This is a genomic window from Thalassotalea fusca, assembly GCF_053485835.1.
Map to the genome: position 1 here is coordinate 403698 of NZ_JBQRUN010000001.1, position 57671 is coordinate 461368.

Here is a 57671-nt window from a genome sequence, read left to right on the forward strand (position 1 = left end):
AATGTACAACTATAACCAAACCGCATTAGAGAAACGAAGAACCATATTAAATATGGCACTGTCTTTGTTTCCTAATGATCAATGGGCACATGCGTTATTGATTTTCGATGAAACACACCTTGGCAACTATGAAAGTGCAGAAAAACATGCTGTGCTTGCCAAAAAATATGAGAAAGTTAAAAACGTTTGGACAATTACCAACTGGGCTAGGTTGTATGAAGTGCAAGGTAGATTTGACGAAGCAAGAGCTAAATATCAAGAGTTAATCGGTCAACATGACTTAAATGATTCTAACAAAATCGCGCATAAGCGAGGTTTAATTTATTATGCTAACTTTTTGGAAAGGGAAGGCGGAAAAGGCTTATCAGCTGTTTATCGGGAACTCATCGCTGCTTACCCAACGGAAGAAAAGTGTACTAATGTGAAACTTGCTCGAAGTATCCTGATTAACGAGAAAGATTATTCTGAAGTACAATCACTCCTTGGCAATCCATCTCTATTCGATTGCGAAAATGCAGAATCTGCAATTGCCTTGTTGGAATTGCGAGATTGGCACAAATCCGGCGGGCAAACCTCTATCCAGCCTATAATCATTAAACATGGTAATTTAACCGCACTTATTTATGAAGTTGCTTCAATGGAAGAAGGCAGTCAGATCTTGCCGATGTTGCAACAACAAAACATAAACACCGCAATTAGTGATCAGAATGGACTAAATGCCCTTCATATGTCAGTAGCTTCTAAAAATGAACTGGCCATTGATAACATGTTATCAACTAATATTGACGTAAATGCGGCATTACCAAATGGCTGGACTGCATTGATGATTGCCAGCTATTTGAACGCACCGAATTTAGTCGAAGTATTGCTGAAAAACGGTGCTGACAAATCATTGCAATCGTTTGATGGTTATTCCGCGATGAGCATAGCGCAACAAGCTAATTTCCCTGAAGTCATTGAATTATTAAAAGGCGCTAATTTGTAACGGTGATTCGTTATGACTGTTATTTTATGGCGACCCCAGCAGGAGTCGAACCTGCGACCTGCCCCTTAGGAGGGGGCTGCTCTATCCAGCTGAGCTATGGGGCCATTGTTTGAATATGAGCAGTACTGCGACATATGAATGGCAAAAAGCCAAATGAGTATAAAACTAAGCCGTTGTTATCACAACGGCTTTAGTGGCATATTTTGTTGGAAGTTAATATCTTACTGCTAAATCATTCAACTGAATATTGTCGAGTAGATCTTGCTCAGTTGTTTGTGCACGCGCACTTTCTTTCGTGACTTGTGTGACTTTTACTTTGTATTCACTCACATTAAAGCCAGCGTATACCTTACCTTTTTCTGTAATGAAATTTTTAGTATGCAGTAGCGAAAATTCATCACCTACTTTTACACCATGACGGCTTCCAAGGTTGATTAGAATTTCACTGCCACTTACATTAATAATTCGTCCTCTGGTTGGCTGACACATCATATTGTCGTCAATATCAGCAATCAGTTGCTCAAGCGTTTGGTTGATACCTATACCATAGGCGCTCTGCCAGAATGCTTTACCAGTTACATCAACTTTTTTCCGTTTAGTGTAAGTCCACGGTGCTGAATTATGATATTGCTTTTCGAACATGAGTTCGCCATTGTTGCCGTTATAGATGTACACGCTAAAAGCAAATTGCCGGTCAAACTCGTCCTCTTGCCAAAACTGCCAGTTATTATTGGCTTCATCACCAAATGACACGTCGGTGATTTCTGAAAATAGTACATATTGCGTATCAGTTAGGCTCGACAACGTCATCGCTAAATGTTTTACCGACGGCATGTCTAAGCTTTGGTTATAGCGTGAGAATGCAGACATATTTTTAAGTGACAATTTAGTGTCTAAGTACATGCCTTCTTCATTGAGCTTGTAGGCTAACTTCTTAATCACTTGTTTATCTATGCCATAGATTTGGCCAATGTTAGCTTGTTCACGATTGAGTAAATAACTTTGCGTGAGCAGTAGTGACTTCTTGTAGTCGGCGGAGAAACATTGCCTACCTTGCGGAAAAATGTCGGCACGAATGGTCACGGTAACCAAATCATCGGAATAAATTTCATCGACAATTTCAAAGGAATTAACACTGCCAGTTGCGCGAATGCTAATTTCATCTTGCGTCAACAGACCGTTCACCGTTTGTTGAACACTGGATACCGAGGCGCCAGCAACAAGAAGTGCTCTTTTTAGTGCATTTTCAATGGCAGTTTTTCTGGCGGCTTTTGTTTCGCTGCCACTAATATAAGCATGTCCTTGCGCTTCATACCATTGCGCGTGACTACTAAAGTTCGCAATTATTAAGCCGATAAATAATAAAGCAAAGCGCATAAGTGTATCCGAGTGTTTTACTGTACCTAATATATTATGCCTGTAGGGTGTCAACACATTGGCTAAACTAACCGTAGGGCGATGTATTGTTGATATAAGCATTATTTGTGCCTAATCGTATCTACAAAGGTAAATGTACTCGTAAATTGAATAGATTCTTATCGCTAAAGTTGGCGTGAAATATGCTTTGAATTTCACAGATGTGAGTAAACAAAATGATTTGAGCGAAACTATAGTGCGCTTAAATCGTGAGAGATGTTGAGGGGAGCTCAATGAAAAAATGGCTTATATGTATACTTGTACCAGCTTTGGTGTCATGTAGTAGTGTGACGGGCTTTAAGAGTTCAAAATCAGGCGGTGACGATTTTTATCGTATTGCTCATCAAGACAAAGGTGAAATTGACAGCTTTAATTTACCTCGACATGCAATAAATGATGTAGTTAAAGGGCTTGCATATCAGATGCTTGAAAGCAGTTCTTTTGTTACACCTAAAACCCCTGTGGCGGTTGCTTCGTTCGTTGATTTGAAAGATTTAGAATCTACCAACTGGTTGGGCAATCAACTCTCTGAGAACTTTGTTCATGAACTCCAACGTCATGGTTTGATTGTTGTCGATTTTAAAACAACGGGCCACATCCGTGTGACTAAAGAAGGCGACTATGTATTTAGCCGCGATTGGAAAGAGCTACCTGAGCGCCAGATTATTGACTATGTAGTTACTGGTACCATGATGGAACAAGAAGGTGGCATTATGGTTAACGCCCGCATGATTGGCATGCAATCACGCGTTGTTGTTGCTACGGCACAATCGTTTATTCCACACTGGGTAATTGGTGAACAAGTCGACAAAGATGAAAACGTTCATATGAAAGATGGCATGATCATTCGTGATAGCGAAATGTTAGTGAATGAATTGCGTGCTGTAGAGATCCAACAGTAGGTGTCACTATGAATAAATCTATCAAGCCGTTGGTGGTTTCAGCGATGTTTACAGCAGTCGTTGGATTAACGGGCTGCAGCACAATGTATGATAAACACGTGCAATGGCAAACGGTAAAACCCGAAACGTTTCCAATTTTAAAAGCCATTGGCCAAGCGCCGATTAGCTTACAAAAATCAGAAAACGAAACTCAGCGCATGCTAATGGCTATCAGTGCATCAAAAATTGCTGCCTACGCTGAATTAGCTGAACAGGTATATGGTCAGCAAATAAATGGCTCAACCTCAATGTCAAATCTCGTGGTTAATAACGCTACTCTGCGTACCTCAATTCAAGGGGTTATTCGTGGCGCTAAAGTAGTTAAAAGTTACCCGGTAGGTGATACGTATACCACTGAATTACATCTGGACTTTAAAGATGTTTACGATATTTATATCGCATCAACAAGAGACAGAGAAATCAAACGCGTAGAGTATTACTAAATGTTTAAGCGACTCAGTTATTGGCTGAGTCGCACAAATTATCCTTTCAAATACTTTATCGTTGGCAAATCTTCGTAGCTATTTTCTCTATCGAAATAAACGGTTTAGTTCATCAATATAAATATTAATAATAAAGTCCAACTTAACGTTAACCCCGCTGAAATCCAGTTGGCGTACGTGATATCTTGATTTCTCTTAGCTCTCTTGGCGATGTTGAATACACTTATTAAGCCGATAACGGGAAAGCCAATGGTTGTGAGAAAAACTCTTGGTAATGAATCTGAAAAATATAATCGCCAGAATAGGGTGCTGTTTGTCGAGTTTTCGTTAGTGTATATGATATAGGCTGGCAATGAAGCTAACAGCAATATGAGTAAGGAAACTAAAACAAGGTAATTCATGATTCTACTCCCTGAAAAAATATGGACACGACTCCGATGAACTGGCTCATCAGTTCATAACTTTATTTGGCGCCAATATTGTTGAATTCAAGGAGGCCGTTAAAATATCTGTCCGTACGCCCGAATAGAAAGCACGAACAAAGTTATCAAAACGTTCGCCCTGAGTAGGAGGAACGACGTATCGAAGGGTAATCTTTATCTCGTAATATGCTGTGCCTGCCGAAGGGCGACTGCTGCGCGCTCAGCAAAAATTACACTTTTGAAAATAAGAATAGAAAAATGTTGGTTTGCTACGCTTTTATACCAACACTTGATTGTCCACCGCTGGCCTTGCCTTTAGCATCGTAGGTTACGCTAGATTTATTGTGGCTTTGTAATAACGACGATTTCATACGCTCAACGGCTAGTTGAGAATGCTCAATAATTTGCCCATTCACTTGGTTGATATCTTTACATTTTAAAAGTAAATCTTCAGTTTTCTGTAGTATTTCGTCGTGTAGTCCCTGCGATTTTTCTTCTTTAAATTGCAGGCTTTGGCCTAACTCAGTATCTATGGTTTGAATAGCGACAAGTAACGAATTTTTTTCTTCAGCAACACTGATGAGTTTATCAGGATCTCGCGATTCCAAAATGGCTCTTTCGGTATTCAATAAACTTTCTAGTTGCTCCAATTGCTTACACTGTTGCTGGAGTTTGTCGTGTGGATTGAAACCGTCTGCCATGATCTGACCTTAATCTAAGCTAAACTCAAAATTAGCGATACTTGCTGCCAATTTCTCGGGGTTAATTTTATATTCACCAGATGCAATCGCCTTTTTAAGTTGTTCAACTTTTTTCTGATTGGTTTCCGGTGCGTTTGCTGCTTTTTTTTGCAACTCGCTCAACTGTTGAGCTTGCGGCGTTAAAGATACAGAATCTCGACTAGCCGTTTTAGCTTGAGTCGCGCTAGCTTGAGATTGTGCCGCTTGCTGTTTTACCTGATTTTGCTGTTCAACCTTTTGCTTAATCGGGTTGTTGTTTTGCAAGTTGTTGATATTTATAGACATAAAAAAACCTTTGCGTAGCGATATTACATTTCTATCTATTTATCGGCATTTTTGCTGATATCATTAACTAAATTATAAATTAATTATCACTTTATTTATAGCTGCAACTTGACCAACTACTTTGCGGCCGGAACGTTCATTCTCTATCGTGATTTGATCACCAATGCTACCATCTCGCAATGCAACTCCTGTTGTCTTAATCGCAAAGGTTTCACCTTTTGCCACTATAGTCACTTTATCCCCTCGGCATACCATGCATATACTCTTCATTGAAATTGGTGTGCCCTTAGACAGGCTTCTTTTAGCGCGTGCGCCAATGACTAGTTCTGCGTCATCTATACTGCTTCGACGAAGCTTATAAATGTCTTTCTGAATTACTTCTACATTTGAGTGATCAAGCGTCGTGCCTTTGCTAATCGGTCTAGCTGCAACCAAAACGGGCACGGTATGAGTGACTTTTACCGGAATAAACATATGCCATGGCGTTGAATCAAAACAAGAAATTTTCACATTTACGTTTCTACCGCCAGAATTTTCAGGTATATTTGCGACTAATGCTTGCTGGCAAGGCCTAATAATAATTCTTGGATCTATTTCGTTTGCCGTAACGGTTAATTGCTCGTCTGGTTTATCACTGTATTGCTGCTTTACAACATCAGCTGCCAATTGCTCAATATAGTCTTTATCAAACGATTGGGCCGCAGCAATTTGTAATGCCGAAACCAGAACAAGATAGTTTGTGATTAAAACCTTTAATTTACTCATAAATTTTGTAATCTATTACTAGGGAAATCGAAATAGTCGACTATGCTTACTATAAGCTCGTGTATTTATACTTAAGTGTCAAAAATAGGGCACTTAAATATACATATATGTGTACAATCAAGAATTGTGCCTTTAATTGCATTTAGCCGTTATTGGACGATTTTCAAGAGGTTTGTATGGCCGGAATACTAGATTCAGTCAACCAGCGTACTCAGCTGGTTGGTCAAAATAGACTTGAATTACTACTGTTTAAGCTTGTTGGACGCCAACGTTTTGGCATTAACGTATTTAAAGTAAGAGAAGTCTTACAATGCCCACCTTTAACGTCGTTTCCCCACCAAGATCCTTATATCAAAGGGGTCGCGCATATTCGTGGCCAAACAATTTCTGTTATCGACTTAAGCAAAGCGACGGGCGGGCCAGAAATTCAAAATACAGATAGCTCATTCATTATCATTGCCGAATATAACCGCAGTGTGCAGGGCTTTCTTGTTGCAGGTGTGGAACGTATTACTACGTTAAGCTGGCAAGATATTATGCCACCACCCGAAGGTGCGGGTAAATCAAGTTATTTAACGGCAGTGACTGAAATAGACAACGAAATGGTCTCTATTTTAGATGTTGAAAAAATCTTGAACGAAATATCCCCAGTTTCTACTGAGCTTAGTGAAGACATCGCAGATGTAACTGTGGGCGAGAGTCTTGGTGATCGTGTCATCATGATCGCTGATGATTCTACTGTTGCGCGTAATCAGGTAAAACGTGCTTTGGAACCGCTAGGCTTAAATATGTTGTTAGCAAAAAATGGTCAAGATGCGCTAGATCAATTACGTGCTATTTCTGAAGAATGCCCCAATCGATTAGATGAAAAAGTGGCATTGCTTATTTCTGATATTGAAATGCCAGAAATGGACGGTTATACATTAACTGCTGAGATTAAAGCAGACGAGCGCATGCGTTCAATGCCAGTAATTTTGCATACATCACTTAGCGGAGTATTTAACAATGCTATGGTTGAGAAGGTGGGTGCAGAGGACTTTATTCCTAAATTTCATCCTGATGAGCTAGCCACTGCTGTGAAAAAATGGCTCAAAAATGATGAAGTAAATGAATAGCGTTTATAAGAATTAGATATTTAAGGCAGGAATTGTATAGTGTCAGCCAGACAACTCGATGATAAGTGTTATCATCAGTTTCGTGAATTTTTAGAACAGCAATGCGGCATTGTGCTAGGTGAAAATAAACAATACTTAGTCAAAAGCCGTCTTGCGCCGTTGATGTCTAAATTTGACGTTGGGTCATTAGGAGAATTAGTTGCACGAACATTGAGCCCTGTAGAGCGGCAATTACGTGCCGCAGTGATTGATGCTATGACAACTAACGAAACATTGTGGTTTCGTGATGAGTATCCCTACGACTTACTCAAAAGTAGATTGCTACCCGATTTTAAAGGGCAACGTACGCCACTTAAAATTTGGTCAGCTGCCAGTTCGTCAGGCCAAGAACCTTACTCTATTGCTATGACCATTAGCGAATATTTGCAACGGACGCCGGGAGCGTTTCCAGGTGGTGCGCAAATCATCGGTACCGATATTTCAGATACAATGTTAGAACATTGCAAATACGCACACTATGATAGCCTTGCTTTATCTCGCGGGTTGTCTGCGGAGCGTAAACGTGCTTTTTTCGAACCTGGTGATAACGGCATGTATAAGGTGAAAGAACCGATTAAAAAAATGGTCAGTTTTCGCCACTTAAACTTGCTGAACAGTTATTCGCTAATGGGACGATTTGATATCGTTTTTTGTCGTAATGTGCTTATTTATTTCTCACCTGAAATCAAAGCCAAAATATTGTCACAAATTCATGGCGTATTAAATAATGGTGGATATTTGTTCCTTGGCGCATCGGAATCACTGTCAGGACTCAACCAAAGTTTTGATATGATTCGTTGTAATCCAGGCATTGTATATCAAAAAAAATAACGTCAATATTATAACGAGCAACAGTTACTAATTTGTTGCTCGTCACCTCTCTAAAAACAACAGCATATAAGCGCTTAGCAGACTAGTTAACATTACTAAACTAGTACATAAAATGTGTTTCAGGCGCCAATAACGGTGCTACTAACATTTGTTAGGCGAGTGCAATCCTTTCTTCCAAATAACCACTCAACCTTCATAATGGCATAAAAATTGTATCTCAAAAGCATTAGTTAGGAGGTACGGTTTATGGCCATTAGTTTTGATAAGGCGTTTGGTATTCATCCCGCCAGTTTAAAAGTGAGAGCTGAAAATGCTGAAGTTATTGCGAGTAACATCGCAAATGCCGACACGCCGGGTTATAAGGCAAAAGGCATGGATTTTCAAAAAGCACTTGAACAGGCTGCTAGCAAGCAGCAAACAGGTATGAGAAAAACCCATGAAAAACACTTTGACGTACGTACCGAATTTACAAGTAGCGTACAATTTCGTGTGCCAGATCAACCTGATACAGGTGATGGCAATACCGTAGATGCACAAATGGAACGAAACTTGTATCTAGAAAACTCAATGTATTATCAAGCAAGTCTTCAATTTATGAACGGTAAAATCAAAGGCTTGAAAAAAGCGATATCTGGAGGTCAAGGGTAATGAGCTTATTTAACGTATTTGACATATCTGGCACGGGAATGAGCGCACAATCTGTCCGCTTGAACACCACCGCAAGTAACATCGCAAACGCAGATAGTGTCAGCAGCAGTATTGACCAAACTTACCGAGCGCGTCATCCAGTGTTTGCCGCTGAGATGCAAAAAGCTGCCGCGGGTCAAGAAGGCGCTGTAGGTGTTGAAGTACTGGGCATTGTTGAAAGCGACAAACCACTCAACGTGGAATATTCGCCAGGACATCCTATGGCAGACAAAGACGGCTATATCTATAAGCCCAATGTTAACGTAGTAGAAGAAATGACTAACATGATCTCGGCCTCACGCTCATATCAAACTAACGTGCAACTGGCAGAGTCAGCGAAAAATATGCTGAATAAAACACTTATGTTGGGTCAACGATAACATTTAACCGGGAGCAACTATGACTTCTTCAGTTTCAGGCGGTAGTCCACTCGAATCGTTGCGTTGGCAACAAGAAGAATACAAAACCGCACAAAAAGATGATGGCATGTTAACGCAAGAAGATTTCTTTGCCTTGTTAACAAAAGAGTTGTCGTATCAAGATCCAACTAAACCGGTTGAGAATAACGAGATGATTTCGCAAATGACTGCATTTTCTACCACTGATGGTGTATCTCAGTTAAATGATTCTTTTACTGAGTTTGCTGCGTCTATGTCATCAAGCCAAGCGTTACAAGCATCCTCGTTGGTAGGGCGTAGCGTTTTGGTAGACGATAACGTGTTTGGCCGTGACGAAAGCGAATCAGTGAAAGGTAAGCTGGTCAGTGATAAACCAGCAAGCAACGTTAATATTTATGTAGAAAACGCTGCTGGCGAGATTATTCAAACGGTACCGGTTGGTGACGTAGCATCGGGTGAGTCTATATTTACCTGGAACGGTGAAATGACTAACGGTGATATGGCTCCAGCTGGTGCATACCGATTCCGAATTGCTGGTCTTGTCGACGGTCAGGCATCAGAATTGCAAGCGATGACTTATCGCAAAGTAGACAGTGTAACGCTAGCAGGAGCAGGCGGTAGTATTTTATTGAACTTAAACGGCGGTAGTACGATGAAATTAACAGACGTAGTTGAAGTGTCTGAAGGTTAACGTCGTTTTCGTTGTAAACAAAATTGAGAAAGAGGTGATTTATGGCTTTTAATATCGCACTGAGCGGATTAACCGCAGCCCAAAAAGATTTGGACGTTACGTCAAACAACATTGCTAACGTAAATACCACGGGTTTTAAAGAGTCGCGTGCTGAATTTGTCGATGTTTACGCATCTTCATTATTAGCATCAGGTAAGACTAAAGTGGGTGATGGTGTACTCACTTCAGATGTAGCACAACAGTTTTCACAAGGTAGTATTCAATTTACCAACAACGCACTTGATTTAGCGATTACGGGTAATGGTTTTTTTGCAACGGTACCTGAATTAGATAGTTTAGAAACCTCATATACTCGAGCTGGTCAGTTTAAACTAAACGCTGATAACTTCGTGGTGAACTCTCAAGGCGGCCATTTGCTTGGCTTCCCGGTAAACCCAGATGGTTCTTCTGCTTCGGTAAGTTTAAGTACGGCGAGTCCAATTCAGATACCTACGTCTTCTGGCGCGCCGCAAAAGTCAGCTGAAGTTGATATACGCATGAACTTACCGGCGGGTGATTCGTATATTACTGGTGCACCTGTAGGTTTTGATCCAACAGATCCCTTGACTTTTAACCACTCAACCTCAGTGACTATCTATGATTCATTGGGGGACAGTCATATTATGACCTACTACTTTATTAAGGAAGACCCTACAACGGATCCAAATTCATGGATGATGTATACGGCCGTGGATGGTGTAATGTTGGATGTCCCAGGTGGCACAGGTAGTATCGCTAACCCAACTCACGACGCTACTGTAGCAGGGAGTCAGGCTAACATTTTGGGAGCTCAACTTGTCTTTACAAGTGGTGGTGATTTTAATGCGCAAACACCCGCATCAATAACAACCCAGAATTTTATGACTAATATTTTGACCAATGGTGCCGATCTGACTCAAAACATAACCGTAGATTTCAATCTGGATACTGGTGGGCCAAATCCAAATGAACCGACGCAATTTGCCTCAAACTTTGAGGTAACGTCTCTGGAGCAAGATGGCTTGGCGGTAGGTCGATTAACGGGGATAGATATTGGTACTGACGGCTTGATTCGTGCCACTTACAGTAACGGTACTTCTTCACCACTATCGCGAGTCGCATTGGTTAACTTTGCTAATGAGCAAGGCTTAACGCAAGTGGGCAACTCCAGTTGGAAAGAAAGCCTGTTGTCGGGTGAAGGTTTGGCAGGTGAAGCGGGTTCAGGTACGTTTGGTACCATTAACTCTTCAGCACTTGAGCAGTCAAATGTTAACTTAACGACTGAGTTAATTGATTTGATTTCTGCACAGCGTAACTTCCAAGCGAACTCTCGTTCACTAGAAGTAGATAATCAGCTAAACCAAACGATTCTACAGATTCGATAATTAAATCGTAATTTCAGTTAGCTAAAACGCATTAGGTTCAAGTAACTTAATGCGTTTTTTTGTTTTCAGTTCCTTCCTTCAATCACTCTCTCACCTCGTATACCCACCATTGGCATTCATCTTGCAGTTATCTAAGCATTAGTTGTAACAGTCATTAGCAGGAGTTCATTATGGATAAGATGCTATACATCGCCATGAGCGGTGCGAAACAAAACATGCATGCTTTATCAGTGAATGCCAATAACCTGGCAAACGCCAAAACTACAGGCTTTAAAGCCGATTTGGCGCAAGCAAGGGCAATGCAGGCGTTTGGTGAAGGCATGCCAAGTCGCGTATTTGCCATGACAGAACGCGCTAGCCAAAACTTTGACAGTGGTACGATTCAAACCACTGGTCGTGATCTTGATGTTGCTATTAATGGCGATGGATGGTTGGCTGTGCAAACGCCCGATGGCACAGAAGCATTTACCCGAGATGGTCATCTAACACTGACTGAAAATGGCAATTTAAAAACACCCGATGGCAATTTGGTCATGGGAGACACCGGCCCGGTAATTTTGCCATTACCTGTAAACAACATTCAAATTAGCCATGATGGCATTGTCATGGTGCAACCTGAAGGCGCGCCAGCCACCATTCAAGAAGAAGTTGCCAGACTAAAGTTGGTTAACCCAGATACTCGAATGATTGAAAAGAGCGCTGATGGGCTATATCGCCGTAAAGACGGTAATCCTGAAGACGCTGATGTAGCGGTTCGCCTACAAAGTGGCGCGCTTGAATCAAGCAATGTCAATCCTATCGGGGAAATGACAGACATGATTGCATTACAACGCCAATTTGAAATGCAAATGAAATTAATGAAAACCGCTGAAGAAATTGACGCAAGTAGTGCGTCATTGTTGCGTGCTTTCTAGTTGAATAATTGATAGAGGTGATTTATGAACCCAGCATTGTGGATCAGTAAAACTGGCTTAGACGCACAAACCAAAGACATCGCGGTAATTTCGAATAACCTAGCGAATGCCAGTACCGTAGGGTTTAAAAAGAGCCGCGCGGTTTTTGAAGATTTGTTGTACCAAACGATTAACCAGCCAGGCGGACGTTCTGCGCAAGATACTGAAATGCCTTCTGGTTTAATGCTTGGTGCAGGTACTAAAGTAGTTGCGACTCAAAAAATTCATACACAAGGCGATATGCTAACCACTGACAATTCATTAGACATGATGATTCAAGGTGAAGGCTTTTTTCAAATTCAGTTACCTGATGGCTCGCTAGCTTATTCACGTAACGGTCAATTTACCCTTGACGACGAAGGTAACATGGTAACTCCGGGCGCAGGCTATTTACTGCAACCACAAATTACCATTCCGCAAGACGCACAATCAGTGATTATTTCTCAAGACGGTGAAGTATCGGTGCGCTTACAAGGACAGGCTGATAATGCTGTTGTTGGTCAGTTAAATACCGTAAATTTCGTTAACCCAACGGGATTAGAGCCAGTGGGTCAAAACCTATATGTTGAAACTGCGGTAAGTGGTGCGCCACAAGAAGGTGTTCCTGGATTAGAAGGCTTTGGCATGATTGTCCAAGGAGCGCTAGAAACATCAAACGTAAATACGACCGAAGAACTGGTGAACTTAATTGAAAGCCAGCGTGTTTACGAAATGAATTCAAAAGTCATTTCATCAGTAGATCAAATGCTTAGTTACATTAACCAACAATTATAATGGTTAAGGAGCGCATTATGAAAAATTCATCAATTGCCTTAGTGTTTGCGCTGGTTATGTCAGGTTGTGCCAGCGTAGAACAGGCGAAAGTACTACCTGATGACCCAGATTTTGCGCCTATTTTGCCGGAAGCAAAAGAAGAGTCGATTGTACCAACAGGTTCATTATTTAAACCGAACTATGTGAACAATATTTATTCTGACTCAAAAGCAAGACGCGTAGGTGACATCATTTCTGTGATTCTAAGTGAAAGTACACAAGCACAGAAAAATTCAAAAACGGAATTGAAAAAAGAGAACAGTGCCACGCTGGACCCCATTACGGGGTTAGGTGGAACTTCCGTAACTTTTAAAGATGACGCAATCCAGTTTGGATTAAATCAATCATCTGATTTTAAAGGCGACTCAAAAGCCAACCAAGGTAATAGTTTGAGTGGGAATATATCAGTACATGTATTACGTGTATTGCCGAATGGTAATCTGATGATCCGTGGTGAAAAATGGATGACGCTCAATAACGGTGACGAATACATTCGCCTCACTGGGATTATTCGCTCAAAAGATATTTCGTCTGACAATACCATACTTTCAGGTAAAGTCGCCAATGCCCGTATTCAATATTCAGGTACGGGGGCATTTGCAGAAGTTCAAGAGCAGGGCTGGTTGTCAAAGTTCTTCAGCAGTTCTTGGTGGCCACTATAACGGGGTTTGTAAGATGAAAATTTTCACAACAATTGTATTACTGACTTCTTTATTCATTGGCTCAACCGCACAGGGGCAACGCGTTAAAGATTTAGCGGATGTAGCAGGGGTGCGATCAAACCAACTAGTAGGCTACGGCTTAGTAGTGGGTTTACCGGGAACTGGGGAACAAAGCCCGTTCACTGAACAAAGCTTTAAAACCATGTTGAGTAATTTTGGCATTACCATGCCAGCGAATTTGAAACCTAAGATCAAGAATGTGGCTGCTGTTGCAGTGCATGCGGAATTGACAGCGTTTGCAAAACCTGGCCAAACGATTGATATCACTGTGTCTTCAATGGGTAGCGCCCAAAGCTTAAGAGGCGGCACCTTGTTACGTACCATTTTAATGGGTATCGACGGTAACGCCTATGCGGTTGCGCAAGGGAGTTTAGTGGTCAGCGGTTTAGGCGCAGAAGGGTTAGATGGTTCCAAGGTCGTCGTGAATACGCCTACTGTAGGTCGCATTGCCAATGGTGCAACGGTAGAGCGTGAAGTTATCTCTCCGTTTGCTACTGGTGACTACATTACGTTTAACCTACGTCAGTCAGATTTCAGTACGGCAAAACGGCTAGCAGATACTATTAATGACTTCATTGCAGGGTCTGCCAAAGCGTTAGATGCTACGTCTGTGAGGGTAAATGCACCTCGTGATGTGTCTGATCGAGTGAGCTTCTTAGCAATGCTGGAAAATCTTGAATTTGAGCCTGATACACCGTCAGCCAAAATTATCGTTAATTCACGCACCGGTACTATTGTGATAGGCGCTGATGTAAGGCTACTACCTGCAGCGGTAACACATGGTGGTATAACGGTAACAATCAACGAGACACAAAACGTTTCTCAGCCGGATGCTTTCTCTGAAGGTGAAACGACTACGACCAATCAATCGATCGTTGATGTGAGCCAAGACGACAACCGCATGTTTGTATTTAACCCCGGGGTAACGTTGAACACCTTGGTTCGAGCAATTAATCAAGTTGGTGCTGGCCCTGGTGATGTAATGGCAATCTTAGAAGCCTTAGATCAAGCAGGCGCGTTACGTGGGGAGTTAATCGTTATTTAGTCATTACAACTAGATTACGAGAATAGAGCTATGACATCGCCAATCGACAAAGCGCAAAATTACTTAGACTTAAATGGCTTAAACAGCATTCGTCAGCAGTCAAACGCTTCCGATAAAGAGTCTAAACAAGCCGCATTAGAGAGTGCTGCTAAGCAGTTTGAAGCGATATTCATGCAGATGTTGCTTAAGAGTATGCGACAGGCGCAAGATGTATTGGCGAGTGACAGCCCATTTAACTCTGAGTCGACTAAGTTTTACCGTGACATGCATGATCAACAATTGGGCTTAGAATTGTCAAATAACGGCGCGCTTGGCTTGGCAGACTTAATTGTTCGGCAGCTTGGCGGTGATCAAGATAGTTTCACTCCAAGAAGCGTATTGCGTACAGACAACCATGTACCGCTAGCAGTACGACGCCAAAATGTTAGCGATCCTCAGTCGCTAGTGGTTAAGGAAAAGGATCAAACAAACGATCGTCAAACAAATGACTCTTCTGTATTGACACAATTTATCCAAAAATCATCGCCTAAGTTTGAACAGCCGAAAGACTTTGTCACAGCACTAACCGAACCTGCAAAACGTGTTCAGCAACAGCTTAATGTACCGTTTGAAGTGGTGATTGCTCAGGCAGCCTTAGAGACAGGCTGGGGGCAAAAAATCATTCAAACACCTCAAGGTGAAAGTTCCAACAACCTCTTTAATATCAAGGCTGACAGCCGCTGGCAAGGTAACAAAGCGGTTAAAGAAACTCTTGAATATGAGCAAGGAACTATGGTGAAAAAACGTGAGCCATTTCGTGTATATGATTCCATTGCTGATAGTGTGAACGATTACATTAAATTCCTTTCTTCAAGCGAACGCTATCAAGGCGCGTTAAAAAATTCTTCTAATGTGGAACAATTTCTGCATGGACTACAAAAGGCAGGTTACGCAACTGATCCCAATTATGCAAACAAGATACTGGGGACGTTAAAGAAAGTAACCAGCTTGTTGAGTGACTAGCCAGTAAGCCTAGCTATCCAAATTGAAGCTAGTTGCTACTGAGTAACTATTGTAGAGGAAACGCGCATGTCGATTAATTTGTATCAAACTGGGGTAACAGGCTTATTGGCTGCCCAGCAGCAATTAGCGACAACAGGCCACAACATTGCCAACGTGAATACCGAAGGCTACAACCGTCAAAGAGCGGAGCAACAAGCGTCTACAGGCATTTATAGTGGTGGTAATTTTATAGGCTCGGGAACTTTTGTCACGGATGTGTCGCGTGTTTACAATCAATTCTCATATAAAGAACAACTCTTCAGCCAAAGCAATTTAGGCAATGCCGATACGCTACATAAAGACTTAACTCAATTAAACGAAATCATGTCATTTTCTGGGCAATCGGTTGCGGGATCAATCAATAACTTTTACAACACCTTAAATGGTATCGCCGATAACCCTAGTGATCAGGGCTTACGAAGCATCGCATTGAGTCAGGCGGGCATTTTGGCCAGTGACTTGCGCTCATTGAATGACAACTTTGACCAGTTAGAAAAGTCGACTAATGGTGAAATAGAGCAAATTGCTGCGCAAATTTCACAGATATCAGTCGAGATTTCCAAGATTAATGAGCAAATTCAATCAAATGGATCTCAGAGTCTTACTGGTCAAGCAAACGACTTACTTGATCGTCGTGATCAGCTTATTTCGCAGTTAGGTGAATTTACCAATGTAAATACAGTCGAAGACGCCAATGGTGTGATGACTGTAATGATTGGCAGTGGTAATACATTGGTTGCAGGCATTACTCCTTTGTCTGTTGCCGTAGTTTCAGGGGAGCCGGATCCCATGGAAACGCAATTGCAGTTGATGGGGCCAAATAGTGCCGTGGCATTGAATGGAGATACCGTTGGTGGTTCACTGGCAGCGAAATTTGAATTCCGTGATGTACACCTCAAAGAATTGCGCAGCGAGATTAATCGCTTAGCGATGTCAATTTCAGAGACGCTGAATCAAGCGCAATCTGAAGGGCTAGATCTCAATCAACAGACTGGGTTAAATATTTTTGCTGATATTAATTCAACTGCAATGCAGCAGAGCCGCGTACTTATACCGTCAGATAATGCAGGTACTGTGGCGGCGAGTGTTAATATTACCGACATTAGTTTAGTACCAACTGACGAGTTTGAAATAGAATGGGATGGCGCTAACTATCAGATGACCAACCTCAACACAGGCGCAACCCAAACATTAGTGTTAACACCACCAAGTACCTACGATACAGGTTTAGGCTTTGAGTTTAACATTGATTCTGGTGCTCCTGTAGCTGGTGATAGGTTTATTGTTCGTCCGACAGAAAATAGTGCAGCACTTATGCAAGTAACGTTGCAAGACGGGAATGGCATTGCTGCTAGTACTGCTGTTGAAGTGAAAGTGTCCGAAAATAATGTTAGTGATGGTGAACTGAAAATCATTAACACGTTTGATCCAGTCGCCGCACAAACTTATGTCAATGTGACTAACTCTGGCTTAACTATCGATGTATATGAAAATGCACCAGGCTCTTATGACTACCGCATTTATGACTCTGCAAATCCACCACCTGCACCAACGATTGCGACAGGTACTTTCGCCGCAGGTAGCTCTGCAATTGTTGATTTGCCTCCATTACCAGCAACAGCCGCGTTTCAAATTGAAATCAGCGGAGATCCAATTGGTCAGGGAGCATTAGCTAGAGAAGAATTTACCATTATTGATGCCTTCGGTATTGGTAACGGTGATAACGCAACATTCATGGCTCTTACGCAAGAGCAAGGCATCATCAACGGTGGCAAAGAAACTTTTGGCCAGAGCCTGGCTATTTCTACCTCAGATGTGGGCTCTAAAGCTAAGTCTGCAGAATTAGTGTCGAGTACGGCAGAGGCATTATTCACACAAGCATTTAACCGCATGCAAGAAACATCAGGGGTCAATCTCGATGAAGAAGCTGCAAACATGCTGAAGTTTCAACAAGCTTACCAAGCATCTTCACAAATTATTTCTGTGGCTAATACGATATTCGACACGCTACTGGCGGCAGTTTAACGGAGATAAGCAATGAGAGTTTCAACTGCACAATTTTATTTTCAAAATAGCCAACAGCTTACATCTAAGCAGTCGGAAGTGAATGACCAGATGAAATATATTTCATCTGGTAAGCGAGTGCTTACTGCAAAAGATGATGCTGTTTCATATGGGACATTACTCGGATTCAAAGATGAATTAACTAACATTGAAAAATACCAACGCAATATCACCCTAGCAACTAATCGTAATAATTTGCAGGAAACCGCTTTAGCAAATGCTGAAACACTTATGCAGGATCTGAAGCGACTTTTTATCCAAGCAAACAACGGTACATTATCAACGTCTGATTTGGAAGCGCTGGCACAGCTAGCCAGTAACAATCAATCACAAATGTTAGACATCGCCAATACCAAGGATGAAACCGGTGGTTACGTTTTTGCTGGATACCAAATCGATATTGAGCCATTTGCATTGCAGCCAGATAATTCTGTCAATTATTTGGGAGATAACGGTGAAAGAGAAATACAAATTGCCAAAAATGTTTTAGTGGCAACGAATCAACCTGGCGATGACGTTTTTGTTAATGTAGCCAATGCTATCGGGGATTTTTCGGCAAATTATGTTACTAATACGTCAGGCATTGCCGTAACAAGAGCGGTTATTGCCGATCCAAGTAGTTATGATCCTGCGACTAACCCGCCAGACTATCAGTTTATTTTTACTGCCCCAAATGATTTACGCGTTGAAGACGGTAATGGGGCGGTGGTTTACCCTACTGCTGCATACACTCCTGGGCAAATAATTGCCTTTAATGGCATTGAAGTACAGCTAAGTGGCAATCCATTGCCGGGAGATGTCGTTGATATTACACCAAACGAAAAAATTGGTGTGTTTGACACGATAAAAGCGGCGATTGACTGGATGAATGTTGGGGCAGATCCTACCGATCCTATTCAACATGAAGTGGATTATGGAGAAATTTTGACGCAACTCGATGAAGCGTTGAATCACATAACATCAAAAAGAACGGAAGCAGGTATTAGGCTAAAACTTGCTGAAAATCAAGGGAATAACCACGAAGATGCAGTTCTAAACCTCTCTTCTGGACGCTCAAACATAGAAGACTTAGATTTTGCAAAAGCTATCGCAGACTTTGAACAGTCACAAGTTGCCTTGCAAGCAGCACAACAGACCTTTGTGCAAATAAAAGGATTGTCTTTATTTAATTTTATTTAGCTAATTTTAGTTTTTGGCACGCAATCTGCATTTGATTGAGTGACAAATTTTTGTAAGAGTGGTTCTATCTTCATATTGCGATTGCAATTGAACCACGACCTATAACACTTAGGAGATGGTAACAATGGCATTAGTCGTAAATAGCAATATTGCATCATTAAATGCTCAGCGTCAGTTAAGTCGTTCTACTGACGATCTACAAACTAACTATCAACGCTTATCATCTGGTAAGCGCATTAACAGCGCAAAAGATGACGCGGCGGGTTTGCAAATTTCAAGTCGTTTGACAGCACAGGTCAATGGTTTGAACCAAGCGGCGCGTAATGCAAATGATGGTATTTCACTCGCGCAAACCGCTGAAGGTGCGTTGGATGAATTTACTAATGCACTACAACGTATGCGTACTATAGCGGTTCAATCGTCAAACGGTTCAAATACTGCTTCAGACCGTGGTGCACTTAATGCGGAATATCAGGAATTGGCAACGGAGCTAACGCGTATTTCACAAGATACAGAGTTCGGTGGCGTTAAATTACTTGATGGCTCTTATCAAGAAGGGTTCCAAATAGGCGCAAATGCGGGTCAAATCATTACGATTTCAATAGCGGAGAACTTGAGTGCGGGTGGCGTTAGCGTTAACGGTACTATCTCAACCTTCACTGGTGCGCAATCAATGATTGGTACAATTGATAGCGCATTAGCTACAGTTACAGGTATTCGTGCAGACCTTGGTGCGAAGCAAAACCGCTTCTCTTCGGTTATCCGTAGTAATGAAAATACTGCGGAAAACGTAGCGGCTTCTCGCTCACGTATCCAAGACACTGACTTTGCTTCGGAATCTGCAGCTCTAGCACGTACATCTGTACTGCAGCAAGCATCGAGTTCTATGTTGGCGCAAGCTAACCAGCAACCTCAAATAGCGTTGTCATTACTACAATAAATAGTTTCGACAATACTACCGTTAATTAAAAGCCGCTTATGCGGCTTTTTGTGTTAAGTATTTTCTTGAAGGATAAGCGAATAACCCCCTTAATGCAGATGCTTTATCGACTTAAAAGCCTATTTTATGTATTTTCATTCTCGATAAAGTAAAAGGAATAACATAAAAAACTTATTAATAAATAGTTGGTTATAAAGGTTTTGGTGTTTTTATTAAACTTTTTCTGAAAAAAGTTTAAAGTTAATTTTTAAGTCGCCGATAAGTAGTTCAAGAGGCAATGAAGACTAAAGTTTAGCCTCGAAAGTTAATAAATCAACGTAGGGTAGTAAACCCGGAGGCATTTATCATGGCTTTAGTAGTAAATAGTAATATTGCATCATTAAATTCACAGCGTCAGCTAGCTCGTTCAACAGATGACTTATCAGTTAGTTACCAACGCCTGTCATCAGGTAAGCGCATCAACAGCGCTAAAGATGATGCTGCGGGCCTTCAAATTTCAAGTCGTTTAACGGCTCAGATTAATGGTCTAAATCAAGCATCTCGTAACGCTAACGATGCTATTTCATTAGCGCAGACTGCTGAAGGAGCATTAGATGAGTATACAAACAGCTTACAGCGTATGCGTACTATCTCAGTACAGTCTTCAAACGGCTCAAACACTGATGCTGACCGTCAGGCATTGGATGCAGAGTATCAAGAGCTTGCAACAGAATTAACACGTATTTCACAAGATACTGAGTTCGGTGGCGTGAAGTTATTAGATAGCTCTTATGTTCAAGGATTCCAAATTGGCGCAAACGCAGGACAAACGATCAGTATCGAAATCAGCGCTAATTTAAGTGCAGGTGGTGTGAGTGTTAATGGTAACATTTCGACATTTACTGGCGCGCAATCAATGATTACTCAACTTGACGCTGCATTAGCAACAGTTAACGATGTACGTGCGGACCTTGGTGCCAAACAAAACCGTTTCAACTCAGTAATTCGTAGTAACGACAATACTGCAGAAAACGTATCAGCATCGCGTTCACGCATTGAAGATACTGATTTCGCAGCAGAAACCGCGCGTTTAGCAAGAAGCACTGTGTTGCAACAAGCGTCAAGCTCAATGTTAGCGCAAGCTAATCAGCAACCACAAATAGCATTGTCATTACTATAGTAGTAGACTGATAGTTTAAGACTGTAAAATGGCACTCAATATTAGAGTGTCATTTTCGCATCTAAAGTTAGTGATAGGAGGTATTTATGACTACGCAGATAGCGATAGATAAAAGTACCAATGGCCAATCGATTGAATTTGGTCGCACTTCCGTTGTCCAACCAACAGACGACACACAGGCTCATCGTATCGCAAAAGAGAAGGAGCAGCTGACTAAAGTTCAACGCCAAGAAGAAACTCGTTTAAATCAAGAAAAAAAACAACAAGAGCAAGCAGAGGCGAAAGTTAGCGAACCGTTAGCAAGTGAAATCGAAGACGCAATTGAAACCATCACCGAGTTTATGAGTCTACCATTACGAAGTGTAAACTTTAAACAAGATGACGGGAGTGACAAAACGATCATAAAGGTATTTGATGCAGATACCAAGGAATTGATTAAACAGTTTCCATCTGACGAAGTGCTGGAGATAGCGCAACGAATTGTTGAGTTGAGACAAGATGTTGATCGAAAAACTGGTATACTTCTTGATGAAAAAGTATAGGTATTAACATTGTGACGTAAGTTACTAGCTAAAACTTTAAGTAGGTAGGCAACATGAATATTACATCCGCTGGGATAGGCTCTGGATTAGATTTAGAAGGGATTATCGAGGCATATATTAATGCTGAAGCAATACCTACAGAACTGCGATTGCAGAAAAAGCAAGATCGCCTAACTACAGAATTGTCAGGCGTAGGCTCTTTTAAGTCCGCACTCTCTACTTTTGAAACTACGCTTAAGAAATTAGAAGATTTAGAAGACTTCAATAAGCAAGTCATCGATGTTTCGACTAGCGATATAGATGTAACAACGAATGGCTTTGCAAGCAATGGTAGTTTTTCTATTGAAGTCACTCAACTTGCCTATGGTACACAGTTACAGTCGCAAAGCTTTACCAGTTCTTCAGACACGGTAGGGTCCGGCACTTTAACTTTAGCGAATGGTACCGATACTTTTGATGTAATAATTGATGCCACTGATACGTTATCGGATATAAGAGATAAAGTTAATCAGGCAAGTGATAACTTTGGTATTGTCGCTAATATCATAAATACGGATGCTGGTACTTATTTGACTTATACGTCTGAAGTCACTGGCGCTGCCAATGCGTTAACTGTGACGACATCCGATGCTTCGCTTGACAATATTTCAACTAACAATACGACAAATCAAGTAGCACAGGATGCTACGATTAAAATCGATGGCAACACTGTAACTAGTAGTTCCAATGAATTTAAAAATTCGATTGAAGATGTGACTATCACTGCAAAAGTTGAGAATATTGGCAACCCTACAACGTTAACGATTTCTCAGGACGAGGAAAATGGCGATAAATTGGTAAAGGACTTTGTTAATAGTTACAACGCTTTGATTAGTACGCTTGATGATTTATCCAATGCGGAGTCTGGCGCATTAGCATTTGATCCGAATATTCGTTCCATTAAATCTCAATTAGTGAATATTGTAACAGGCTCTGTGTCTGGTTTATCTGGAAGTTTTGACTCACTTGACGATATCGGTATTACGTTAGATCGCTATGGTAAATTAGAGGTCTCAGCGGTAAGCATAGGGACATTACCTAGCGGTACAGAAGCGTTAGCTGATGCGTTAGAGAATAATTTGAATGATGTTGGCGAGCTTTTTGCATCAACTGATGGTGTAACGAGTCAATTAATGACATTAATTGATAGTTACATCGGTAGTAACGGGACACTTACAGAGCGTAATAGCGCATTAAGTGTTGAATTGAAAGGTATTGATGATGAATACGCGGCTTTAGAAGCAAAGTTGCGAGATTACGAAGAAACGTTACGTAGTCGCTTTTCATTTCTAGATTCGACCGTTGCTTACTATAATGCTACAAGTGACTGGCTAACGTCAGCACTTGCCTTACCTTCTAGTTCAAAGAACTAGTTTGACATAGGAGTGTAACTCATGAGACAGAATTTAAAAGCCTATAAAAAAGTAAATATAGAAAGTTCAATACTTTCGGCGAATCCTCACCAAATCATTGTAATGATGTATGACGGCTTGCTTGAGAGTATTGCTCAGGCCAAAGGTGCAATAGAGCGAAAAGATTTGGATACTAAGTCAAAATTAATGACTAAGTCTGTCAATATTTTGACTGCTTTAATTAATGCATTAGACAAGGAATCTCAACCAGAAATTTCCGCCAATTTTGAAAATTTGTATAGCGCATGTATCGTTATTCTAAACAACGTTAATGTTACCTTAGAAACAGCTGGGCTGGATGAAGTGCAAACTTATATTAAGCCCCTTCGAGATGCGTGGCGAGACATGCCTATGGAAGCTAAACAGGATGGCTTAGAACAGCTTAAACAGAAAAAGCATTCTGAAGCTATTGGCGCATGACGGTCGTGGGCTAACTTAATCATTAAATTAAAACTGTCAATTGCTAGCTGCAAAGGTATGCTAAATGGCCTTGCCGAACCCAGCTTGTTTACAAAGTGATTGCTTGTTGTCAAAATTTAGCCCAAGTTACCCTTCATTAAATTTCAACCATCTAACAAATGGAAAAACGTTGAAATCGTTTTTGTTTGGGGTTCGAGTTGTAAAGCTGTCGCTGATTCGCTAAATCCATTGGGAGCTCTGTGTTAAGTTTAATTTAATTGGTTGGAAAAACAGTTAGATGAACTGCGTTTTATCGCTTATCATATTAGATTTACACGGAAACTTAGAGGGGTAGTATTCATATGAATCAAATTGCGCAAAAGCAAAATGAAATACTCTCACTAAATGTGCAGTTAAAAAAGCTCTTAGAATCTCAAGACTATAGAAGTCTAAATCAAGTGCTTGAACAGCGCTTAAATTTGTTGAAGCAGCTTGATGGATTTGTCCATAATTTGCCTGCGTCCGAAGATGAATTTGAGCGTTATCATCAGTTCCTTAGAGAGATTGCACAAGAAGACCAAGAACAGTTAACGTTGGTTAAAGAAGTAAAGAACTCCCTTCAACAAGAGACGATGAAACTGACAAAAGGTGTAAAAGCAGTAAATGCCTACCATAATGTTTCCAAGTCCAATCGACGATAAAATAATCTTGCAATAAGGAATCAAAATGTCACAACCTTTAGCCTTAGTAACTGGCGCTGACGGGTTTATCGGATCGCATTTAGTAGAGTTGTTAATTCATAAAGGCTACCGGGTGCGTGCACTAGCCCAATATAACTCTTTTAATAATTGGGGGTGGTTAGAAGATATAACTTGCCTACCAGATATTGAAGTTGTATGTGGTGATGTTCGAGATCCTCATTTTTGTCGTAACATCACTGAAGGTGTAGATATCGTATTCCATTTGGCGGCACTGATCGCCATCCCTTATTCTTATGTCGCACCGCAAACTTATGTAGAAACCAATGTGACAGGGACATTAAACATATGTCAGTCTAGTCTAGACAATAAAGTTAAGCGCATTATTCATACTTCCACTAGCGAAGTATATGGCACCGCCCAGTACGTACCTATCGATGAGAAACATCCATTACAAGCGCAGTCTCCTTATAGCGCAAGTAAGATTGGTGCAGATGCTATGGCAATGAGTTATTTTAATGCATTTGATTTACCCTTAACAATAGCAAGACCTTTTAATACCTACGGGCCGCGTCAATCTGCAAGAGCTGTCATTCCTACCATAATTACGCAGATAGCAAACGGCGAAAAACAAATAAAGCTTGGTGACGTTTCGCCAACCCGAGACTTCAATTTTGTTGAAGATACCTGTCGCGGATTTATTGCGCTCGCGGAATGTGAACAAGCGATTGGCAAAACTGTGAATATTGGTTCTAATTATGAAATCAGTGTGAAAGATACTCTTTTACTTATCAAAAAACTGATGAAAAGTGACGTTGAATTTGTATTTGATGAACAAAGGCAACGACCTGAAAAGTCAGAGGTATTTCGGTTGTGGTGTGATAATACACAAATATATCAGTTGACAGGTTTCGAGCCAAAATTTGATATTAATCAGGGGCTGGAAAAGACAATCCATTGGTTCACGCAATCTGACAACTTAGCCAAATATAAACATGATATTTATAATTTATGACCGCCATCAAAGATAAGCCAATTATTGCTGGCAACAAGAAAATAGCTGTATTCACAGGCACACGCGCAGAGTATGGTTTGCTTTATTGGTTGCTAAGAAACATTCTGGCAAGTGACGCGCAGCTGCAATTAATTGTCGGTGGAATGCATCTTTCACCAGAGTTTGGCTATACCGTTGAACAGATTGAACAAGATGGTTTTGAAATTGCCGACCGACTTGAGTTTCTATTATCTTCTGAATCACCTGTAGGTATTACTAAATCACTAGGTCTCGCGACTATTTCCGCTGCAGAGTCATTAGCTCGGTTAAAGCCCGATATGCTCGTATTACTTGGGGATAGGTTTGAAGCTTTGGCTATTGCACAGGCGGCAATGATTGCACAAATTCCGATTGCTCATATCCATGGTGGTGAATTAACAGAAGGGGTCATTGATGATGCGATTAGACACTCAATAACTAAAATGTCACACCTCCATTTTACTTCAACTGAAAGTTATCGGCGCAGAGTGATTCAATTGGGAGAACAGCCAAGTAATGTGCACCACTACGGAGCCCCAGGACTAGATAATTTACAAAAACTAGAACTGTTAGACAGAGCTTCATTGATGTCGTCGTTACAACTCGATTGGAAAGGTGATTTTGCTTTAATGACATATCATCCAATAACATTAAGTGAAGAAGGTGGAAAAACAGCATTACTCGCTTTGTTAAAGGTACTTGAGTCGACGCCACACAATGTCATTATCACTTATCCAAATGCCGATACATTTGGCCGACAGTTGATTAGTGTTTTACGAGACTTTCAGGCGAAGTATCCTCAGCGCGTGTATTTAACGCAATCAATGGGGCGCATACGATACTTGTCAGCAATGCAATTGGCTAGCGTAGTTATTGGAAATTCTTCAAGTGGGATAATTGAGGCTCCCAGTTGTGGCGTACCAACTGTTAATATTGGTAGTCGTCAGCTAGGGAGGATAGCGGCAGAAAGTGTGCTTCACTGTGGAGAGTCAGAAGCAGAAATCAGTCAATGTTTACAACATGCGTTATCTGATGAACATCAGCGGTTAAGTGCAAATGTAGAAAACCCTTATGGACAAGGGGATGCGTCTGAGAAAATATTAGCCACGTTACTCTCTTTTGACTGTACACAAATTAGACCAAAAGCATTTTATGATCTTCCTCACAGTTCAGATTAGTGTATGGGAAGTATTTATAAGGAATTGCCCATGAGTAATACGCTTATCATCGCTGAAGCGGGTGTTAACCACAATGGCAGTTTACAGACTGCTATTGCGTTAGTTGATGCCGCAGTAGCGAGTGGCGTCGATATCATTAAGTTTCAGACCTATGTAACGGAACAGCTCGTAACAAAAGACGCTAAACAAGCAAATTATCAAAGTCGAAATATTGGTCGACAAGAGTCTCAGTTTGACATGCTAAAGCGTCTAGAATTGTCTTTTGATGAGCATCTTATGGTGAAGCAACATTGCGATGAGCGTGGAATTTGCTATTTGAGTACCGCGTTTGACTTAAAGAGCCTTGATTTCTTAGTCAACCACATGGAGTTGGCGTTATTGAAAATTCCGTCGGGTGAAATTACTAACGCACCATATTTGTTGGCACATGCTAAATCAGGCTGTCAGTTGATTGTTTCAACAGGCATGGCGACCTTGCGCGAAATTTCAGACGCATTAGCGACACTTGCATTTGGTATGGTTAACTCAGCCAATACACTGCCAGCAAACCTTGACGCTTGTTATCAGGTCATGCATTCGGAAGCTGGACAAAAAGCGCTACAAGCAAACGTCACTTTACTTCATTGTACCTCTGAATACCCAGCACCTATCGAGCATGTTAATCTATCAGCCATGCAGACAATGGCTGAAGAGTTTAAGTTGCCTATAGGCTATTCTGATCATACTGAAGGATTACTCATTCCTGCAGTTGCGGTTGCAATGGGGGCAAGTGTCATTGAAAAACATTTTACCTTAGATAGAAACATGGCAGGACCTGATCATGCCGCATCTATTGAGCCCGATGAATTAGCCGAAATGGTCGTTCAAATTAGAACGGTTGAAATGGCAAAGGGAGCGCCAATCAAGAAGCCTTCACAGACAGAAATTGAAAATAGCCGTGTTGCCCGAAAAAGTATTGTAGCAAATGAAAATATTAAAGCTGGGCAAATGTTTACAGTTGATAACACGTCAATAATGCGTCCTGGAACGGGCATCTCACCTATGCGTTATTGGGAATTACTGACAAGAAAAGCTCAAAAAAATTACCAATCGGGCGATATCATAGATAACGATGAAGTTTAATGCAGGTCTTGTAATCGGTAATTTGGTGCAATTATTGCAGACTTTTCATAAGACAAGCATTTAAGATGATGAATTACGAGGCGTATTATGAATCATGATTGGCAAAGTATCTTAGTGCCTCCCTCGGCCACTATGGAAGAAACCATAGAGGTAATTGACAAAGGCGCGTTGAAATTGGCATTGGTTGCGGATGAATCTCGCCACCTACTTGGTATAGTAACGGATGGTGATATTCGCCGTGCCTTACTTCGCCATTTAACTATGGATACGCTTATAACGGATGTCATGCACAAATCGCCTGTCGTTGCGGAAGAAGGCACATCTAAGAGTCGCTTGCTGAATATTATGAATAGCGACGGTTTAATGGCTATTCCTTTGGTGAAAGAAGGCGTGCTGGTTGGTCTTGAAACGATGCAGAAATTATATAAGCGTCGAAAATATGATAATCCAGTATTTTTGATGGCGGGCGGTTTTGGCACTCGTTTGAGACCTCTCACCGATAACTGCCCTAAGCCGCTTTTAAAACTTGGCGACAAGCCAATACTTGAAACAATTTTGGAAAGCTTCGTTTCGTCAGGTTTTCATCAATTTTATATCTCTACGCATTATTTACCTGAATCGATTAAAGGCTATTTTGGTGATGGCTCCAAGTGGGGTGTAGACATTCACTATGTGCATGAAGAAACACCTTTGGGTACCGGTGGCAGTTTAGGTTTGTTACCTAGCGATTTACCTGATTTACCCATCATTATGATGAATGGGGATGTGCTGACTAAAATCGATTTTGAACAATTATTGAGTTATCACAACGAATATCAACCTTTGTGTACGATGTGTGTTCGTGAAGACGAATACCAAATTCCTTATGGTGTAGTGCAATCTCAGGGGGCTCGTATCACCAGTTTGGTAGAAAAGCCAACGCATAAATATTTTATCAATGCGGGCGTTTACGTAGTGAGTAGAGCATTGATCGCCCGAGTTTCACGAAACCAACGTGTAGATATGACTGACTTAATTGAGAATTGCTTAGCGAACGATGATCTTGTTTCGATGTTCCCCGTACATGAATATTGGTTAGACATTGGAAAAATGGTTGATTTTTACCAGGCTCAAAAAGATGTAATGAAAGGCGGTAGTTTTGCAGGATAAGAAAATATTAGCGATAGTGCCTGCTAGGGCAGGAAGCAAACGTTTGCCTGGCAAGAATAGTAAATTACTTAATGGCAAACCTTTGATTGAGTGGACATTGTCTGCTGCTCAACAAAGTCAGTATATTGATCAGGTATTAGTGACGACCGATTGTCAGGAAATCGCATCGCTATCGGAGTCATTAGGGGCTTGGGTGCCTTTTCTAAGGCCTGCCGAATTATCATGTGATCATGCAACAACCGTTGACGTAGTTAAGCATTGCTTGTCATTTGTGACTGAACAAGGGGTTAATTACGATTATGTCATTGTGCTTCAGCCGACCTCTCCTTTGCGTGGCGTAAAGGATATTGATGCAGCAATCGAGCTAATGTTTGAAAGAGGCGGAGATGCCGTGGTAAGTGTCTGTCCTTGCGAGCACCCACCGCAATGGGCAAATAAGCTGGACGAAAGTTTACGCATGGATGACTTTTTATCTAAGTTTCTCAAGGAAAATGCTCGAAGCCAAGATTTACCAACATACTATCGCTTGAATGGAGCGATTTATTTAGTTGATACAAACCGGTTTTTGCAAGAAAGCAATTTTTATCTTTCTGACAATATTTATGCGTATGTCATGTCACAAAATCATTCAGTCGACATTGATAATTTAGTCGAATTCAAGCTTGCGGAAATCATGATGTCGGAATTGAATTTATAATCTGTCGGTTCCAATAATCTTTGCTATTACATTGATCTTAGAATAGTCCGTGAGCTACTCTTTTAACGCGTTTTTTTTAAGTACTTGGATGATCGTGTCAATGGCTTGTTTAGCACAGGGTAATTGTTCAATAGCACGTTGTCTCACGTGTGCTCTGTGCGACAATGCATTTTCTAACTCAAAATGTAGGTGCTCAATATCTTCAACAGAGTGAATGAGGCCTTGTTCCCCTGTTAATGGCATATCTGTCATTTCAGAGTAGTTTTTCCACCAGTCAATGAGCTCTTGCTCAAACCACAAAAACACACTGGCATTAAGCGCTTCATTGGCGTGTCGATTCAGGTACACATTGTCAATACCACATGTTGAAAATGCACTCACGACCAAATCACACCCACAAATACTATCAACAATATCGCTACTCGAATCACGGATAATGTGGTTAGGTAAGTGCTGATTCATTTTCGCCCACGTTCTATTTTGCAACGCTTGTGATTCTTTAGGGTGCGCACGATACATAAGTACGAAAGGCTTATCCCACAGGGCAAGGTGTTCGATGAACCTATCAACCGTATTCAAATAACCGTTATTTGTATCTAATGGTTGGCCGTAAAATCCGACTAATATCTCATCATGTAGACCTAGGTTTGCTCTTCGTGAACTGCGACGTGAAACCGCATCAACATGCTCAAAGTCTATGTGCTTTAATGAACCAACGGGGTAACTTTGAACGTTTGGAAGTCGTTGTTGGTTAACGCGTACTGCTAATTGATCAAGCGCAAAAACGAACTGAGGTAAACTTGTTGCTTGTTGGTTGAAATCACCCCAAAAGCCTTGATACGCATGCGTTGGAATATTATGTGATTCTGCGAATGCTAATGTTACTTCGTCAATGCCCGTATCAGGCCCAGAAACACCCACTAAAATCACTTGGATTGGTAAACTATCGTGTAATGTTGAGAGTTGTTCAATCGCGCCATGTTCATCACTAACATGCCAATAACGCTCAGCTTTTGCCGTTAGCATTTCACTCGCTGGTGATTGTAGGATTACACTGACGATAAATCTGTCATCGTTGTGTAATCGTTCAAGTACTGGAGCAAATGACTGAGCCGTTGCAGGATCACGTGCAGTGACTAATAAGTGAATGGGAGAAGGCTTTGTGAATGCTGACATAAGGTTATTTCATTTTGACGTTGTTAACTATGTCAATTATTGACTAATTGATTAATGCGCTGCTCATTACTTTCTATAAAATTTAGATGATCTACAAACTTTTGCCATTCTTCAGGAAGAACCAGCGCTCCTGAGTTTTTAACAAATTGTGTTAATTGTAGAAGTGATTTGTATGAAATTGCGCGAAGCATCTCTATTAACCAATTTTCAGGCTCATCAATAAACAGGCTTGGGTGTACTGCCCTGTAGCCATTTAAGAAAGCGGACACGTGTTTATTCAACTTCTGCCAATCGCCTTTGTTTGGCTGTAATATTAGGCGTTCTATGGCGAAGGCTATATCTTGCAGTGGTGAGGCGAAAGTAGATTGACTGTCTTCAAAGTCAATAAAATACAACGTATCTTGAGACCGTCCCCCGATACCGTTAGCAAACAATACGTTGCCAAAGTTGATATCGGCGTGTATTACTTGGGGTTTAAACGCTAATATCTGGAAATCTGACGCCTTAATAGCGAGTAAGTACTTCAGTGCTGACTTTGGCAGCACATGCGACAGTTGCTCGAGATTTGAGCGCGAACCTGTCGCTAGTAGCGAATTCATCCATTGCTCTGAGCGTTCTTTTACCTGATTACTTTCGTTGTAGGCTGCTAATGTCTTATGTAGTACAGCAAGTTCATGACCGAGCAGTTGATAATCTTCTACTGTCGTTGCAATATACCGACTCTTGATTAAAGGGTAGACAAGCAAACTAGCGACTGTATCGTCAAATTTAATGGGAATAGCATCCGTAGAAATCAACGGTATAACGCTGGAAATCTTAGTGCGTAAATACTGGACGATGCTATCTGCCATGACGGTTTTTTTTGCATGCTCGGGCGTTATGATTTTGACAAAAATGGCGCATTTTGCGTCTGCACATTGATAGTAGCCAAACGGGAATGTGTGTTCAGTAGCAAGTTTCTGCCACTGTCCACATTCACCAGTCCAACGTTCTAAATAGCGTTGCTGATCGGAATTTAGTGAGAGCCACTGGTTATGTGGTACTCGTGAAAAAGCTGGTTGAATTATTTCTTTAGTCATTAGCCAGCTTGAATATCTCGCCAGTGAATAGGCTGACCCGCATTAATGGGCGAAGTTACACGAAAGTTTTGTACTTCTTGCCAATATTCAGTAGAAACGCCAAGTGCGGGGAAAGCAAAGGTGACATTTTCTAATGAAAGTTGCTCGCCTGCGGCCAATTTAGTTTTTGCAACGAGACCCATGCGTGATATGTATTTATCACGTACACGTGAGAGATAACGGTCGCCATTGCCAAGCGCACTTTGAATATTGTTTAATTTGCTAAGAACGGTAGATACCTGACTAATTGGAAGGGCGTGGCCTGCATCTTGTTCATCTAAAATTTGGTCATCGCATACGCCCTTTTCGAGAACAACTGCGCCCATTGCGATTGCTGCGTATAGCATTTCATCGCCATAGTGATGATCCGACAGGCCGACGGGTAATTGTGTAGCCAGCCCCAACGTATTCATAAACTTTAGATTGTGAAGCGCCACATCATTTGGTGGCCCAGGGGGAGAATGCTCTATTAATAAATGAGGATTACCCTGATCCCGCGCCCAGCTCACTGCGCGACTCGCTTCTTCTATGGTTGTATGACCCGTGTCGAAAATCATTGGCAATTGTTTCTTAGCAACGTACTCAATTAAAGGTTGATGTGTAATATTAGAAGATGCAATCTTAATCGCGACACATCCTAACGCTTCTGCAAAGTCAGCTCCTGCAAAATCATAAACTGACAAAATGACTTCTAAACCAAGCGATTTAGCAAACTTGAACATTTCATGGTATTGCGGCAAAGAAACAACTTTACGTTCGATCAAGGTACGATAATTTTCCGATATTTTCTTGTCAGAACGGTGACCATAGAAAGTTTCTACCGTATCAGTTGGCAGGCAAATATCTGGGTTTTGCAGAATTTCACCTTTGATGGTGGTGACACCAGCATCGGCGAGTTGCAGAATAAGTTTCTTGGCTAATATGGTATCTTGATTAAAAAAAGTGCCTATGTCAGGCAAAAATAGGGGCGTTTGCGTAAGCCAATAGTTCGTTGCAGTCATCGAATACACCTATATTTTGAGAAAGTTTGTTAGCATCGTTAATCCACATTGACCCGATTTTTCAGGGTGAAACTGGCAACCATATATATTGTCTTTCGCTACTATCGCCGCAATTTCGATATCGCCAAATGTCGTTGTTGACACGAGATTGTTCGAAGCGGTCATTGCGTGGAAAGAATGAACAAAATAAAAAGTATCATCTGTAAAAGAAATATGTGAAGCCAACGGTGATGTAGGTTGTGTAAAATTGAGTGGCCGCCAGCCAATATGCGGCACGGTGAGAGGTGTACCTTGTTGATTGACGTTAGGCAGTGGCACGATTGAGCCATTTATTAAACCCAGACCTGCAATTCGTTCAAACTCATCACTATGTTCAAACAGCATTTGCATACCTAAACAAATGCCCAAAAATGGTTTTTTGCTGGCTGCTTCTTTCAATGGTTCGAGTAATTCTTTTTGTGTTAATTGAGCCATTGCATCTGGAAAGGCACCGACACCAGGAAAGACGACTCTATCCGCGGCTAATATTTGTTCTGGTGTTGTCGCAATGCTCACACGGGCACCCACGTGCTCTAAAGCGTGTTGCACGTTCAGCAAATTACTCGCGCCATAATCGACGATCGTTACGTGCTTATTCATGTTGGTTTCCCGTGTTCATTGGTGTCTTTCTTAAGATATAACCTTGTTCACGTAATTCAGATTTAATGGTATGAATGTCGGTTCTTTTAAAATGTAATACATCAGCCATAGATAAAGCATGAGCACCATTTTTTATGGCGAGCTGTGCATCCTGCCAATCTTTAAATCCACCGGAGGCAATGATAGGAATATCAATCGCATTTTTGACACTTGCTAATAGTTGTTGGTCATAACCCTGTCGTGTGCCTTCTCGATCAACTGAGGTAAGCAATACTTCTCCTGCGCCTCTTTCTGCGGCTTCACTGACCCAATCAATGACGTTGCGTCCAGTTTTTTCTCGGCCATTGTCGGTGTAAACTTCCCAGCTTCCGTCATTGGTCATTTTGGCTTCTACTGACAAGACAACACTTTGACGGCCAAATTTGTGCGCCATCTTGTTGATTAGCTCTGGTTGCTGGGTGGCTGCGGTGTTTATTGCAACTTTGTCAGCACCTGAGCGAAGTACTTCTTTAGCATCATCTACAGAGCGAATACCACCACCAACGGTAATCGGTATAAACACTGATTTGACTGTTTGTTTGATGATATCTGTTAATGAATTACGACCGTAGAGCGTGGCAACTGCGTCCATATAAATTAGTTCATCAGCACCTTGTTGATAATACTGCGTTGCGAAGTCATGAGGAGAGCCTACTTTACGTAACCCCTCCAAATGAACTCCTTTTATTAAATACTGCCCCTTAATATCGAGCCGTGGAATTATTCTGATCACAGGCTGGCATCCTGCCATGAAGTGTACCTTTGCAACCAGTTGCCATTTTCGTACTTCCATAAATGAGGTGAGCGAAAGTGATCTGTTAAGGTATCAAAATACTCTCGTGTCATTATAGGTTGTTCGAATCGCTTGCTTGCAATCGGAAATTCTTTTTCTGGTAATGAGAGGTAAGTTAGAATCTCGTCGATAAACCGTTCTGGAAACTCTAAGTCAAAACGTTTTACTAACGCGAGGCCTTCCTCTCGTTCAATATCTTGAGAGCGTATCTCTTGAGCGCTGTCATAAGTTGCTCGTCCAATACCAAACTTCACGCACGTAGTGTAATAGTGCAAATCGTCAATTTTGTCATCAATGGAGTTGTACTTACTGTAGGTGCCTGGGGTGCGCTCTGGAGATGCCTCAAACCCTCCGTGCTCATGTGCGTAGTAGTAACAACTTTGAGGGTGCCACTTGAGGTAATAACCTAAATAGTGCACTTCAACGCCTGTCTGTGATAACTTTTCGGGGTCTGCAGGCATATATGGATCTAAGTCTGCTTTGGTTAACCCATAATCTTGTTTTAGAGATTGTAAAGACACACCGCTAATATTAATCTCACGTTCATCCGTCAGGGTGAAGTACTCCCAATCACGCTTAGCACTTTCGTTGTCAGAAATTGGATTACCATATTCGGCTTCATTTTCTCCAAAAAATACCAACGGGATGTTTAGCATCGCCGCCATTTTGGGGGCAAGTGCCTTTTGACCGATCATAAATGGCTGAAAGGGGTGGAATAGTTTTTCAACGGCAAGTCGGGTTAGTAAACGATGTACACGTCCATTTGGCGTCATCAGCATGTTGTCAAAGCCAGCGTGTATCCAGCGTTGAAAGTTTCGCCAGCCCCATTCTGTGTACATATGCGGTGCCCAGGTCACTGTATAAGGATGCATGCCATATTCTTCTTTAAGAATGTGAGCGGCAAAGAAACTGTCTTTGCCTCCTGAACCAGGCAGTAAACAATCGTATGAACCATCCTTTGAACGGTGTTTGTCGCAAAGTGCTTTTAGTTGCTTCTTGCGCTCGTCCCAGTCAATTGTTTGGTGCTTTCTCTCAGCCATTCGACAGGCATCACACACGCCATTTTCATCAAAGTTTATTGTCGCTTTGGTGCTGTCTTTCGTGTGTTTGTATTCAACTGCTGAATTTGGACGTTGATTTGATATGGTACACTTTTTACAAAACTTTACTTCCGGTGGTAATCCATATTTTACTTCAGGATTTACGGCTTCCGGCGTAAATTTTGATAAGTCGACAGGTGATGGCTTGTTTATTAATACAGACATAAATTATTCCAGTAACTTTATACTTGCGCGAGTTGTTCCAAATAGTTTCTAGCTTCGCCATTGTCAGGCATAATCGCAATGACCTGATGAAAAGCGTTGGCAGCAATTTCTAGTTCATTGAGTTCTATGGCTAACTTTCCATAGGCAAGCCAAGCATTTGTATCTTGTGAGTTGTTTTCTAAATATTGTTCATATACCTGACATGATTGCTTACGTTCTCCGTTTAGGCGAAGAATAGCTGCGTAACGTAATAAATGGTGATCAGCTAATTGAGACAGCTTTTCCATGAAGTAAGTGGCTTTGACAATATCTTGAGTTTCAATGGCTAACGCAGCTATTTGCATGGCTTCGTCCTCTGTTAGCATGTTCTCTTCTATTTCGGCGAAAAACTCAAGAGCTTTAGTGCTATCTTGGTTTAGTACAGCTAGATAAGCCTTAGTTAAAGAAAGTAACCAAGAAGCGTCTGCTTCATCATCTAATTTTTGAACTAAGTTGTTGGCGAGTTGCTCCAAAGCTTCAGTATTTCTCTTTTGAAATAAGTACAAAATTTTGCGATTCAATCCAGCAATGCTTGTTTCTGCTTTTGACCGTCTAAAGTGATCTGTATCGGTATTTTCGATTATGCGCTTGTATTCGTTTTCACAAAAGTTAAAGTCTGCTTTTAGTTCGTCAGTTAATTGGGCTTTGCAATTATCATGTTGCGCTAGCCAATGAATGGCACGCTTATAGTGTTTATCTTTCAGCCATTGTTCCATGAGCTTTTTAACGTTGGGATTTGCTTTGTGCTCTTCAATTCTGTTTTCAATGCGAGTTTTAGCACTCACAAGTAAAGGTTTTAGGTCATCTATCGTATCTATGTAGGCTTGATAATAAATACGTCCAACTTCTTCCATTTCTTCATCTGTCCAGTCTTGATCAGAATCGGTACGGACGGTTTTTATGAAGCTCTTAATGCCAAAGCGTTTGACAAAGTTGTTAGTAGCCTGAAATTTAGTCGTGAGCTTTTTCTCGGCTTTATCTAGTTTTAGCTTAAACTGGTAGTTTTTCTCTTCATTTTTGTAGTCTTTATAGAGTGCTTCATTATCTGATAGGGCGCTTTTAGCGATGCGATAGATTTCGTTCACTTCCTTTATAATGCGTTTTAACTCTGAGAGTAAAACTTTGGCGTCTCGAACTAGATTATCATTTTGACGTACGTGTGCTGATAACGTTGCAACAGCATCGAATTGTTGATCGAGGTGAATGTCATGCGTCTTTTTGTGGGCTATGTGCTCCATTTTTGCTGCATTTTCTGACAAATTAATAAATTCACAATCAACTTCTTTAGCGGCTTTAGCTTGATCGGACAGAATAAAAGAGGCGTGCATGAAAGAAGTAGAGGTTTCCGCTAATGAGCCTTCATAGGTTTCTACCCATTGTCCTTTAAACCCTAGACGCGGCCCCAATTGTGCCTCATTACTACCTGACGCGTAAGCTGTACCATCTTTGGCATAACAAAGGTCAGCTCCCGTGAGTAATACACGTTTGAAGCCTAGTGCTACTGCTGCAGAAATTGCGGAGTTTGTAACTGTAGGGCCTTGTAGGTCCGCATTTTCTTTATTCAATTTACTCGACCATGGCGCGCGTACATCACAATAATAGTGCTTTCCTGTCCACTGTCCCAAGAGTGAAGGAACAACGTAATTTGAATGGACAAATATTACAGACTCTGGAAAGTCTAGCATTTCTTTACTTACATCAAAGCTAACTTCATGTGGATCTACAGAAAACACCATGTGAGGAATTAAGTCTTCCTGCAGTAATTTTTTGGCAATTCGTGAAATAGCGAGAATGACCAGATGGTTTCTGTTTTCTTTTACCCACTCAATATGCTTGTCTAGAGAAGGGCCGCCAGCGAGTACCACACATGTTTTGCCTTTGAATACACCTTTTAGTTCTATCAGCGGGGTAGCATTTTCGCATAGGTTTTCTAGCTGCCTAGTAATAAACGGCTTACGACTTAAACTAACAACTGTTTTGTGTTGGAGTGATTCAATAGTCAACGCAAGTTCAGTGTCTAAATCGTGATAACGGGTATCATATGCATCTAGTGCCGCGATAGATTTTATGTACCTGACTTTTTCTGTGTACAAAAAAGCATGAATCTTGAATTCTTCTGCAGCTACCTGCCATTCTTCCATCGTGCAAAGCGTTACCTTATCATCCCATTTAGTAAAGGCAAGCTGTGCTTCTATGGATGCGAGTACGTGCGGCATATCGATGAAAATAAAATACGAGCCATACGGAAGTCCGTGCTCCAGTATATAGTCTACGAGTAAACCGCCATCTGTACCAAGTACAACATAAAAGTGGTCTTTCTTCCAAAGCTTTTCCTGAAATACTTTTGTGTATAGAACTTGGGCATTTTTCTTTTCGAAGGTATCCCGATTAACGGAGTACAAATAGGGTTCGCCATGTTGACTTATTTTATATTGTTCTATATCTACCAATGTATTCTGCATCTTTAACCTTTACTCGTATTGCTAAGTACAAATATCACTCTTGCCAAATCACATTAATTAAGCATTAATCATGCCTAAAACATTCTGCTATTTGTTCGCCAGTATTGTATGTACACTTGAACATACGATGTTTGTTCAAAAACAAACATCTAGCTTGTTGTCCTCTTTACCGAGTATAGCGATAATCTACAGTCAATAAAATGACGTAATTGATTGAGAGTCATAATAAAAAATATTATCCCAATTGACTAATAGATATTACTAGAGACTGTTGAGCTTTGAGGTACGAGTTTGGTTCAATTTGAGCGTGTTTTGAGCGCGGCGCTCTCTTTGTAACATCATTGTTCGTTGTCAAATCCGAGCACAGGCTCTCCGTCCTGCGTTGCCTTAATCAAATTGAAGATTTAAACCGCACAACGATACATTTCTAACCTAAGGTTATCTGCTGTAGAGCATATGAAATCCGTAAAATTAAACATTGTGCCGAATACGTTTAAATCGCTACAGAATTGCTCGAACAAAATTTTGGGTGAACGAGTGATTGTACTTTTCTTGAATAGAGCTCAGGATGAAATCTGACAAATTGCAGTAATAGTCAACATATTGGCAGTAGCGCGTCAAAATATTGTTGATTATTTTTGATAGCCTATTAGAATCAAGTTATTGTAACTAACTAACGGTTTATCAAAGAATTATGCATGAGCGAAAACTGATTCTTGTAGTTGATAATGACGCAACTAGACGTTTGCAGCTGGAAACGGTGTTGGCGTTTATAGGCGAGCCATTTATTGTTTGTACTTCTCAAGAAGCGAAAAGCACCTTTGCTCAACAGCAAAATTTATTAACTGTCATTATTACGGGGACTTTGTGCGGTGATTTGGTCGAATTAGTGCGCCAACATCCTGCGTGTCCTTTTTTAGTTCATGATGTTCTAGACCAAGCTGAAATATCTGATCGCATCAATGTGATTGGTGAGTTACATGCGCCGCTGAACTATGCTCAGTTGACGGAAATGATTCATCATTGTCACCAATACCATAATAAATTACCAACACGTAAAGGCATAGCAACGAATAGTAATTTGTGTAAGTCGCTCGTTGGTATTAGTGAACCGATGCAGCAAGTTCGGTTTTTGATTGAACAAGTTGCTTCAACTCAGGCGAATGTATTAATACTAGGTGAATCAGGTACTGGTAAAGAAGTAGTTGCACGTAATATTCATGAGTTGTCTGATCGTAAATCAGCACCATTTGTGCCGGTAAATTGTGGGGCAATTCCACCAGATTTACTTGAAAGTGAATTGTTTGGTCATGAGAAAGGAGCATTTACTGGGGCTATTTCGACCCGCAAAGGGCGTTTTGAACTTGCTGAAGGTGGTACGCTATTTCTCGATGAAATTGGCGACATGCCACAGCCAATGCAAGTAAAACTGCTACGTGTACTACAAGAACGTACGTTTGAACGTGTAGGTGGTGCGAAGAGTATTAAAGCCGATGTACGAATCATCGCGGCTACTCATCAGCATTTGGAAGATATGATCAAAACGAACGATTTTCGTGAGGATTTGTATTACCGACTCAATGTATTCCCTATTGAAACACCGGCACTTAGAGAACGTAAAGAAGATATTCCTCTATTATTAAAGGAACTGATTTCTCGTTTTGAACAAGCGCAGGGACAAACGGTTAAGTTTACCGAGCAAGCAATAGCCTCATTGCAAGAACATCCGTGGTTGGGGAATGTGCGCGAGCTTTCTAATTTAGTTGAGCGCATGATCATCATGTACCGTGAACAAATCGTCAATGTGAGTGAACTTCCTTCTAAATATCAGCATATCGATGTTGAAGAGTATACCCCTGAGTACCCAGAAGAATTGCAAGAACGGGAAGCAATTAATGAGCTGTTTTCCGGCTTTGACTATGATGACGAAGACGATGAGCAAGGGTTTGAATCATTTGATGCTGAGCCTGCAAAAAGTGTGGGCACTTTGCCGACAGAAGGACTTGTTCTTAAAGACTTTCTCGCCGATTTAGAAGTGTCATTAATTACGCAATCGTTAGAGCGTAATGACTGGGTTGTTGCCCGCTCGGCAGAATTACTCGGTATGCGACGGACAACTTTGGTTGAAAAAATGCGTAAATATCAGCTGCAAAAAGACTAAATTTTATTTGAAATTGCACAGTGATAAAGTGGCCGCTTAATTGTATGATGCGGCTTTTTTATTTCTGTTTTCAAAGCTATGCAAACCACATTCTCTGTTATATGTGCCAAACCGATTATCTGCCTGCTGAGATGCTCGAGCGAGGGTGCTATGTGTATCACCCACTGTTGCGTACCCTTGATTAACCAGTGGGTGCAGGGGCAGTTTGTTTTTCTCGATGTAACGTTTGATATCTGATTCTGTCCAGTCGATAATAGGATGAACTTTGATATGCTGACGCAAAAGGTTGATTACTGAAAGTGATTGCCTGAAAGATGACTGAGTCTGCCGTACTCCACTAAACCAAGTTTTTCCATCAAGATCTATCATCGCACGTTCAAAAGGTTCGATTTTATTTAAAAAGTGATAGGTATCTAAACCTTGCTGCCCTTGCTCCCAGAGCTTTCCATATTGATCAATTTGAGATTGTTGACTTTCTTTTGCACGGTAAATATGCAGGTTTAATTGCAACTTATTTGTTAATAACTCTATGTATTGGTAAGTCTCAGGAAATAGATACCCAGTGTCCGTTAAAATTATAGGAATATTCGGCGAAATTTGCGTGATGAGGTGAAGCATTACGACCGAATGTAGGCCAAAGCTTGATGTCACAACATGTTGCTTGGGTAAATTGAGGAGACTCCATTCTATACGCTGTTTCGAAGTAAGCGGCAACAGTTGCTTTTTCCATTGCGTTAATTCTTTAGCGTTAACTTGATGCACAGAAGAGTAAAAATTTTCAGTCTCTTTATACGTCATAAAACCACCTTGCAATAGAATTCAACCGACAACAATTCCTGTATCCAACATCTTTGTATCGACTATTTTTATATCTCCTTGAATAATTCGCGCCAATTTTTCTGCCAAAAAATTGACCTAAGTAGTTATGAGGAATTGCTTGATTTTAAGTTGTTGTTTTTTAGGGTTAAGTTTTGAGTGGTACGGTAAATGCATGGGTCGTGGTGATATTTAACATTTGAGTGTTGCATCATGACAGTAGCTTATTCAAAATTAACGCCAGAAATACCAAAGCATAGTGGTTTTCAAGCCACAACTGCCTACAATGTTGGTCAGGTAAAGCTTTGTGAAACTTCTTCTGCATTAGCACAAGAAGCGTATCCCGGCGAGCTTGCAACACTACGACAACAGTCACGACAGCTGACGCAAATCATAGACTCAATGCCAACAGGCTTAATTATGCTTGATGGCAATGGCATCGTGACCAAAGTGAATGATGTCGCCAGTAAACTACTCAATGACCCTATTCTCGGACAACCTTGGTTTGATGTTATCAGACGTTCATTCCAGCCGAGAAAAGACGATTGGCATGAGGTTTCGTTAAAAGATGGTCGACGGGTCAAACTAGAAATTTCGCCACTGGGTAATCAGCCCGGTCAGCTGATCATGATCACTGATTTAACCGAAACCCGCTTATTACAAGATAAGCTTAGCCAGCTGCAACGGCTCTCATCGCTAGGGCAGATGGTTTCTAAACTCGCGCACCAAATACGCACCCCGTTATCTGCTGCAATGCTTTATGGGGCGAACCTTAAGAATCGTCATTTGACCGCCCAAGACCGAGAAGCCTTTGGCGACAAAATGATGGCGCGACTCAATGAATTAGAGCAGCAAGTAAATGACATGTTGTTGTTTGCTAAGAGTGGCAATAAGCCTGTTGTTTCACCGTTATCCGTTAATCAAGTAGTTAAAAGTGCCGCTGCAAGTATCGAAAGCTTAGTGAAAGATGCTGGGGCGAAAGTTAACTTAGTGATGTGTGAAAATGACTGTCTCGTACTCGGTAACGAAACTGCTTTGGTTGGCGCAATACAAAACTTAATTCACAACAGCGTTGAAGTGATTGGCAGTTCCGCTGTAATCGATATTTCAACGTATTGTCATGAACAGCACGCATTTATTAGTGTGAAGGACAATGGCAACGGCATACCCGAAGAAATAGCCGATAAAATATTTGAACCATTTTATACATCACGCGCTAAAGGCACCGGGCTTGGGCTTGCCGTAGTTAAATCTGTGGCTCGCGCACATCAAGGAGATGTTCATTTACTGAGTAAAGCAAATGAAGGCGCGCACTTTTGTATTCAACTACCGTTAATTCATGATGAAGCCCAACATCATGCGCAAGGGGAGGTTTAACATGAGCCAAGGTAGAATCTTAGTTGTTGAAGATGATGCTGGCTTACGCGAAGCATTAATAGATACACTGAAATTAGCCGGTCATGACTGCGTGGCAGCAGACAGCGGCGAGCAAGCTTTATTGCAACTCAAAAATCATGCAATTGATATTGTTGTTAGCGATGTTCAGATGGGCGATGGTATGTCAGGGCTTTCATTACTGAAAAGTATCAAAGCCGCATATAGCAATATGCCAGTGTTGATCATGACCGCTTACGGTACGATAGACGACGCGGTGCAAGCGATGAAGGATGGTGCCATAAACTATATGTCTAAACCGTTTGCTCCAGAAGTACTTCTCAATATGGTGAATCAATATTTACCATTGAAAAGCAGTGAGTCGTTCGAACCTGTAGTTGCAGACATGCAAAGTAAAGAGCTGTTACAGCTAGCGAAAAAAGTGGCATCTACAGAAGCTTCTGTAATGGTACTTGGGCCAAGTGGGTCTGGTAAAGAAGTCCTCGCGCAATACGTCCATTATCATTCAGCACGAGCTGAACATCCATTTGTTGCTATAAACTGTGCGGCAATTCCTGAAAACATGCTTGAAGCAACTTTGTTTGGCTATGAAAAAGGCGCATTTACTGGCGCTGTTCAAGCGTGTCCAGGCAAATTTGAACAAGCACAGGGTGGCACTATTTTACTGGATGAGATCACGGAAATGGATCTCAACCTGCAGGCCAAAATCTTAAGGGTTTTGCAAGAACGTGAAGTAGAACGTCTGGCAGGTAGAAAAACAATCAAGCTTGATGTTAGGGTAATTGCGACCAGTAACCGCGACTTAAAATCCGCGGTTAGTGAAGGTATTTTCAGAGAAGATTTGTATTACCGATTGAATGTTTTTCCATTGACTTGGAAAGCATTGGCTGAACGTCGCGATGATATTGTTCCGTTAGCAAAACACCTAGTTGAGCGTCATTGTCAAACCAATGGTGAGGCGATCCCTGAGTTTTCTCCTGCTGCTCGAAGTAAGCTGATGGCCTATCATTGGCCGGGTAATGTGCGAGAGCTCGACAATGTCATTCAGCGCGCATTGATACTTCATGATGGAGAGACTATTGAAGCATGCGATTTACTCATTGATAATTTTGAAACGACATCGATTGAACCCACAGTGAATATGGCGCAATCAAGTGATGACAAGTTAGGCAATGAACTTAAGTTGCAAGAGCATCAAATTATACTGGATACGCTACATGCTTGTCAGGGAAGTCGTAAAGCGGTAGCAGAGCGACTTGGGATTAGTCCGCGCACATTACGTTATAAAATTGCCAAAATGCGTGACAATGGTATTGAAATTCCCGCCTAATGTAACAACGCACGCGTTAATATTAATATGAGATCGGGTTGACATTCGTTAGCCTGACTCTTATTTCTTCAAAAGTTTACTCCCAACCTTTCTCTTTAAGTTATTGGTTTTAAAGTGGAATACCCCTGTCTCCTTTCTGGCACTATCTTTGCTTTAATCCTCTATATAGTCAACTTACAAAACTTTGACACACGAGAGAACGCTATGGATATCAAAGCAAATTCACTTTATGCACAAATGCAAAGCATGCAGTTAGAAGCGATGGGAAATCGCTTACCAATCAATGAAGGGAATGTTGCACCAGTTAACCAATCTACGAGTAACTTTACTGACATGCTCAAAGAAGCTGTCAATAATGTTAACGAAATCCAACAAGACGCGGGCGCTAAGCGTACTGCATTTGAGATGGGTGATAAGAGTGTGACGTTAGCTGAAACGATGATCGCAGCGTCTAAAGCGAGCGTAGCGTTTGATGCAACTGTACAAGTACGTAATAAGTTTGTTGAAGCGTACAAAGAAATCATGAGTATGCCTGTTTAAGCTTTTTCAAAGCGAACAATGCAGTAAAAGTGTTTAGAAGAAAGCGGAGAAACTAAGTGGCAGATACAGCAAATACAGCAATAGCAACCGCCGATAGTGCTGGTGGAGAGCTTGTTGCTAACGACAACGACAATGTGGTCGAAGAACAAAAATCAGGTCTTGCTGCTGCGATGGGGAACGTCGATGTTCTACGTCAGCTTACCTTGATCATGGCATTGGCAATATGTTTGGCGATTGCCATATTTGTCATCATGTGGGCAAATCAACCTGAATACCGTTTTCTTTCAAAGCTTCCGACCGAACAACTTATCAAAACAATGGATTTTCTTGATGCCAATAAAGTGGATTATACGCAAGAAAACAACACGATTTCAGTTCGTACTGATGAATACCAAGACGTAAAATTAATGCTTGCTCGTGAAGGCTTAACAGATGAACCTGCTCCGGGTACTGACATTATTATGCAAGACATGGGTTTTGGTGTGAGTCAGCGCTTAGAGCGTGAGCGATTAAAACACTCTCGTGAGCAACAGCTTGCTCGCACGATCGAAGAATTGCAGTCTATTACCAAAGCTTCAGTTTTATTAGCTATTCCCAGAGAAAATGTTTTTGCTAAACGCGTCAAAAACCCATCAGCGACGGTGGTATTAACCTTACGCAGAGGGCGTTTGCTTTCAGAAGAAGAAGTTGATTCGGTCGTCGATATTGTGGCCTCTGCTGTGCAAGGGTTAAGCCCGAATCGCGTAACGGTCACTGATCAAAATGGCCGACTGTTAAATTCAGGCTCTCAAGACTCAATTTCATCTCGTTCACGCAAGGAGTTTGAAATAGAGCAGAAACGTGAACAAGAATATATGGATAAGATTGACACAATTCTTATTCCTGTGGTCGGCTTAGGCAACTACACGGCACAAGTTGATGTGGCGATGGATTTCACGAATACCGAAGAAACGCAACGCCGTTATAATCCTGATTTACCAGCGCTACGTAGCGAGATGAGTGTTGAAGATACAACTATTGGTGGCTTGCTCGGCGGAATCCCTGGCGCGTTAACTAACCAACCACCATTAGAGTCAGATATTCCTGAAAACGCAGCGGGTGGCGCTCAACAAAAAGCGATGCCAAGCCGCAAGCATGCTGAATCTACCAAAAACTACGAGTTAGACGAAGCGATCAGTTACACAAAACAGCAAACAGGGGTAATTCGCCGTATTACTGTGTCTGTTGCGCTGGACTATTTAAACTCAGTCGATGCTGAAGGTAATTCAACTGCAGCCCCGCGTTCGGTGCAAGAGCTGGCCAACATTCGTCGCCTACTGCAAGGAAGTATCGGTTTTGATATGCAACGAGGCGATACATTAGAGGTAGTAACGATTCCATTTTCTCGTGTTGCTGTTGACGTAAAAGAAGAACAGCCGTTTTATCTGCAACCTTGGTTCTATAAGATGCTAAAATTGGGGTTGGGAGCATTGGTTATTATTGTGCTAATTGTTGCGGTAGTCAGACCGATGCTGAAACGATTAATCTACCCAGATCAAACACCGTCTGATTATGGTGAAAAGTCTCTGGATACGCATGTTGATTTAGGTGATGATACTATGGACATGTTAACGGCAGACTTTGATGCAGGCGCTGTTGGCTTTGCTCCTGATGGCAGCCTACAGTTACCAGATCTACATCGAGATGAAGATGTGTTGAAAGCGGTTCGTGCTTTAGTAGCGAATGAACCAGAATTATCGTCGCAAGTAGTAAAAAGTTGGTTGAACGAAGATGACTGATGAACAAAGCCAGGAAATGGCATCAATCCCGAGTGGATTTGACGTAGACAAATTAGATGGTTCAGAAAAAGCGGCTATTTTGTTGCTTAGTCTATCTGAAGAAGACGCCGCGCAAATATTGAAGCATTTGGAACCCAAGCAGGTGCAACAAGTTGGTATGATCATGGCGGGTATGGAAGACTTTACCCAGGAAAAAATCACCGCTGTTCACAAGCTATTCATTAATGAAATACAGAACTTTAGTACGATTGGCTTCCAAAGTGAGGAGTTCGTTCGCAAGGCGTTAACGGCGGCACTTGGTGAAGACAAGGCGGGCAACCTAATTGATCAAATCGTCATGGGCAGTGGCGCGAAAGGTTTAGATTCATTGAAATGGATGGATTCAAAACAGGTAGCCAATATCATTCGTAACGAGCATCCGCAAATCCAAACTATTGTTTTGTCCTACCTGGAACCTGAGCAGTCTGCTGAAATCATGGGACAATTCGCAGAGAAAACGCGTTTAGACTTGATGATGCGAATTGCTAACTTAGAAGAAGTTCAACCTGCGGCATTGCAAGAGCTCAATGAGATCATGGAGAAACAGTTTGCTGGTCAAGCTGGCGCACAAGCAGCGAAAATGGGTGGCTTGAAAGCGGCTGCCGACATCATGAACTACCTCGACACTAATATTGAAGGGGTATTAATGGATGCAATTCGTGAACACGATGAAGAAATGAGTCAACAAATTCAAGATCTCATGTTCGTCTTTGAAAACTTAGCTGATGTGGATGACCGAGGCATTCAGGCAATCCTTCGTGAAGTACAGCAAGATGCACTAATGAAAGCGATTAAAGGTGCAGATGATGCACTGAAAGAGAAGATCATGAGTAATATGTCTAAACGTGCAGCAGAAATGATGGCTGACGACTTAGAAGCAATGGGACCAGTACGTATTAGTGAAGTTGAAGCGGCTCAGAAAGAAATATTGTCAATTGCCCGTCGTCTGTCTGATGCAGGTGAAATCATGCTTGGCGGTGCTGGCGGTGGTGATGAATTCTTATAATGTGGCAGTCTCATGAAAAACTTTAATGCAATAAGCCCTCACAAGGACGTTATCAAACGGACGGATGAAGAGCATGGCGTATGGTCGCTGCCTGTTGTTGAAGATGACGTTCCACAGACAGATGATAAGACCAATGCGCTTGGAAAAAAAGCAACATGGCGCTATGAACCACCTGAAGAAATAGAAGAGGAGCCGCAACCACTAACGGCCGAGGAAATCGAAGAAATTCGTCAGGCAGCCTATGAAGAGGGTTTTTCTCAAGGTAAAGAGGAAGGCTTTGCCAAAGGCTATGAAGAAGGTAAAGCGAGTGGTTTTGAAGAGGGAAAAACTAAAGGACATGAAGAAGGCGTAGCGCAAGGGCTGGAAGAAGGTCGTGAACAAATTCAGCAGTTAGCTCAGCAATGGCAGGGGCTAATATCTCAACTGCATCGCCCCATCGAGGTCGTTGAAAACAATGTTGAGCAGCAGCTCGTTCATTTAGTCGCTCAACTAGCTGAAGCGATAACATTTGAAGAAGCTAAGACAAATCCTGATATTTTGCTTCGTGCGGTTAGTGAAGGGATGAAAGCCCTACCAAGCAAAGAAGCGAACACCCAAGTATTACTACACCCAGACGATATTGCGATAGTAGTAAAAAAGTTTGGTGAAGCTCACATTAACGAAGAAGGATGGCGTATTTTGGCCGCACCTCATCTGGATCGCGGTAGCTGCCAAATTGAAAATAGTACTTCAAACATTGATTTGTCGATAAAGGCTCGTCTAAAAGACGTGTTGGACTCTTTCTTGCAGGAAGCATTACATCAGAAGTAATGCCAGAGAAGTGTCAAAAATTTAGCTATGATTGATGTTGCCAAGCTCACCACCCGATTAGAAAATTGCCAGTCTTTTATTCACCGTCATCAATTGGCGGTTGCTGGCCGTTTGGTACGGGTGGTAGGTTTAACATTAGAGGCCGTTGGTGTAAAAGCACATGTCGGCAGTCAATGCTTGGTAGAAACCACTCATGGCGATCTTATCGCTGAAGTCGTCGGTTTTTCGGGCGAAATAACCTATTTAATGCCCGAACAAAGTTTACAAGGTGTTATGCCAGGCGCACGCGTCGTACCCATTGCCAAGAAAGCGCGATTACCATTATCGACTGACTTATTAGGACGAGTCGTTGATGGTGTCGGCAAGCCACTAGATGGCTTAGGGCCTATCTCAAATGATGAACATCATAAAACGTCCAATGCGTTAATTAACCCTTTAGCTAGAAGAGCGATTAGCCAACCACTCGATGTTGGGGTGAGAGCAATCAACAGCTTTTTGACGGTTGGACAGGGGCAACGCATGGGGCTATTTGCTGGGTCTGGAGTGGGTAAAAGTGTATTGCTTGGCATGATGACTCGAGGAACGACTGCAGACGTTGTTGTGGTTGGCCTTGTCGGAGAGCGTGGCCGAGAAGTTAAAGAGTTCATCGAAGAAATATTGGGTGAAGATGGACGTAGCCGTTCTGTTGTCGTAGCGGCACCAGCTGATAACTCGCCACTGATGAGATTAAAAGGCTGTGAAACGGCCGTGAAAATTGCTGAATACTTTCGCGATCAAGGGCTAAACGTTCTCTTATTGGTCGACTCAATCACGCGTTATGCGCAAGCTCAGCGTGAAATAGCTTTGGCTGTAGGTGAACCACCAGCAACAAAAGGCTATCCACCATCGGTTTTTTCAAAACTCCCACAATTGGTAGAACGTGCAGGTAACGGCGGAGAAGGTCAAGGTTCTATTACGGCTTTCTTTACAGTGTTAACCGAAGGGGATGACTTACAAGATCCAATTGCAGATGCAGCACGAGCCATTCTTGATGGGCATATCGTTTTATCACGCGAACTCGCCGATGCCGGTCATTATCCTGCAATAGATATTGAAGCGTCGATTAGCCGGGTTATGCCAATGGTTACAAGTGAAGAACATCAAGAATTAGCTAGGCAACTCAAACAAATATATGCGTTGTATCAGCAAAACAAAGACCTCATCTCAATTGGCGCATATAGCAAAGGCAATGATCCGCGAATTGATCGGGCAATTGATATGCTACCGGTAATCAATTTTTACTTGCAGCAAAAGATGCATGAAGTGATTCCTTATGATCAAAGTCTGGCACAACTTCAAGAAATTATGCCAGCCGCACAAGCACATGCTCAAAATAGGCAACAACAGGGGCAATAATGTTAAAGCGCTGTAGAGCCAGAAAACGTCGTAGTTGGGAGTAATAATGTCATTAGGTCAGATATATACATTACATAAGTTTGAAAGCGACAAAGAGCGCAAAGCTGCTCAGGATTTACAACATGCCGAGCAAGATTATCAACAAAACTTACTACGGTTGCAAAGTGTTGGTGAGTATCGCCTCGAATATATGAAACGCCTAGAGCAGCGTTCGTTGTCGGGTGTTGATAGTGCAACCTATAAACACTTTCACGCTTTCATTACTAAGCTAGACAATGCCGCTGAGCAAGTTGAGGTCGCGATTAGCCAATCAAAAGCCTTAGTTGAGCAAAAAAAAACATTATGGTTGGCACAACGGCAAAAAGTAAAAGCCGTTGAGTTGTTACTAGAAAAACGGCAGGCAATACTTGATCGTAAAGCTAATAAATTAGAGCAGAAAATGTTTGACGAAATTGCCACACAGCGATTCGTGCGTCAATCATCAATCTAGTTTTGGCGCACAAATTGCATCGTAATTGCATTAACAGCACCAATGGTAATGGCAATAAACCGAGAAATGACAGTTCAGCATAACTAATCGGTGGATTGACCGGACGAAATAGATAATTTAACAGAGTGTAAATGCTATGCCTCAAATAAACATATTACCGATAGAAAACACACAACTGCCTGAAGTTAAAGAGGTTAGTGACGGTAGTCGTTCGCGAAATAGTGATGAGTTTGGGCGACATATGGCACAAGAGGACAATCGTCAAAGAAGAGACGACGATAATACACTCCGGTCAAATACTGCCGCTAATCGCGGCAATTCATCCCAAAAATCTACAGCTTCATCCACTGAGCGTGCCAATGAAAATGACGAGGCCACGCGTAGCTCTGTTAATGCTTCGGCTGAGAGCCGTCAGCCAACCAATGACAAGATGGTGGATGAAAAAAACTCTCCCAGAGCAGACAATTCGGGTGAAAAAGTTGCTCCCGCTGAAGAAGAGGTAATAGCTGTTCCGACAAATGAGAACAGTGTAAATGCTAACAAGGACAAAGGTAAAGTAACGCCCGACATTTTACTTTCTGTACTAGGTGCTTCAGAAAAAGTCCTCGTAAATAAGGACGTAACTATTGGTGAGAAAGCTGAAATTTCAGTTGAGAATGCTGCAACTACCAGTGGTAAAATTGAAGTTACAGGTGAGAGTGCTAAAGACAGTGCGGACAAATCGGGTATCAAGTCAGCTCAGCTAGTAGGAATTGATGAACGACTCAAAGCTTTAGTCGCTAAAGCTGAACGCCCTGACAATCGTGTCGATGCCGACTATGTGAGCCCAATTGCTGCGCTACGTGGTGGTGATAGCAACGGTGAAAAGGCAAAACTTGAACAGGCAGCTGCAACGCAAGCAATGAAAAATCAGGTAACAGGCAGCACGCAGGACAAAGCCACTTCAAGTAACAACGATAAAGCTCAAAAAGTTGAAGTTGCTGCTCAAGAAAATATTACTACACTCAAAGAGCTTGCTTCTACAGAAGTGTCGGAACAGGGCGCTGCTGAAACTGATACAAAAACATTATCGGCAAAATCAGAGGCCTCGAGTGCAATAGAAAACAGAGCTGTTGAAAACAAAAATAAGCAGCAAGTTGTTGATACTAACAATAAAGCTACACAATCTACTTACGTAAATTCAGTGAGTGATAAAGCTTCGAACGCGATGTCTGGAGATGCATCGAAACACTTAAATAGCACTAGTGAGATCCCCGATGATATCGCTATGCAAGCGCGTACAGTAGCAGATGGTGACTCTGACCAGAGCTCAAAGGATAAGCTTGGTTCCGCGCAACCTAAAACGATTCAATCTGCAAATGAAAGCCAACCAAAACATCAGTTAAACCCTGTCAGTCAAGCGGTCGCTGAGTCGCTCGACACTGAAAACCCTAATGACAAGGCCGTACAAGTTGTAAAAGCAACGACTGAAAAGGTGGGCCAATCAAGTAACAGTGCACAAAATCACACGCGTTTTGTTAACCAGTCAACGCAGGATGCCGTGCAGTTGAGTGAATCATCAACTGATTCAGCTTCTCAAGACAATTCTGATCAACAAACTGATGCGAAAGCATATGCACAAAAAGACATCGTGCTTAATCAAAAGAATGGTGAGCAAAGCAATACCACTGATAAAGGAATTGCTGAAACTGTCAGAGCAAATGAGAAGCTGTCGACGAATCAATCTCATAATGCAACATCCGTCTCAAGTACTGATGCGGCGGTATTAGACAAAGTTATGGACAAATTAAGCAGTGAACAAATACAAACGACCAATGTGCGAAATAGTTCACAAGTTGCAAGTGAAACACTCAATTTGCACCGTAAGGATTTTGTCGATCAAGTGAAAGACAAAGTCATGGTTATGATTAACAAACGACTTCAACAGCTAGAAATCAGGTTAGATCCTGCTGAACTTGGCTCAATGCAAGTTAAGTTAAACATGCAGAATGAGCAAGCAGCCGTCAGTATTGTCGTGCAGAACTCGCATGCTAAAGAAGCACTTGATCAAAATATTCAAAAATTGAGAGACATGTTGCAAGAAAGTGGTGTGGATGTTGGTGATGCAAATATTGAACATCGTGAAGCGAGCGAGCAACAAGAGTTCGCGCAGTCGCGCTCAGAGGGTAAGCATCATCAGACAAATGAAGAAACAGAAGTTAGAGCGGAAGACATAACAAGGGATTTGTATAAAGCTTCGTCAACTGGCATTGATTATTATGCATAATTGCATAAAACAGTTTGTTCATATGCAGATCAAGGATATAGTTTAAGTAATAGCAATCATTCTTGAAGGTTAAAGGTCTAAGATGGCAGACGATAAAGAACTGGAACTGGATAATCCAGGCAAAAAGAAAAAGTTAATCATCATTATTGCCGTGGTCGCTGTTTTGGCGATTGGTGGCGGTGCGGCATTCTTCTTTATGGGCGGTAGTGAAGAAGTTTCTCAGGAACAGTTAGACGCCGCTCTCGATAGTGGTGGTGAAGGTGGAGAAGATGGCGCGACCGCTCAACCGTCAGCATCAACGGGCAGCGCATTATATGTACCAATGCCAAGACCGTTTAGATTTAATATTCCAGGCGCTGCGCGTGATAGATTCGTGGAAATACGGGTTCAGTTGCTAGTGAGAGGTTCTGACAACGAGGAAGCCGCTAAGAAACACGTGCCGTTAATTGAAAGTACTCTACTGGCGGTTTTCACCCAATCTAATGCTGACGATTTGGCAACAAGTGCCGGGAAAACATCACTTAAGCAAAAGGCGTTGGCTGAAGTACACAAGATTATGAATGATGTTGAAGGCAGTAATATTGTTGAGCAAGTGCTGTTTACAGGTTTTGTAATGCAGTAACGTGCGTTATGTAGCATTGACTAAAAAGAGAAAGACGCGTGAGTGACTTATTATCCCAAGACGAAATTGATGCGCTACTTCATGGCGTTGATGAGGTCGAAGAAGAAGAAATAGTCGAAGACTTTTCCCAACAAGAAGGGATGAGTGAATACGACTTTTCGTCTCAGGATCGTATTGTTCGTGGTCGAATGCCTACACTGGAAATGGTGAACGAACGATTTGCTCGTCATATGCGCATTAGTTTATTTAACATGATGCGCCGTACCGCTGAAGTATCAATTAACGGTATTCAAATGATTAAATTTGGCGAATACGTACATACGCTATTCGTCCCAACCAGTCTTAACATGGTACGCTTTCGTCCGTTAAAAGGAACGGCACTAATTACCATGGAAGCACGATTGGTTTTTATTCTTGTAGATAACTTTTTTGGTGGTGATGGCCGTTACCACGCGAAGATTGAAGGGCGCGAATTTACACCAACCGAGCGTCGTATTATTCAAATGTTACTGAAATTAATATTTGAAGACTACAAAGAGGCTTGGTCACCGGTAATGGATGTTTCGTTTGAGTACCTAGATTCTGAAGTTAACCCGTCAATGGCTAATATTGTCAGCCCAACTGAAGTTGTGGTGATAAGTTCCTTCCATATTGAACTTGACGGTGGTGGCGGTGACTTCCACGTAGCGTTGCCGTATTCAATGCTAGAGCCAATCAGAGAGTTACTTGATGCAGGTGTTCAAAGTGACAAAGAAGACACCGATATGCGCTGGTCTAAAGCATTGAGAGACGAAATACTTGATGTACCTGTTGAGCTTTCGACGAAATTCCTAGAAGTTAACTTACCACTGCAAAAAGTGATGGAATTAGAAGAAGGGGACATCATTCCAATTGAAATGCCAGAGCACATTACGGTGTTAATTGAAGACTTACCTTCATTTAGAGCGAAGTTAGGTAAGAGCCGTGAACATATAGCATTGAAGATTCAAGAGAAAATCAAGCGTCCTGAGTCAGTTAAATCTGAGCTGACAATATTGACTAAAGGTGGTAAGCGTCTCGATAGTGATGCAGAGCTGCACCTGTTAGAAGAAGATTTAGATTATTAAAGTAGTTTGAGGCATAACATATGAGTGATAGCGATGATGATTTAGGTATGTGGGATGAGGCGTTGAATGAACAAGCCGAAGCCGAAGCCAATGCCGAAAAAGTAGAATTAGAAGATTTAGAGGAAGAGGATGCACCAATTACCGGCGAAGAAAAACGCCGATTAGACGCAATTCTCGATATTCCGGTTACAATTTCGATGGAAGTTGGGCGTAGCCACATTAGTATTCGTAACTTATTGCAGTTGAATCAGGGCTCAGTGGTTGAGTTGGATCGTGTTGCGGGGGAAGCGTTGGATGTATTGGTTAATGGTACCTTGATCGCACATGGTGAAGTTGTGGTAGTAAACGATAAGTTTGGTATTCGCCTAACTGACGTAATTAGCCAGATTGAACGTATTAAAAAGCTCAAATAATAATATGATCAAACGCATTTTATTCGGCGGCTTGTTAGGTACGTATTCATCTCAGTTATTTGCGCTGACGCAAACTGCTGCGAGTCCGGTAGAAGTTGGCAAGCATGCAGGAACGAACGTTGATGCACTGAGTATGATAATGTCGCTACTAATGGTGCTGTTGGTTATTGTGGTTAGTGCATTAGTTCTCAAAAAGTTTCAACGTGTCAATCATGCTTCATCTGCAATGAAAGTCGTCGCTAGTTTATCGCTTGGCACCAAAGAGCGTATTGTGGTAGTTGAGGTTAATGGTGAACAACTGCTGTTAGGTGTTAGTCATCAGCAAATAACGTTGTTAAAAACGTTGGAATCGCCAATCGAAGTGAGCAACTTTTTAGCCGAACAGGTGGATAATCCACTGTTAAAATATTTCTTAAAGCAAAATAATAAAAATGAAACTTCCTAGTGCGAATTTTATTCTGGTAACAATTGCCACTTTTTTACTGTCAGCTTTTTCAGTTTCCGTAGGTGCCGCCGATGATTTGTCGTTGTCAGCGATAAAGTTAACCACAAACCCTGATGGCTCTCAAGAATACTCGGTGACCCTGCAAATATTGATTTTCATGACAGCGCTGAGTTTTATTCCAGCCGCGATCATCATGATGACATCTTTTACACGGATCGTCGTTGTTATGGCCATTCTAAGGCAAGCTTTTGGATTGCAACAAACACCCTCTAATCAAGTAATTATTGGTTTAACGCTATTCTTAACCTTATTTATTATGACTCCGGTCTATAATCAAGTAGACGAAATCGCTATTCAGCCTTATTTAGCTGAGCAATTGACCTCTGTGGAGGCGATCAACAAAGCTAAGGAACCTGTGCGCGCATTTATGCTTGAACAAACGCGCATAAAAGATCTAGACACACTTGCTAGCATGGCGGGTATAGAGGAAGTTGATCAACCGACTGATTTGCCTATGACGGTTATCATTCCTGCGTTTGTAATAAGCGAATTAAAAACTGCTTTCCAAATTGGTTTTATGTTATTTATTCCGTTTTTAATCATCGATTTAGTCGTAGCGAGTATTTTGATGGCAATGGGTATGATGATGTTGTCACCTATGATAGTTTCACTACCGTTTAAACTCATGCTATTTGTGTTAGTTGATGGTTGGAATTTAGTAATAGGCACGCTTGCAACAAGTTATGGCATGGGAGCGACCTGATGACACCTGAAGTATTTGTCGACATATTACGTGATGCGCTGTTCTTGGTGATTGTGCTTGTAAGCGCAGTTATTGTACCAAGCCTTGTTGTCGGGTTAATTGTGGCAGTATTTCAGGCTGCTACGTCTATCAATGAACAAACATTAAGTTTCTTACCTCGTTTAATTGTGACACTGCTTGCACTCATTGTTGGTGGCCATTGGCTAGTGCAGAAGTTAATGGACTACACGTTTCGTCTCATTGGTAGTATTCCTAGTGTGGTGAGTTGATGGAGTTTACGGAGTCAGTTATAAATCAGTACTTAGCTGATTTCTTATTGCCTCTTACGCGCGTTTCTGCACTTGTAATGGCAATGATAGGCTTTGGTGCAAAGTCAATTCCTACACGTGTTAAATTGTTTCTCTCGATTGCTATAACCGTTGCGATAATGCCCGCTATCCCTCCTGCGCGTGTTGAATCCTTATTCTCATTTGAAATGACCCTGCTTGTTGCACAGCAAACTATCATTGGTGTGATGATTGGCTTTGTCACGGTAATGGTCGTTAATACTTTTACCTTGGCCGGTCAGATCATTGCCATGCAAACAGGCTTGGGGTTTGCGTCACTGGTTGATCCTGCGAGTGGTATGAATGTGCCTGCTGTTGGGCAATTTTTTCTAATCTTGTCGTCTTTGCTGTTCTGGGGGATGGATGGCCATTTGGCTTATTTGCAATTTGTTGCGGCAAGCTTCCATACATTACCGATTCCACTCATAGAATTTGAGCCTGTAAAATTTAGAGAAATAGTAGAGTGGGCAAGCTGGATGTTTGCAACGGCGTTGTCGTTATCGATGGCTCCGCTGACAGCAATGTTACTGATCAATTTTTCGTTTGGTATCATGACACGTGCTGCGCCTCAGCTGAATATCTTTGCTATTGGTTTCCCAATTACTATGTGTTCTGGTTTGCTCATCATGTGGCTAACAATGGGCAACTTTATGACGCACTTTGAAAGCCAGTGGCAACGTGCGCTGGACTTTAGTTGTTATCTGATTAACTGTGAGACAAGATAATGGCAGAGAGTGATAGTGGTGAAAAAACCGAAGAACCGACGGCCAAAAAGCTGTCGGAAGCCCGAAAAAAAGGCCAGATAGCCCGTTCCAAAGACTTAGGCACCATGTTCGTGCTCGTAGGTAGTGCAATAGCGCTGATGCTGACAGGTGAAATGTTGGTTAATCGATTGTTGTTAATGATGAGGCGATTGTTTAGTCTCTCACGTGAAGAAGTACTTGATATTCACGCGCTTTTTAATGTTGTTGGAGAAAGTGTTTATCACGTGATCTTACCGCTAAGTTGGATATTTGCCATTATTATGTTGGCGGCATTTGTCGGTAATACTTTACTTGGAGGTATTAATTTTTCTGTAGAGGCGATGGCGCCGAAAGCAAGCAAACTTTCGCCTATTGCTGGCTTTAAACGTATGTTTGGTGTGCAGGCATATGTAGAGCTTGTTAAATCGCTGCTGAAATTCTTCGTGGTGTTTTTTGTCGCATATTTATTACTTTCAACATTATTTGACCAGATTTTATTCCTGAGTATTGAAGACATCCCCTTTAATTTTGAACACGCAGTTGAGCTGCTGTTGTGGATGTTCTTGGCATTATCTTGTTCGTTGGCAATTATTGTGGTGATAGATGCGCCTTATCAAAAATGGAACCACACGCGTCAGTTAAAGATGACCAAGCAAGAAGTTAAGGATGAAATGAAGAACACAGAGGGTAGTCCGGAAACTAAGGGACGAATTCGTCGTGCGCAATATGATATGTCAAAAAGGCGCATGATGTCAGAAGTTGCTAAGTCTGACGTTGTTATTACCAACCCTACCCATTTTTCTGTGGCATTAAAATATGATAGCAGCGATGGCAGAGCCCCCGTGGTTGTTGCTAAAGGTGTTGATGAAATGGCAATTCATATTCGTACCATTGCTAAGGAGCATGGTATAGAAATTATTGCCTCGCCTGCATTGGCACGCTCACTTTATTATACTACTGAGCTTGATGACGAGATCCCTGAAGAACTGTTTGCTGCGGTAGCACAAATACTTGCCTTTATTTTCCAGTTGAATGAGCATAAGAAGGGGCGGGCCAAGCGACCTAAGCCGGTGTCAAAAACCCTACCGATTCCGGATGACTACCGATACTAATAGCAATTGAATATTAATGTAATTTCTTGGTCTGAATTTTGCTGAGCTAAATGCATGCGTCAAAATTACAGCGAAGAGATTAAATGCAATTAGCTGCACATTTCAATCAATTCAAAAATAAAAAACTCGGATTGCTTTCCGGTTTAGGAACACCAATTTTGGTGATGGCAGCGCTGGGCATGGTTATTCTGCCTATGCCAGCGTTTTTGCTAGATATCTTGTTTTCTTTCAACATCG

Annotated in this window: 59 protein-coding genes and 1 tRNA gene (2 of these 60 cut by a window edge); 46 read left to right on the top strand and 14 right to left on the bottom strand. The window is 41.6% G+C overall.

The window, feature by feature from the left end; all coding sequences use genetic code 11:
* Window positions 1–985, top strand: the 3' end of a protein-coding gene (locus tag ACSLUK_RS01735; RefSeq protein ID WP_448546771.1) for an ankyrin repeat domain-containing protein. 998 nt of this gene lie to the left of the window's left edge; only the last 985 of its 1983 coding nucleotides appear in the window; the start codon falls outside the window, past its left edge; the stop codon is at window positions 983–985.
* Between the two features lie 27 nt (window positions 986–1012).
* Here ACSLUK_RS01735 and ACSLUK_RS01740 read toward each other — a convergent pair.
* Both ACSLUK_RS01740 and ACSLUK_RS01745 read right to left on the bottom strand, forming a co-directional pair.
* Window positions 1013–1089 (bottom strand) — tRNA-Arg (locus tag ACSLUK_RS01740).
* Between the two features lie 109 nt (window positions 1090–1198).
* Complete coding sequence (locus ACSLUK_RS01745; RefSeq protein ID WP_448546772.1) at window positions 1199–2362, bottom strand: flagella assembly protein FlgT; 1164 nt, start codon at window positions 2360–2362, stop codon at window positions 1199–1201.
* A 272-nt stretch (window positions 2363–2634) separates the two neighbouring features.
* Between ACSLUK_RS01745 and ACSLUK_RS01750 the strand changes: the two genes are divergently transcribed.
* Both ACSLUK_RS01750 and ACSLUK_RS01755 read left to right on the top strand, forming a co-directional pair.
* Window positions 2635–3303, top strand: a complete 669-nt coding sequence (locus ACSLUK_RS01750) for a FlgO family outer membrane protein (protein ID WP_448546773.1) — start codon at window positions 2635–2637, stop codon at window positions 3301–3303.
* Between the two features lie 8 nt (window positions 3304–3311).
* The gene (locus tag ACSLUK_RS01755; RefSeq protein WP_448546774.1) at window positions 3312–3785 is read left to right on the top strand and encodes an LPP20 family lipoprotein; all 474 of its coding nucleotides are present in this window, start codon (window positions 3312–3314) and stop codon (window positions 3783–3785) included.
* A 104-nt stretch (window positions 3786–3889) separates the two neighbouring features.
* Here the strand turns inward: ACSLUK_RS01755 and ACSLUK_RS01760 are convergent, their stop codons facing one another.
* The 4 genes from ACSLUK_RS01760 to flgA all read right to left on the bottom strand — a co-directional run bounded on the left by ACSLUK_RS01760 (window position 3890) and on the right by flgA (window position 5997).
* Window positions 3890–4186, bottom strand: a complete 297-nt coding sequence (locus tag ACSLUK_RS01760; protein WP_448546775.1) for a hypothetical protein — start codon at window positions 4184–4186, stop codon at window positions 3890–3892.
* 290 nt (window positions 4187–4476) lie between these two features.
* Window positions 4477–4908 carry a flagellar protein FlgN gene (locus ACSLUK_RS01765; protein WP_448546776.1) on the bottom strand — a complete coding sequence of 144 codons (432 nt, stop codon included), beginning with the start codon at window positions 4906–4908 and terminating at the stop codon, window positions 4477–4479.
* A 9-nt stretch (window positions 4909–4917) separates the two neighbouring features.
* A complete protein-coding gene (gene flgM / locus ACSLUK_RS01770; protein ID WP_448546777.1) occupies window positions 4918–5232 on the bottom strand; it encodes a flagellar biosynthesis anti-sigma factor FlgM in 315 nt (104 codons plus the stop codon).
* A 72-nt stretch (window positions 5233–5304) separates the two neighbouring features.
* Window positions 5305–5997: a flagellar basal body P-ring formation chaperone FlgA gene (gene flgA / locus ACSLUK_RS01775; protein ID WP_448546778.1), complete on the bottom strand. Its 693-nt coding sequence runs from the start codon at window positions 5995–5997 to the stop codon at window positions 5305–5307.
* 176 nt (window positions 5998–6173) lie between these two features.
* Here flgA and ACSLUK_RS01780 point away from each other — a divergent pair, with 176 nt between their 5' ends.
* From ACSLUK_RS01780 to ACSLUK_RS01895, 24 genes are all read left to right on the top strand, one after another.
* The gene (locus ACSLUK_RS01780) at window positions 6174–7112 is read left to right on the top strand and encodes a chemotaxis protein (protein ID WP_448546779.1); all 939 of its coding nucleotides are present in this window, start codon (window positions 6174–6176) and stop codon (window positions 7110–7112) included.
* Between the two features lie 39 nt (window positions 7113–7151).
* Window positions 7152–7982, top strand: a complete 831-nt coding sequence (locus ACSLUK_RS01785; RefSeq protein WP_448546780.1) for a CheR family methyltransferase — start codon at window positions 7152–7154, stop codon at window positions 7980–7982.
* 246 nt (window positions 7983–8228) lie between these two features.
* Window positions 8229–8630 carry a flagellar basal body rod protein FlgB gene (gene flgB, locus ACSLUK_RS01790; protein WP_448546781.1) on the top strand — a complete coding sequence of 134 codons (402 nt, stop codon included), beginning with the start codon at window positions 8229–8231 and terminating at the stop codon, window positions 8628–8630.
* Window positions 8630–9049 (top strand): flagellar basal body rod protein FlgC, encoded by a 420-nt coding sequence (gene flgC / locus ACSLUK_RS01795; RefSeq protein ID WP_448546782.1) that lies wholly within the window; start codon window positions 8630–8632, stop codon window positions 9047–9049. The genes flgB and flgC overlap by 1 nt, the downstream gene beginning before the upstream one ends.
* A 19-nt stretch (window positions 9050–9068) precedes the next feature.
* A complete protein-coding gene (locus ACSLUK_RS01800; RefSeq protein WP_448546783.1) occupies window positions 9069–9758 on the top strand; it encodes a flagellar hook assembly protein FlgD in 690 nt (229 codons plus the stop codon).
* Between the two features lie 41 nt (window positions 9759–9799).
* Complete coding sequence (gene flgE, locus ACSLUK_RS01805; RefSeq protein ID WP_448546784.1) at window positions 9800–11161, top strand: flagellar hook protein FlgE; 1362 nt, start codon at window positions 9800–9802, stop codon at window positions 11159–11161.
* A 170-nt stretch (window positions 11162–11331) separates the two neighbouring features.
* Entirely contained in the window at window positions 11332–12075 is a 744-nt protein-coding gene (gene flgF / locus ACSLUK_RS01810) for a flagellar basal-body rod protein FlgF (RefSeq protein WP_448546785.1), read from the top strand.
* A gap of 24 nt (window positions 12076–12099) precedes the next feature.
* Window positions 12100–12888 carry a flagellar basal-body rod protein FlgG gene (gene flgG, locus ACSLUK_RS01815; RefSeq protein WP_448546786.1) on the top strand — a complete coding sequence of 263 codons (789 nt, stop codon included), beginning with the start codon at window positions 12100–12102 and terminating at the stop codon, window positions 12886–12888.
* 17 nt (window positions 12889–12905) lie between these two features.
* Window positions 12906–13589: a flagellar basal body L-ring protein FlgH gene (flgH, locus tag ACSLUK_RS01820; protein WP_448546787.1), complete on the top strand. Its 684-nt coding sequence runs from the start codon at window positions 12906–12908 to the stop codon at window positions 13587–13589.
* Between the two features lie 13 nt (window positions 13590–13602).
* Window positions 13603–14694, top strand: a complete 1092-nt coding sequence (locus tag ACSLUK_RS01825; RefSeq protein WP_448546788.1) for a flagellar basal body P-ring protein FlgI — start codon at window positions 13603–13605, stop codon at window positions 14692–14694.
* A 30-nt stretch (window positions 14695–14724) separates the two neighbouring features.
* The gene (gene flgJ, locus ACSLUK_RS01830; protein ID WP_448546789.1) at window positions 14725–15696 is read left to right on the top strand and encodes a flagellar assembly peptidoglycan hydrolase FlgJ; all 972 of its coding nucleotides are present in this window, start codon (window positions 14725–14727) and stop codon (window positions 15694–15696) included.
* 66 nt (window positions 15697–15762) lie between these two features.
* Window positions 15763–17760 carry a flagellar hook-associated protein FlgK gene (flgK, locus tag ACSLUK_RS01835; RefSeq protein WP_448546790.1) on the top strand — a complete coding sequence of 666 codons (1998 nt, stop codon included), beginning with the start codon at window positions 15763–15765 and terminating at the stop codon, window positions 17758–17760.
* 12 nt (window positions 17761–17772) lie between these two features.
* On the top strand, window positions 17773–18978 hold the full coding sequence (gene flgL, locus ACSLUK_RS01840) for a flagellar hook-associated protein FlgL (RefSeq protein WP_448546791.1): 1206 nt from the start codon (window positions 17773–17775) through the stop codon (window positions 18976–18978).
* Window positions 18979–19102: 124 nt separating this feature from the next.
* Window positions 19103–19918 carry a flagellin N-terminal helical domain-containing protein gene (locus ACSLUK_RS01845; RefSeq protein WP_448546792.1) on the top strand — a complete coding sequence of 272 codons (816 nt, stop codon included), beginning with the start codon at window positions 19103–19105 and terminating at the stop codon, window positions 19916–19918.
* A gap of 346 nt (window positions 19919–20264) precedes the next feature.
* Window positions 20265–21077 (top strand): flagellin N-terminal helical domain-containing protein, encoded by an 813-nt coding sequence (locus ACSLUK_RS01850; RefSeq protein ID WP_448546793.1) that lies wholly within the window; start codon window positions 20265–20267, stop codon window positions 21075–21077.
* Between the two features lie 86 nt (window positions 21078–21163).
* Window positions 21164–21619, top strand: coding sequence for a flagellar protein FlaG (locus ACSLUK_RS01855; RefSeq protein ID WP_448546794.1), 456 nt, complete (start codon window positions 21164–21166; stop codon window positions 21617–21619).
* 53 nt (window positions 21620–21672) lie between these two features.
* Window positions 21673–23031, top strand: a complete 1359-nt coding sequence (gene fliD, locus ACSLUK_RS01860) for a flagellar filament capping protein FliD (RefSeq protein WP_448546795.1) — start codon at window positions 21673–21675, stop codon at window positions 23029–23031.
* Window positions 23032–23052: 21 nt separating this feature from the next.
* On the top strand, window positions 23053–23490 hold the full coding sequence (gene fliS / locus ACSLUK_RS01865; protein ID WP_448546796.1) for a flagellar export chaperone FliS: 438 nt from the start codon (window positions 23053–23055) through the stop codon (window positions 23488–23490).
* Window positions 23491–23831: 341 nt separating this feature from the next.
* The gene (fliT, locus tag ACSLUK_RS01870; RefSeq protein ID WP_448546797.1) at window positions 23832–24170 is read left to right on the top strand and encodes a flagellar protein FliT; all 339 of its coding nucleotides are present in this window, start codon (window positions 23832–23834) and stop codon (window positions 24168–24170) included.
* 25 nt (window positions 24171–24195) lie between these two features.
* Window positions 24196–25182, top strand: coding sequence for an NAD-dependent 4,6-dehydratase LegB (locus ACSLUK_RS01875; RefSeq protein WP_448546798.1), 987 nt, complete (start codon window positions 24196–24198; stop codon window positions 25180–25182).
* Window positions 25179–26378, top strand: coding sequence for a UDP-N-acetylglucosamine 2-epimerase (neuC, locus tag ACSLUK_RS01880; protein ID WP_448546799.1), 1200 nt, complete (start codon window positions 25179–25181; stop codon window positions 26376–26378). The genes ACSLUK_RS01875 and neuC overlap by 4 nt, the downstream gene beginning before the upstream one ends.
* Window positions 26379–26408: 30 nt before the next feature.
* Window positions 26409–27500, top strand: coding sequence for an N-acetylneuraminate synthase (gene neuB / locus ACSLUK_RS01885; RefSeq protein WP_448546800.1), 1092 nt, complete (start codon window positions 26409–26411; stop codon window positions 27498–27500).
* A gap of 87 nt (window positions 27501–27587) precedes the next feature.
* Entirely contained in the window at window positions 27588–28649 is a 1062-nt protein-coding gene (locus ACSLUK_RS01890) for a nucleotidyltransferase family protein (protein WP_448546801.1), read from the top strand.
* The gene (locus tag ACSLUK_RS01895; RefSeq protein ID WP_448546802.1) at window positions 28639–29346 is read left to right on the top strand and encodes an acylneuraminate cytidylyltransferase family protein; all 708 of its coding nucleotides are present in this window, start codon (window positions 28639–28641) and stop codon (window positions 29344–29346) included. The genes ACSLUK_RS01890 and ACSLUK_RS01895 overlap by 11 nt, the downstream gene beginning before the upstream one ends.
* 54 nt (window positions 29347–29400) lie before the next feature.
* Here ACSLUK_RS01895 and ACSLUK_RS01900 read toward each other — a convergent pair whose 3' ends face one another.
* From ACSLUK_RS01900 to ACSLUK_RS01930, 7 genes are read right to left on the bottom strand one after another with little or no spacing between them, the layout of a single operon-like run.
* Complete coding sequence (locus ACSLUK_RS01900; RefSeq protein WP_448546803.1) at window positions 29401–30522, bottom strand: hypothetical protein; 1122 nt, start codon at window positions 30520–30522, stop codon at window positions 29401–29403.
* A 32-nt stretch (window positions 30523–30554) separates the two neighbouring features.
* Window positions 30555–31601 (bottom strand): phosphotransferase, encoded by a 1047-nt coding sequence (locus ACSLUK_RS01905; protein WP_448546804.1) that lies wholly within the window; start codon window positions 31599–31601, stop codon window positions 30555–30557.
* Window positions 31601–32641: an N-acetylneuraminate synthase family protein gene (locus ACSLUK_RS01910; protein ID WP_448546805.1), complete on the bottom strand. Its 1041-nt coding sequence runs from the start codon at window positions 32639–32641 to the stop codon at window positions 31601–31603. The genes ACSLUK_RS01905 and ACSLUK_RS01910 overlap by 1 nt, the downstream gene beginning before the upstream one ends.
* 9 nt (window positions 32642–32650) lie before the next feature.
* Window positions 32651–33280 (bottom strand): imidazole glycerol phosphate synthase subunit HisH, encoded by a 630-nt coding sequence (gene hisH, locus ACSLUK_RS01915; RefSeq protein ID WP_448546806.1) that lies wholly within the window; start codon window positions 33278–33280, stop codon window positions 32651–32653.
* Entirely contained in the window at window positions 33273–34070 is a 798-nt protein-coding gene (gene hisF / locus ACSLUK_RS01920; RefSeq protein ID WP_448546807.1) for an imidazole glycerol phosphate synthase subunit HisF, read from the bottom strand. Before hisF ends, hisH begins: the two co-directional genes overlap by 8 nt.
* The gene (locus ACSLUK_RS01925) at window positions 34049–35377 is read right to left on the bottom strand and encodes an N-acetyl sugar amidotransferase (RefSeq protein WP_448546808.1); all 1329 of its coding nucleotides are present in this window, start codon (window positions 35375–35377) and stop codon (window positions 34049–34051) included. Before ACSLUK_RS01925 ends, hisF begins: the two co-directional genes overlap by 22 nt.
* Window positions 35378–35394: 17 nt before the next feature.
* The gene (locus tag ACSLUK_RS01930; RefSeq protein WP_448546809.1) at window positions 35395–37878 is read right to left on the bottom strand and encodes a 6-hydroxymethylpterin diphosphokinase MptE-like protein; all 2484 of its coding nucleotides are present in this window, start codon (window positions 37876–37878) and stop codon (window positions 35395–35397) included.
* 694 nt (window positions 37879–38572) lie between these two features.
* Here ACSLUK_RS01930 and ACSLUK_RS01935 point away from each other — a divergent pair.
* The gene (locus ACSLUK_RS01935) at window positions 38573–40039 is read left to right on the top strand and encodes a sigma-54 dependent transcriptional regulator (RefSeq protein ID WP_448546810.1); all 1467 of its coding nucleotides are present in this window, start codon (window positions 38573–38575) and stop codon (window positions 40037–40039) included.
* 36 nt (window positions 40040–40075) lie between these two features.
* Here ACSLUK_RS01935 and ACSLUK_RS01940 read toward each other — a convergent pair whose 3' ends face one another.
* Complete coding sequence (locus ACSLUK_RS01940) at window positions 40076–40837, bottom strand: phosphoadenylyl-sulfate reductase (protein WP_448546811.1); 762 nt, start codon at window positions 40835–40837, stop codon at window positions 40076–40078.
* A gap of 231 nt (window positions 40838–41068) precedes the next feature.
* On the opposite strand from ACSLUK_RS01940, the gene ACSLUK_RS01945 reads away from it, so the two are divergent.
* From ACSLUK_RS01945 to flhA, 18 genes are all read left to right on the top strand, one after another.
* Complete coding sequence (locus tag ACSLUK_RS01945) at window positions 41069–42232, top strand: sensor histidine kinase (protein ID WP_448546812.1); 1164 nt, start codon at window positions 41069–41071, stop codon at window positions 42230–42232.
* 1 nt (window position 42233) lies between these two features.
* Window positions 42234–43580: a sigma-54-dependent transcriptional regulator gene (locus ACSLUK_RS01950; protein ID WP_448546813.1), complete on the top strand. Its 1347-nt coding sequence runs from the start codon at window positions 42234–42236 to the stop codon at window positions 43578–43580.
* A gap of 204 nt (window positions 43581–43784) precedes the next feature.
* On the top strand, window positions 43785–44120 hold the full coding sequence (fliE, locus tag ACSLUK_RS01955; protein ID WP_448546814.1) for a flagellar hook-basal body complex protein FliE: 336 nt from the start codon (window positions 43785–43787) through the stop codon (window positions 44118–44120).
* A 56-nt stretch (window positions 44121–44176) separates the two neighbouring features.
* A complete protein-coding gene (gene fliF / locus ACSLUK_RS01960; RefSeq protein WP_448546815.1) occupies window positions 44177–45898 on the top strand; it encodes a flagellar basal-body MS-ring/collar protein FliF in 1722 nt (573 codons plus the stop codon).
* On the top strand, window positions 45891–46943 hold the full coding sequence (gene fliG / locus ACSLUK_RS01965; RefSeq protein ID WP_448546816.1) for a flagellar motor switch protein FliG: 1053 nt from the start codon (window positions 45891–45893) through the stop codon (window positions 46941–46943). The genes fliF and fliG overlap by 8 nt, the downstream gene beginning before the upstream one ends.
* Window positions 46944–46955: 12 nt before the next feature.
* Complete coding sequence (gene fliH / locus ACSLUK_RS01970) at window positions 46956–47753, top strand: flagellar assembly protein FliH (protein WP_448546817.1); 798 nt, start codon at window positions 46956–46958, stop codon at window positions 47751–47753.
* A 27-nt stretch (window positions 47754–47780) separates the two neighbouring features.
* Window positions 47781–49148, top strand: a complete 1368-nt coding sequence (fliI, locus tag ACSLUK_RS01975; RefSeq protein WP_448546818.1) for a flagellar protein export ATPase FliI — start codon at window positions 47781–47783, stop codon at window positions 49146–49148.
* A 46-nt stretch (window positions 49149–49194) separates the two neighbouring features.
* Window positions 49195–49638, top strand: coding sequence for a flagellar export protein FliJ (gene fliJ / locus ACSLUK_RS01980; protein ID WP_448546819.1), 444 nt, complete (start codon window positions 49195–49197; stop codon window positions 49636–49638).
* A 136-nt stretch (window positions 49639–49774) separates the two neighbouring features.
* Complete coding sequence (locus tag ACSLUK_RS01985) at window positions 49775–51904, top strand: flagellar hook-length control protein FliK (protein ID WP_448546820.1); 2130 nt, start codon at window positions 49775–49777, stop codon at window positions 51902–51904.
* Window positions 51905–51986: 82 nt separating this feature from the next.
* On the top strand, window positions 51987–52526 hold the full coding sequence (gene fliL / locus ACSLUK_RS01990) for a flagellar basal body-associated protein FliL (protein ID WP_448546821.1): 540 nt from the start codon (window positions 51987–51989) through the stop codon (window positions 52524–52526).
* Window positions 52527–52564: 38 nt separating this feature from the next.
* Window positions 52565–53632, top strand: a complete 1068-nt coding sequence (gene fliM, locus ACSLUK_RS01995) for a flagellar motor switch protein FliM (protein WP_448546822.1) — start codon at window positions 52565–52567, stop codon at window positions 53630–53632.
* Window positions 53633–53652: 20 nt separating this feature from the next.
* A complete protein-coding gene (fliN, locus tag ACSLUK_RS02000; protein WP_448546823.1) occupies window positions 53653–54045 on the top strand; it encodes a flagellar motor switch protein FliN in 393 nt (130 codons plus the stop codon).
* Between the two features lie 4 nt (window positions 54046–54049).
* Complete coding sequence (gene fliO / locus ACSLUK_RS02005) at window positions 54050–54490, top strand: flagellar biosynthetic protein FliO (RefSeq protein WP_448546824.1); 441 nt, start codon at window positions 54050–54052, stop codon at window positions 54488–54490.
* Window positions 54477–55253, top strand: coding sequence for a flagellar type III secretion system pore protein FliP (gene fliP, locus ACSLUK_RS02010; RefSeq protein ID WP_448546825.1), 777 nt, complete (start codon window positions 54477–54479; stop codon window positions 55251–55253). Before fliO ends, fliP begins: the two co-directional genes overlap by 14 nt.
* Complete coding sequence (fliQ, locus tag ACSLUK_RS02015) at window positions 55253–55522, top strand: flagellar biosynthesis protein FliQ (RefSeq protein ID WP_448546826.1); 270 nt, start codon at window positions 55253–55255, stop codon at window positions 55520–55522. Before fliP ends, fliQ begins: the two co-directional genes overlap by 1 nt.
* Complete coding sequence (gene fliR / locus ACSLUK_RS02020; RefSeq protein ID WP_448546827.1) at window positions 55522–56304, top strand: flagellar biosynthetic protein FliR; 783 nt, start codon at window positions 55522–55524, stop codon at window positions 56302–56304. The genes fliQ and fliR overlap by 1 nt, the downstream gene beginning before the upstream one ends.
* Window positions 56304–57434, top strand: coding sequence for a flagellar biosynthesis protein FlhB (gene flhB, locus ACSLUK_RS02025; protein ID WP_448546828.1), 1131 nt, complete (start codon window positions 56304–56306; stop codon window positions 57432–57434). The genes fliR and flhB overlap by 1 nt, the downstream gene beginning before the upstream one ends.
* An 83-nt stretch (window positions 57435–57517) precedes the next feature.
* A protein-coding gene (gene flhA / locus ACSLUK_RS02030; protein WP_448546829.1) for a flagellar biosynthesis protein FlhA crosses the window boundary here: on the top strand, window positions 57518–57671 show its 5' end (the start). The gene runs 1949 nt beyond the window's last position; the window shows 154 of its 2103 coding nt (coding positions 1–154); it begins with the start codon at window positions 57518–57520; the stop codon falls past the right edge of the window.

Excerpts from the sequence above, each read along its gene's own strand:
- ACSLUK_RS01745 (WP_448546772.1), bottom strand. The coding sequence starts at position 2,362 with ATGCGCTTTGCTTTATTATTTATCGGCTTAATAATTGCGAACTTTAGT.
- ACSLUK_RS01750 (WP_448546773.1), top strand. The coding sequence starts at position 2,635 with ATGAAAAAATGGCTTATATGTATACTTGTACCAGCTTTGGTGTCATGT.
- ACSLUK_RS01755 (WP_448546774.1), top strand. The coding sequence starts at position 3,312 with ATGAATAAATCTATCAAGCCGTTGGTGGTTTCAGCGATGTTTACAGCA.
- ACSLUK_RS01760 (WP_448546775.1), bottom strand. The coding sequence starts at position 4,186 with ATGAATTACCTTGTTTTAGTTTCCTTACTCATATTGCTGTTAGCTTCA.
- ACSLUK_RS01765 (WP_448546776.1), bottom strand. The coding sequence starts at position 4,908 with ATGGCAGACGGTTTCAATCCACACGACAAACTCCAGCAACAGTGTAAG.
- flgM (WP_448546777.1), bottom strand. The coding sequence starts at position 5,232 with ATGTCTATAAATATCAACAACTTGCAAAACAACAACCCGATTAAGCAA.
- flgA (WP_448546778.1), bottom strand. The coding sequence starts at position 5,997 with ATGAGTAAATTAAAGGTTTTAATCACAAACTATCTTGTTCTGGTTTCG.
- ACSLUK_RS01780 (WP_448546779.1), top strand. The coding sequence starts at position 6,174 with ATGGCCGGAATACTAGATTCAGTCAACCAGCGTACTCAGCTGGTTGGT.
- flgB (WP_448546781.1), top strand. The coding sequence starts at position 8,229 with ATGGCCATTAGTTTTGATAAGGCGTTTGGTATTCATCCCGCCAGTTTA.
- flgC (WP_448546782.1), top strand. The coding sequence starts at position 8,630 with ATGAGCTTATTTAACGTATTTGACATATCTGGCACGGGAATGAGCGCA.
- ACSLUK_RS01800 (WP_448546783.1), top strand. The coding sequence starts at position 9,069 with ATGACTTCTTCAGTTTCAGGCGGTAGTCCACTCGAATCGTTGCGTTGG.
- flgE (WP_448546784.1), top strand. The coding sequence starts at position 9,800 with ATGGCTTTTAATATCGCACTGAGCGGATTAACCGCAGCCCAAAAAGAT.
- flgF (WP_448546785.1), top strand. The coding sequence starts at position 11,332 with ATGGATAAGATGCTATACATCGCCATGAGCGGTGCGAAACAAAACATG.
- flgG (WP_448546786.1), top strand. The coding sequence starts at position 12,100 with ATGAACCCAGCATTGTGGATCAGTAAAACTGGCTTAGACGCACAAACC.
- flgH (WP_448546787.1), top strand. The coding sequence starts at position 12,906 with ATGAAAAATTCATCAATTGCCTTAGTGTTTGCGCTGGTTATGTCAGGT.
- ACSLUK_RS01825 (WP_448546788.1), top strand. The coding sequence starts at position 13,603 with ATGAAAATTTTCACAACAATTGTATTACTGACTTCTTTATTCATTGGC.
- flgJ (WP_448546789.1), top strand. The coding sequence starts at position 14,725 with ATGACATCGCCAATCGACAAAGCGCAAAATTACTTAGACTTAAATGGC.
- flgK (WP_448546790.1), top strand. The coding sequence starts at position 15,763 with ATGTCGATTAATTTGTATCAAACTGGGGTAACAGGCTTATTGGCTGCC.
- flgL (WP_448546791.1), top strand. The coding sequence starts at position 17,773 with ATGAGAGTTTCAACTGCACAATTTTATTTTCAAAATAGCCAACAGCTT.
- ACSLUK_RS01845 (WP_448546792.1), top strand. The coding sequence starts at position 19,103 with ATGGCATTAGTCGTAAATAGCAATATTGCATCATTAAATGCTCAGCGT.
- ACSLUK_RS01850 (WP_448546793.1), top strand. The coding sequence starts at position 20,265 with ATGGCTTTAGTAGTAAATAGTAATATTGCATCATTAAATTCACAGCGT.
- ACSLUK_RS01855 (WP_448546794.1), top strand. The coding sequence starts at position 21,164 with ATGACTACGCAGATAGCGATAGATAAAAGTACCAATGGCCAATCGATT.
- fliD (WP_448546795.1), top strand. The coding sequence starts at position 21,673 with ATGAATATTACATCCGCTGGGATAGGCTCTGGATTAGATTTAGAAGGG.
- fliS (WP_448546796.1), top strand. The coding sequence starts at position 23,053 with ATGAGACAGAATTTAAAAGCCTATAAAAAAGTAAATATAGAAAGTTCA.
- fliT (WP_448546797.1), top strand. The coding sequence starts at position 23,832 with ATGAATCAAATTGCGCAAAAGCAAAATGAAATACTCTCACTAAATGTG.
- ACSLUK_RS01875 (WP_448546798.1), top strand. The coding sequence starts at position 24,196 with ATGTCACAACCTTTAGCCTTAGTAACTGGCGCTGACGGGTTTATCGGA.
- neuC (WP_448546799.1), top strand. The coding sequence starts at position 25,179 with ATGACCGCCATCAAAGATAAGCCAATTATTGCTGGCAACAAGAAAATA.
- neuB (WP_448546800.1), top strand. The coding sequence starts at position 26,409 with ATGAGTAATACGCTTATCATCGCTGAAGCGGGTGTTAACCACAATGGC.
- ACSLUK_RS01890 (WP_448546801.1), top strand. The coding sequence starts at position 27,588 with ATGAATCATGATTGGCAAAGTATCTTAGTGCCTCCCTCGGCCACTATG.
- ACSLUK_RS01900 (WP_448546803.1), bottom strand. The coding sequence starts at position 30,522 with ATGTCAGCATTCACAAAGCCTTCTCCCATTCACTTATTAGTCACTGCA.
- ACSLUK_RS01905 (WP_448546804.1), bottom strand. The coding sequence starts at position 31,601 with ATGACTAAAGAAATAATTCAACCAGCTTTTTCACGAGTACCACATAAC.
- ACSLUK_RS01910 (WP_448546805.1), bottom strand. The coding sequence starts at position 32,641 with ATGACTGCAACGAACTATTGGCTTACGCAAACGCCCCTATTTTTGCCT.
- hisH (WP_448546806.1), bottom strand. The coding sequence starts at position 33,280 with ATGAATAAGCACGTAACGATCGTCGATTATGGCGCGAGTAATTTGCTG.
- hisF (WP_448546807.1), bottom strand. The coding sequence starts at position 34,070 with ATGGCAGGATGCCAGCCTGTGATCAGAATAATTCCACGGCTCGATATT.
- ACSLUK_RS01925 (WP_448546808.1), bottom strand. The coding sequence starts at position 35,377 with ATGTCTGTATTAATAAACAAGCCATCACCTGTCGACTTATCAAAATTT.
- ACSLUK_RS01930 (WP_448546809.1), bottom strand. The coding sequence starts at position 37,878 with ATGCAGAATACATTGGTAGATATAGAACAATATAAAATAAGTCAACAT.
- ACSLUK_RS01935 (WP_448546810.1), top strand. The coding sequence starts at position 38,573 with ATGCATGAGCGAAAACTGATTCTTGTAGTTGATAATGACGCAACTAGA.
- ACSLUK_RS01940 (WP_448546811.1), bottom strand. The coding sequence starts at position 40,837 with ATGACGTATAAAGAGACTGAAAATTTTTACTCTTCTGTGCATCAAGTT.
- ACSLUK_RS01945 (WP_448546812.1), top strand. The coding sequence starts at position 41,069 with ATGACAGTAGCTTATTCAAAATTAACGCCAGAAATACCAAAGCATAGT.
- ACSLUK_RS01950 (WP_448546813.1), top strand. The coding sequence starts at position 42,234 with ATGAGCCAAGGTAGAATCTTAGTTGTTGAAGATGATGCTGGCTTACGC.
- fliE (WP_448546814.1), top strand. The coding sequence starts at position 43,785 with ATGGATATCAAAGCAAATTCACTTTATGCACAAATGCAAAGCATGCAG.
- fliG (WP_448546816.1), top strand. The coding sequence starts at position 45,891 with ATGACTGATGAACAAAGCCAGGAAATGGCATCAATCCCGAGTGGATTT.
- fliH (WP_448546817.1), top strand. The coding sequence starts at position 46,956 with ATGAAAAACTTTAATGCAATAAGCCCTCACAAGGACGTTATCAAACGG.
- fliI (WP_448546818.1), top strand. The coding sequence starts at position 47,781 with ATGATTGATGTTGCCAAGCTCACCACCCGATTAGAAAATTGCCAGTCT.
- fliJ (WP_448546819.1), top strand. The coding sequence starts at position 49,195 with ATGTCATTAGGTCAGATATATACATTACATAAGTTTGAAAGCGACAAA.
- ACSLUK_RS01985 (WP_448546820.1), top strand. The coding sequence starts at position 49,775 with ATGCCTCAAATAAACATATTACCGATAGAAAACACACAACTGCCTGAA.
- fliL (WP_448546821.1), top strand. The coding sequence starts at position 51,987 with ATGGCAGACGATAAAGAACTGGAACTGGATAATCCAGGCAAAAAGAAA.
- fliN (WP_448546823.1), top strand. The coding sequence starts at position 53,653 with ATGAGTGATAGCGATGATGATTTAGGTATGTGGGATGAGGCGTTGAAT.
- fliO (WP_448546824.1), top strand. The coding sequence starts at position 54,050 with ATGATCAAACGCATTTTATTCGGCGGCTTGTTAGGTACGTATTCATCT.
- fliP (WP_448546825.1), top strand. The coding sequence starts at position 54,477 with ATGAAACTTCCTAGTGCGAATTTTATTCTGGTAACAATTGCCACTTTT.
- fliQ (WP_448546826.1), top strand. The coding sequence starts at position 55,253 with ATGACACCTGAAGTATTTGTCGACATATTACGTGATGCGCTGTTCTTG.
- fliR (WP_448546827.1), top strand. The coding sequence starts at position 55,522 with ATGGAGTTTACGGAGTCAGTTATAAATCAGTACTTAGCTGATTTCTTA.
- flhB (WP_448546828.1), top strand. The coding sequence starts at position 56,304 with ATGGCAGAGAGTGATAGTGGTGAAAAAACCGAAGAACCGACGGCCAAA.